The 57,671-nt window shown below is 49.3% G+C and carries 49 protein-coding genes (2 of these 49 running past the window's edge); 33 read left to right on the forward strand and 16 right to left on the reverse strand.

The genetic code is table 11. The features are described from left to right. The 4 genes from BRW83_RS04905 to BRW83_RS04920 form a co-directional block, all read left to right on the forward strand. Positions 1-1,972 carry the 3' portion of a bifunctional diguanylate cyclase/phosphodiesterase gene (locus BRW83_RS04905; protein ID WP_036603012.1) on the forward strand. Its footprint begins 347 nt before the window's first position, so only the last 1,972 of its 2,319 coding nucleotides appear in the window; its start codon lies off the left edge, out of view; its stop codon occupies positions 1,970-1,972. A 692-nt stretch (positions 1,973-2,664) separates the two neighbouring features. Then, positions 2,665-2,832, forward strand: coding sequence for a hypothetical protein (locus BRW83_RS11660; protein WP_005881068.1), 168 nt, complete (start codon positions 2,665-2,667; stop codon positions 2,830-2,832). Positions 2,833-3,320: 488 nt separating this feature from the next. Beyond that, complete coding sequence (locus tag BRW83_RS04915; protein WP_050757737.1) at positions 3,321-4,772, forward strand: tail fiber protein; 1,452 nt, start codon at positions 3,321-3,323, stop codon at positions 4,770-4,772. Then, a complete protein-coding gene (locus BRW83_RS04920) occupies positions 4,769-5,302 on the forward strand; it encodes a DUF4376 domain-containing protein (RefSeq protein WP_005881065.1) in 534 nt (177 codons plus the stop codon). Before BRW83_RS04915 ends, BRW83_RS04920 begins: the two co-directional genes overlap by 4 nt. Before the next feature lie 284 nt (positions 5,303-5,586). On the opposite strand, the gene BRW83_RS04930 is transcribed toward BRW83_RS04920, so the two are convergent. Together BRW83_RS04930 and BRW83_RS04935 are read right to left on the reverse strand one after the other, a co-directional pair. Further along, entirely contained in the window at positions 5,587-6,213 is a 627-nt protein-coding gene (locus tag BRW83_RS04930) for a methyltransferase domain-containing protein (RefSeq protein ID WP_145814989.1), read from the reverse strand. 22 nt (positions 6,214-6,235) lie between these two features. Then, entirely contained in the window at positions 6,236-7,684 is a 1,449-nt protein-coding gene (locus tag BRW83_RS04935) for an APC family permease (RefSeq protein WP_050757736.1), read from the reverse strand. Between the two features lie 310 nt (positions 7,685-7,994). On the opposite strand from BRW83_RS04935, the gene BRW83_RS04940 reads away from it, so the two are divergent. Beyond that, positions 7,995-8,423 carry a DsbC family protein gene (locus BRW83_RS04940; protein WP_050757735.1) on the forward strand — a complete coding sequence of 143 codons (429 nt, stop codon included), beginning with the start codon at positions 7,995-7,997 and terminating at the stop codon, positions 8,421-8,423. A gap of 436 nt (positions 8,424-8,859) precedes the next feature. Then, positions 8,860-13,092, forward strand: coding sequence for an autotransporter domain-containing protein (locus BRW83_RS04945; protein ID WP_005881052.1), 4,233 nt, complete (start codon positions 8,860-8,862; stop codon positions 13,090-13,092). 88 nt (positions 13,093-13,180) lie between these two features. Here the strand turns inward: BRW83_RS04945 and BRW83_RS04950 are convergent, their stop codons facing one another. The 3 genes from BRW83_RS04950 to BRW83_RS04960 form a co-directional block, all read right to left on the reverse strand. After that, the gene (locus tag BRW83_RS04950) at positions 13,181-14,227 is read right to left on the reverse strand and encodes a manganese-dependent inorganic pyrophosphatase (RefSeq protein ID WP_005881049.1); all 1,047 of its coding nucleotides are present in this window, start codon (positions 14,225-14,227) and stop codon (positions 13,181-13,183) included. A gap of 109 nt (positions 14,228-14,336) precedes the next feature. Further along, a complete protein-coding gene (locus BRW83_RS04955; RefSeq protein WP_005881047.1) occupies positions 14,337-14,645 on the reverse strand; it encodes a DUF1540 domain-containing protein in 309 nt (102 codons plus the stop codon). 37 nt (positions 14,646-14,682) lie between these two features. After that, on the reverse strand, positions 14,683-15,246 hold the full coding sequence (locus BRW83_RS04960; RefSeq protein WP_005881045.1) for an NADPH-dependent FMN reductase: 564 nt from the start codon (positions 15,244-15,246) through the stop codon (positions 14,683-14,685). Between the two features lie 168 nt (positions 15,247-15,414). On the opposite strand from BRW83_RS04960, the gene BRW83_RS04965 reads away from it, so the two are divergent. After that, positions 15,415-16,494: an MBL fold metallo-hydrolase gene (locus tag BRW83_RS04965; RefSeq protein WP_231284497.1), complete on the forward strand. Its 1,080-nt coding sequence runs from the start codon at positions 15,415-15,417 to the stop codon at positions 16,492-16,494. A gap of 56 nt (positions 16,495-16,550) precedes the next feature. On the opposite strand, the gene BRW83_RS04970 is transcribed toward BRW83_RS04965, so the two are convergent. From BRW83_RS04970 to BRW83_RS04980, 3 genes are read right to left on the reverse strand one after another with little or no spacing between them, the layout of a single operon-like run. Continuing rightward, positions 16,551-17,690: an ABC transporter permease gene (locus tag BRW83_RS04970; protein WP_005881041.1), complete on the reverse strand. Its 1,140-nt coding sequence runs from the start codon at positions 17,688-17,690 to the stop codon at positions 16,551-16,553. Next, positions 17,691-20,414: a ribosome-associated ATPase/putative transporter RbbA gene (rbbA, locus tag BRW83_RS04975; RefSeq protein ID WP_005881039.1), complete on the reverse strand. Its 2,724-nt coding sequence runs from the start codon at positions 20,412-20,414 to the stop codon at positions 17,691-17,693. A gap of 1 nt (position 20,415) precedes the next feature. Then, positions 20,416-21,351, reverse strand: coding sequence for an HlyD family secretion protein (locus BRW83_RS04980; protein ID WP_005881037.1), 936 nt, complete (start codon positions 21,349-21,351; stop codon positions 20,416-20,418). Between the two features lie 210 nt (positions 21,352-21,561). Here BRW83_RS04980 and ubiU point away from each other — a divergent pair, with 210 nt between their 5' ends. The 4 genes from ubiU to BRW83_RS05000 all read left to right on the forward strand — a co-directional run bounded on the left by ubiU (position 21,562) and on the right by BRW83_RS05000 (position 24,769). After that, positions 21,562-22,602 (forward strand): ubiquinone anaerobic biosynthesis protein UbiU, encoded by a 1,041-nt coding sequence (ubiU, locus tag BRW83_RS04985; protein ID WP_232455513.1) that lies wholly within the window; start codon positions 21,562-21,564, stop codon positions 22,600-22,602. 13 nt (positions 22,603-22,615) lie between these two features. Next, the gene (locus BRW83_RS04990; RefSeq protein ID WP_005881033.1) at positions 22,616-23,506 is read left to right on the forward strand and encodes a U32 family peptidase; all 891 of its coding nucleotides are present in this window, start codon (positions 22,616-22,618) and stop codon (positions 23,504-23,506) included. Between the two features lie 27 nt (positions 23,507-23,533). Next, positions 23,534-24,001 (forward strand): ubiquinone anaerobic biosynthesis accessory factor UbiT, encoded by a 468-nt coding sequence (gene ubiT, locus BRW83_RS04995; RefSeq protein WP_036603003.1) that lies wholly within the window; start codon positions 23,534-23,536, stop codon positions 23,999-24,001. 144 nt (positions 24,002-24,145) lie between these two features. Further along, positions 24,146-24,769: a MarC family protein gene (locus tag BRW83_RS05000; RefSeq protein ID WP_005881029.1), complete on the forward strand. Its 624-nt coding sequence runs from the start codon at positions 24,146-24,148 to the stop codon at positions 24,767-24,769. A gap of 89 nt (positions 24,770-24,858) precedes the next feature. On the opposite strand, the gene BRW83_RS05005 is transcribed toward BRW83_RS05000, so the two are convergent. Next, positions 24,859-25,404 (reverse strand): hypothetical protein, encoded by a 546-nt coding sequence (locus BRW83_RS05005; protein ID WP_005881027.1) that lies wholly within the window; start codon positions 25,402-25,404, stop codon positions 24,859-24,861. Positions 25,405-25,781: 377 nt separating this feature from the next. Here BRW83_RS05005 and BRW83_RS05010 point away from each other — a divergent pair, with 377 nt between their 5' ends. From BRW83_RS05010 to BRW83_RS05020, 3 genes are all read left to right on the forward strand, one after another. After that, positions 25,782-26,021 (forward strand): hypothetical protein, encoded by a 240-nt coding sequence (locus tag BRW83_RS05010; RefSeq protein ID WP_005881026.1) that lies wholly within the window; start codon positions 25,782-25,784, stop codon positions 26,019-26,021. Positions 26,022-26,642: 621 nt separating this feature from the next. Further along, complete coding sequence (locus tag BRW83_RS05015) at positions 26,643-27,851, forward strand: MBOAT family O-acyltransferase (protein WP_157658851.1); 1,209 nt, start codon at positions 26,643-26,645, stop codon at positions 27,849-27,851. 8 nt (positions 27,852-27,859) lie between these two features. Further along, complete coding sequence (locus tag BRW83_RS05020; RefSeq protein WP_157661010.1) at positions 27,860-29,020, forward strand: alginate O-acetyltransferase AlgX-related protein; 1,161 nt, start codon at positions 27,860-27,862, stop codon at positions 29,018-29,020. A 32-nt stretch (positions 29,021-29,052) separates the two neighbouring features. On the opposite strand, the gene mfd is transcribed toward BRW83_RS05020, so the two are convergent. Continuing rightward, positions 29,053-32,511, reverse strand: a complete 3,459-nt coding sequence (mfd, locus tag BRW83_RS05025; RefSeq protein WP_005881019.1) for a transcription-repair coupling factor — start codon at positions 32,509-32,511, stop codon at positions 29,053-29,055. A gap of 127 nt (positions 32,512-32,638) precedes the next feature. Here mfd and ispD point away from each other — a divergent pair, with 127 nt between their 5' ends. Together ispD and ispF are read left to right on the forward strand one after the other, a co-directional pair. Further along, positions 32,639-33,376 (forward strand): 2-C-methyl-D-erythritol 4-phosphate cytidylyltransferase, encoded by a 738-nt coding sequence (gene ispD, locus BRW83_RS05030; RefSeq protein WP_005881017.1) that lies wholly within the window; start codon positions 32,639-32,641, stop codon positions 33,374-33,376. Between the two features lie 29 nt (positions 33,377-33,405). Next, a complete protein-coding gene (ispF, locus tag BRW83_RS05035; RefSeq protein WP_036602997.1) occupies positions 33,406-33,897 on the forward strand; it encodes a 2-C-methyl-D-erythritol 2,4-cyclodiphosphate synthase in 492 nt (163 codons plus the stop codon). 62 nt (positions 33,898-33,959) lie between these two features. On the opposite strand, the gene lolA is transcribed toward ispF, so the two are convergent. Further along, positions 33,960-34,589 carry an outer membrane lipoprotein chaperone LolA gene (gene lolA / locus BRW83_RS05040; RefSeq protein WP_005881014.1) on the reverse strand — a complete coding sequence of 210 codons (630 nt, stop codon included), beginning with the start codon at positions 34,587-34,589 and terminating at the stop codon, positions 33,960-33,962. Positions 34,590-34,657: 68 nt separating this feature from the next. Beyond that, positions 34,658-36,988, reverse strand: coding sequence for a DNA translocase FtsK (locus BRW83_RS05045; RefSeq protein WP_005881012.1), 2,331 nt, complete (start codon positions 36,986-36,988; stop codon positions 34,658-34,660). Positions 36,989-37,257: 269 nt separating this feature from the next. Here BRW83_RS05045 and trxB point away from each other — a divergent pair, with 269 nt between their 5' ends. The 4 genes from trxB to BRW83_RS05065 all read left to right on the forward strand — a co-directional run bounded on the left by trxB (position 37,258) and on the right by BRW83_RS05065 (position 40,070). Beyond that, positions 37,258-38,217 (forward strand): thioredoxin-disulfide reductase, encoded by a 960-nt coding sequence (gene trxB / locus BRW83_RS05050; protein ID WP_005881010.1) that lies wholly within the window; start codon positions 37,258-37,260, stop codon positions 38,215-38,217. 12 nt (positions 38,218-38,229) lie between these two features. Beyond that, positions 38,230-38,868, forward strand: a complete 639-nt coding sequence (locus BRW83_RS05055) for a Smr/MutS family protein (protein WP_005881008.1) — start codon at positions 38,230-38,232, stop codon at positions 38,866-38,868. Positions 38,869-38,981: 113 nt separating this feature from the next. Beyond that, positions 38,982-39,434, forward strand: coding sequence for a tetratricopeptide repeat protein (locus BRW83_RS05060; RefSeq protein WP_005881006.1), 453 nt, complete (start codon positions 38,982-38,984; stop codon positions 39,432-39,434). 51 nt (positions 39,435-39,485) lie between these two features. Beyond that, positions 39,486-40,070: a GNAT family N-acetyltransferase gene (locus BRW83_RS05065; RefSeq protein ID WP_005881004.1), complete on the forward strand. Its 585-nt coding sequence runs from the start codon at positions 39,486-39,488 to the stop codon at positions 40,068-40,070. 74 nt (positions 40,071-40,144) lie between these two features. Here BRW83_RS05065 and BRW83_RS05070 read toward each other — a convergent pair whose 3' ends face one another. Beyond that, on the reverse strand, positions 40,145-40,483 hold the full coding sequence (locus tag BRW83_RS05070; RefSeq protein WP_005881002.1) for a P-II family nitrogen regulator: 339 nt from the start codon (positions 40,481-40,483) through the stop codon (positions 40,145-40,147). A 76-nt stretch (positions 40,484-40,559) separates the two neighbouring features. Next, positions 40,560-42,173 carry an NAD+ synthase gene (locus tag BRW83_RS05075; protein WP_005881000.1) on the reverse strand — a complete coding sequence of 538 codons (1,614 nt, stop codon included), beginning with the start codon at positions 42,171-42,173 and terminating at the stop codon, positions 40,560-40,562. A 244-nt stretch (positions 42,174-42,417) separates the two neighbouring features. Between BRW83_RS05075 and thrC the strand changes: the two genes are divergently transcribed. From thrC to BRW83_RS05095, 4 genes are all read left to right on the forward strand, one after another. Then, a complete protein-coding gene (gene thrC, locus BRW83_RS05080; RefSeq protein ID WP_036603870.1) occupies positions 42,418-43,887 on the forward strand; it encodes a threonine synthase in 1,470 nt (489 codons plus the stop codon). A gap of 63 nt (positions 43,888-43,950) precedes the next feature. Continuing rightward, positions 43,951-45,174, forward strand: coding sequence for a molybdopterin molybdotransferase MoeA (locus BRW83_RS05085; RefSeq protein ID WP_005880996.1), 1,224 nt, complete (start codon positions 43,951-43,953; stop codon positions 45,172-45,174). Continuing rightward, a complete protein-coding gene (gene moaD, locus BRW83_RS05090; RefSeq protein ID WP_005880994.1) occupies positions 45,174-45,428 on the forward strand; it encodes a molybdopterin converting factor subunit 1 in 255 nt (84 codons plus the stop codon). Before BRW83_RS05085 ends, moaD begins: the two co-directional genes overlap by 1 nt. A 103-nt stretch (positions 45,429-45,531) precedes the next feature. Next, positions 45,532-46,152, forward strand: coding sequence for a DUF2239 family protein (locus BRW83_RS05095; protein WP_005880992.1), 621 nt, complete (start codon positions 45,532-45,534; stop codon positions 46,150-46,152). Between the two features lie 78 nt (positions 46,153-46,230). Here BRW83_RS05095 and rpmG read toward each other — a convergent pair whose 3' ends face one another. After that, the gene (rpmG, locus tag BRW83_RS05100) at positions 46,231-46,398 is read right to left on the reverse strand and encodes a 50S ribosomal protein L33 (RefSeq protein WP_005882818.1); all 168 of its coding nucleotides are present in this window, start codon (positions 46,396-46,398) and stop codon (positions 46,231-46,233) included. A gap of 23 nt (positions 46,399-46,421) precedes the next feature. Next, positions 46,422-46,658 (reverse strand): 50S ribosomal protein L28, encoded by a 237-nt coding sequence (rpmB, locus tag BRW83_RS05105; protein WP_005882820.1) that lies wholly within the window; start codon positions 46,656-46,658, stop codon positions 46,422-46,424. Between rpmB and BRW83_RS05110 the strand changes: the two genes are divergently transcribed. The 9 genes from BRW83_RS05110 to ldcA form a co-directional block, all read left to right on the forward strand. Continuing rightward, positions 46,657-47,016: a hypothetical protein gene (locus BRW83_RS05110; RefSeq protein ID WP_086131745.1), complete on the forward strand. Its 360-nt coding sequence runs from the start codon at positions 46,657-46,659 to the stop codon at positions 47,014-47,016. The genes rpmB and BRW83_RS05110 overlap by 2 nt on opposite strands. Further along, positions 47,001-47,969: a C-terminal binding protein gene (locus BRW83_RS05115; RefSeq protein ID WP_005880990.1), complete on the forward strand. Its 969-nt coding sequence runs from the start codon at positions 47,001-47,003 to the stop codon at positions 47,967-47,969. The genes BRW83_RS05110 and BRW83_RS05115 overlap by 16 nt, the downstream gene beginning before the upstream one ends. Before the next feature lie 269 nt (positions 47,970-48,238). Further along, on the forward strand, positions 48,239-49,702 hold the full coding sequence (gene guaB / locus BRW83_RS05120; protein WP_005880988.1) for an IMP dehydrogenase: 1,464 nt from the start codon (positions 48,239-48,241) through the stop codon (positions 49,700-49,702). 70 nt (positions 49,703-49,772) lie between these two features. Then, entirely contained in the window at positions 49,773-51,380 is a 1,608-nt protein-coding gene (guaA, locus tag BRW83_RS05125; protein ID WP_005880983.1) for a glutamine-hydrolyzing GMP synthase, read from the forward strand. Positions 51,381-52,587: 1,207 nt separating this feature from the next. Beyond that, positions 52,588-55,227, forward strand: coding sequence for a bifunctional diguanylate cyclase/phosphodiesterase (locus BRW83_RS05135; protein ID WP_231284496.1), 2,640 nt, complete (start codon positions 52,588-52,590; stop codon positions 55,225-55,227). Between the two features lie 16 nt (positions 55,228-55,243). Further along, positions 55,244-55,879, forward strand: a complete 636-nt coding sequence (gene queE, locus BRW83_RS05140; protein WP_036603865.1) for a 7-carboxy-7-deazaguanine synthase — start codon at positions 55,244-55,246, stop codon at positions 55,877-55,879. 6 nt (positions 55,880-55,885) lie between these two features. Further along, complete coding sequence (queD, locus tag BRW83_RS05145; protein ID WP_005880974.1) at positions 55,886-56,347, forward strand: 6-carboxytetrahydropterin synthase QueD; 462 nt, start codon at positions 55,886-55,888, stop codon at positions 56,345-56,347. Further along, a complete protein-coding gene (gene tadA / locus BRW83_RS05150) occupies positions 56,337-56,852 on the forward strand; it encodes a tRNA adenosine(34) deaminase TadA (protein WP_005880972.1) in 516 nt (171 codons plus the stop codon). Before queD ends, tadA begins: the two co-directional genes overlap by 11 nt. A gap of 236 nt (positions 56,853-57,088) precedes the next feature. Further along, positions 57,089-57,671, forward strand: the 5' portion of a protein-coding gene (ldcA, locus tag BRW83_RS05155) for a muramoyltetrapeptide carboxypeptidase (RefSeq protein WP_036603863.1). It continues 323 nt past the right edge of the window; only the first 583 of its 906 coding nucleotides appear in the window; it begins with the start codon at positions 57,089-57,091; its stop codon lies off the right edge, out of view.

A 57,671-nucleotide genomic window follows, 5' to 3' on the forward strand; every position in this document is an offset into this window, starting at 1 on the left:
CTCTGATGGCAATGCCGTCACGACAGATGATGTATCTTTCAATGTGCTCGGGCGTAGCTATTACAAGAAAGCGCTGGCGGGTGAAAGCAATGTGTCGGACAGGCTCACAGACAAGATCGGCGGCAATTTTATCAATGTGTACGCAGTGCCGCTTTATCACAAAGGCCATATTTATGGCGTGATCATTGCGACAAAAGATACGAATGTGCTCTCCGAGCTGTTGAAACACAATTCTTTCGACGGTGAAGGGTTTTCCTACATCATCACAAAAGATGGTTCACCCGTCGTCAATACAGTACATAAAAACAGCCTGAGCAGTTTTGACAATCTCTTTGACTCGATGCGCAAAAATCATGTCGATGAAAACCTGATTGCGGAACTGAAAAGGAATATGGCCCTAAATAAGGGCGGCATCTTTGAAAACGACATGTCGGATGTTCCAAAGGTACTGGCCTACAGTAGCGTCGGTATCAATGACTGGTTCGTCATTTCTGTTGTTCCGAAGCAGGTGATTGCCCAAAATGCCGACCGGCTCATTAACCGTAACGTGACCAGTGCAGTCATCACGGTCATCGTAATGGGAGCGCTGATATTTTTCATCGTTGTCCAGAATTATAAAAACAGACGCAAGCTGGAACAGCTCGCTTATGTGGATTCGATTACCGGAGGAAACAATTTCAACAAGTTCAAACTGCTTGCTGCCGAAATGATCGCCCGCAATAAGGGCAAAAACCTTTATATGATCCGGATTGATATCGACAATTTCAAATTGTTGAACGATATGTATGGCTTCAGGGAGGGTGATGAAATTCTGGTTGGTATAAACCAGCTGTTGTCTCGAATGGATTCAGGCAGAGATCTCCATGCCAGATTGAGCGATGATAATTTCATCTGGCTCGTCAATTGCCTTACCGAAGAAGAAGCTGTCAGCAAGATACGCCAATTCAATGATGCGTTTCAGGGGACCATGAGTCAGGACCAGAAGGGATACAAGCTGGGCTTTACCTTTGGAGCGTACAAAATTCATCCGAAAAATATGGATGTGGACAAAATTATCGATCGGGCTGCAATGGCACATCAGAGTGCCAAGTTGTTACACGCTGATCCCAAAGTGGTTTTTTATGATGAAAAAATCCGTAATGACGCCATCAGAATCAAGACTATTGAAAATATGATGTATGACGCGCTGGCGAACAGGGAATTTGTCGTATATCTTCAGCCCAAATACAATGTCAGCACTTCAACCATTGAAGGAGCGGAAGCATTGGTCAGGTGGGTGCGTGATGGCAAAGTCATTCCCCCTTCTGAATTCATCTCCATATTCGAGCGTAATGGTTTTATCGTCAATATGGATATGTATGTGCTGGAGGAAGTGTGTCGCTTGCAGCGGAAATGGCTGGATATGGGCCTGAATCCTGTCCCCATTTCCATCAACCAGTCGAAGTCATTGGTGTACAGCAAGGATTATGTGGACAAATTATATGGCGTCATCACACGATACGATCTGCCGGCACGGTTAATCGAGGTGGAATTGCTTGAAACCATTATTCACGATAATGTAACTGAACTGATCAGCATTATCAGGCAGCTTCGCAGGATAGGTCTTCTGATCTGTATCGACGATTTCGGGAGCGGTTATTCTTCGCTGAACATGCTCAAGGATTTTGACGTGGATGTGCTCAAGATAGACCGGGAGTTCCTCAATAATGCCGAAATCAGTGAACGTGCCAAATATGTGTTGGCACAAATCATTACTTTGGCAAAAGGCCTCAAAATGATTGTCGTCACCGAAGGAGTCGAAACCGAAAAACAGGCCGGTTTGTTGAAAGAGCTGGAGTGCGATACAGCACAGGGTTTCTTTTATGCCAGACCGATGCCATGTGAGCAATTTGAAAAATTGTTATCAGTTCCAGGAGGGACACGAACGTTCGAATCATCTCGGGAAGATCAATTAAATCATGAGTTGACGTAGTTTCTGTTCCTGTTTTAGCTAGTGGTAAAAAAGTCCTTTTGTCATGGACAGATTTCAGTTGTCTTGTCTGGGATTATTTTTCCTGGTATTCCTGATACTAACCTGCATTAAATAATTTGATAATCTGAAAACGGGCCTCCTTCATTGAAGAGAGGTATTTTTTTAATAAGGAAAGATCAGGAACCGTTTTTTTTGTGGTGGATATCATTTGTCTGAATTTTTTTCGGAACTTCTGAGAGGGAAATTTTCGGTTTTGTTACTTTTTTTACTCATGGAATTCTCGATAAGTATCTTCATGTTTTTCTGATCTTCAGGAAACATTCTTTTTTGACCCTCGAATTTGCTCAATGGTTTAAAAATCATGTCTGTCAGTGATTCCCTGATTTTGGATGGCATATGTTATTGTTTTTCATATGGTTAGCGAAGCATAAGGCATATGTGGGGAACAGGTTTGAACTGCCTGAAAAACAGGCAATACCATAGCCTTCCCAGAGTGAAAATAAGAAAAATATGAACAATTATGTATAAAAAACGGTATTGTTGAAAATGAAGGATAAAGGTTTAATGAACTCGCTGCCTTTCGTGACGGTCTTCCCCATGAAAGGCAGTTTGAGTTCAACTTAACATTAATGGAGCGTTAGTATTAAAAATTTTATGGGAGATATCACACTTTAAAATTGAGGTACTAAACAATGTCAACTCAAACAACAACTCGTATAGTCGGTACGTTCATTCTGGCAATCGCTTTCTGTGTAACCGTCATGGGCGGCGCTGCTGATATGTCTTACGATATGGATTATTTCCATGGCGGCGATGTACAGGCAAGCACCGTACTGAACGTTAATGCCAATAATGCGTAAAGCTATGTGAAGTTACCCGCATCATTTATTGATGCGGGCCCCTGGGGGCAGATGTCTGTTATCCGGTTTCTGTCCCGCTTCAAAAATATTTTCCATTAACCTTCTGTTTCATTCTTTCCTTTCGCAGTTCACATCATCCGGATTTTTTGTCCGTTTTCCTTTTTGCTCTCTGCATTTTCTATTTCAAGACGTCTGTGAAGCAAACTTTTTTCCACATCAAAAACCGGTTTCTTTTCAGGATCAAGCATTATTAAATCCATTTCATGGTTGCAATTTAGTTGCAAAGAAGTTGTGACAGGGCTGACAGAAGAGTTTTTTTGCTTTAACTTCTCCTTCGTCGGGCAAGTTGCGCCCGTTTTTTGTGAATCAGACCTCCTTCATTCGAAGCGAGGTCTTTTTTTATGGAGAAAACGATGAGGTGAATGGAGTTGTCATTAAAAAGGTAAAAGGAACAGTCTGTTAAGTTGTCAAGTTAAGGAAATTAAAAAATGCCACAAAATGAATTCAAGCCTTTTGCGATTGCATCCAGTGCAGCCGTTCTTGAACAGTCAGAGTACGAAATGTCTCAAGTCTTGCGTGAAGGGTTTAAAAAGGGTCTGGCAAGGTCGGTCGAAGTGAACAAGGCGATCCGTCAGGCGTCCAGTATCGCGGCTGTTGTCGCGGAATTTGCTGCGGAAAAAAGCGGGAAGGACATGCTGGATAACGGGGATGTAGGTATCCTCAAGGAAAACTTTGAAACGGCCTTGAGCGCTGTTTCATCCCTGTTGATTGCCGAAGCACTGGGAACAGGTGATCTGTTGAGCGCTTCGTTTACACCGAAACTCAGGGAACTGAAAAACGGGACGCTGGTTCATGTTCGAGCCAAGGAAAAGAACCTGACTAAAATACCGGTATTCAAGGCGGATGAAACCGGGGAAAAAGTCATTGTCAAGGGAAACAACCTGAGTCTTGAGGAAGGGGATATCGCCGGAGCGGGGCATTGGCTGGAGTTGCAATACGATGAAGCCCTGGACAAATGGGTTTTGCAGAATCCGGCCAAAGGCATTACTCCGTCCAGTGGTGTACCGGTTGGCACCATTGAATATTTTGCGATGGTAACGTCTCCGGCAGGCTATCTGAAGGCCAACGGTGCGGCCGTAGGCAGGGAAACATATCCGGAACTTTATGCCACGATCGGTACAACGTTCGGGGAAGGAGATGGATCGAGTACGTTCAACCTGCCGGATCTGATCGACCGGTTTGCTCAGGGAAGCAATACACCGGGACAGAAGATTGAAGCGGGGTTGTCTGATCACAATCATACATTGCCACTTGCGCTTGAAGAAACAGGGACCGGATATGCCGCGCATGGTTCAAATATCTCATCAGGTACAACTGTTGGATATGCATCAGCATCCAATCCCATCTACGGCGCCTCCAATACCGTCCAGCCACCAGCCTTGACCTTGCTGCCCTGCATCAAAGCCTTTGATGCCGCCACCAATCCGGGACTGATCGATATTACCGGGCTGGCGCGGGAGATGGCGAATAAAACAGATGCTGCTGCCGCAGCCCATGCGGCCATGCCGTCAAATGTATATGAGGAACTGGGGGTGCCGGAGGGAACACTCTACGATGGCATCAACTATCAATCAGAACTCTTGACTATGCCGGCGGATGGTTATTTGTTTTGGTACCAGTTGTTCAAATCGAACGGCACCGACTACTTTACGTGCTGGATGGGTTTCTACAGATTTAAAGATGGTGTTATAACGCTTGGAAACAGCGATAGCATTGTTGGAGCCGGAAGCAACCAATGGATCGAGATGTATATGCCTGTTAGCAAAGGCGATCAGGTCAGACTACTGTGGGGGCCTTCCAGAAAAACAGAAGACGAGACTGGACTCACATCATTGAAGTTTATTTATGCAAATGGATCGGCACCGAAGGAGAGACAATGAAATACGGGATAGCGATAAACGGAAAATTCGCCCTCATCAATGAAGATGAAAACAGAATTCGGAAAACAATAACCCTGTGCATGCCACAGTATTCGGCAGCCCAGATCAAAACGTACGATGACAGCGAAGTCGAACAGGGTCATGACGGGAACTGGTACGAAAAAGGACATGCTCCGCAAAGACCGCTGGAAGAAATCAAGGTAGCAAAACTGATTGAACTGGGCACTGCATTTGAAAAAGCCTCCCAAACCGCTCATTGTCTCTCGTCAGCCGGTTTTGAAATCAACGCTGACGAGAAGGCGAACAGGAACATCGAAGGGTTGGTACTGGTTCTCAAACCGGAAGAAAGCACATTGTTTCGTTCATACGACAATAGTTTTCATAAAGTGACGAAAGAACAGTTGGAAATGATGAGGAAAGAAATCGCCGTCAATTCACAGCGGCTGTGTCAGATCAAGTGGCAGATTGAGGCCGCTATCGATGTTGCAGAAACTTTGGACGAACTGAATGCAATCAACGTCGCATTTTAGTTTGTCGTTGTTGAAGAGGGGAAGGCGATGGGAAGGTGGCTTGGCCAGATTCCGATAGCGATTGACCCGCTCGTCAACGTGTTTTTCTGCAGCTTGGCAAATGAAACGATTTCAAACATGGAATGGAGAAAACGAAACGGGGGCAACAGCGTACGGTTTTGTCTGTGTCTGACCGGACAAGAAGAAGGTATCAGTACGAACTGGTTACTGTTTCGACCTTCCTGTCACAAACTCCATGCAACAAAATAGTGTTTGTGACCGGAGCATAACAATGGTCAGGAATGTCAGGCATCAGTTCTGTCCGGTATCAGCGCGGCCTTTCGTTTCTGCTCTTCGGTAATCGTCCAGTAGTAGATCGTTTTGGTACCGACTTTTTCGATCTTCTCGGCTGGCCATTCGGGGCCCATGTCGGATTCGTTGGAGACGACGCGGGCACCGACTTTCAACTGTTTCCAGAGTATCGGACGCAGTTCGTAATTGATTGACTGGGGCAGGTAGAGCATGACGACGGTGGCGTCGGAAAAGTCGTCCTTGTAGAAATTACCCAGTTTGAATTCGGTCAGGTGTTCGACTCCGGCTGCCTTGGCGTTGGCTTTGGCTTCTTCAACCCGTTTGGGGTTGAGGTCAAGGCCGATGCCATGAGCACCGCGAAGTTTGGCTGCGGCAATGACGATGCGTCCGTCGCCGCATCCCAGATCGTAAACGAGATCGTCCTTATTGACATCAGCCAGTTTGACCATGCCGTCCGCCGTTTCAGGCCAGGTGGCGATGAATCCGGCATCGAGTTCAGGCCCCATCATTTCATCAAGTCCGAACTGGTTTTTGGCGGTGACGATGACAATGATCGGGATGAGTACGGCGACAAATACAAAGGCGGCGATTGTCAGACTGGTGCGTTTGGGCGAACTCATGAAATGCGATTCTCCTTGAAATTTAATCTGAAGTGACGGTGTCAGCCTGTTTTTGATCGGGGGCGATCCGATTGATCAGTAGCAGAAGCATGACTCCGATCAATAATACCGCAACACCGATCCAGGCGGCATTGATGCCACCGAGTGACTGATCGTATACGTATGAAAGGCTGGACCATAGCATATAGGTGCAGGTTGCGCAGAAAATCAGGGGGACGAGCGGATAGAGCGGTACCTTGAAGGGGCGTGGCGTTTGGGGTTCACGGATCCTGAGCACGAACAGGGAAATCCCCGCCAGCAGGAAAAATATCCAGAAGACCGGTGCAGTGAATTCGACCATGGATTTGAACCCGCTGCCTATCCATCCTCCCAATACGACGAGCAGTAATGACGCGATGCACTGTACCCACAAGGCATTCGCGGGTGTATCGCGTGCAGTATCCCATATGCCGAGTTTGTGCAGCAAGGGCCAGTCACGTCCCATGGCGTAACTGGTGCGGGCGCCGACAATGATGGTGGCGTTGATCGAGGTGAGGGCGGAAATGGCGATCATCAGGGAAATGATTTTTTGGGCGGCAGGGCCGAAAGCGATTTGCATCAGGTCGGCTGCGATGGCGTGGGAGCGCATCATGCCGTGAAAGCCCAGCCCCTGCCAGTAAGCCCATGTCATGAGAATGTAGAGCGTGGTGATGATCAGGATGGAAAAGGTCAGGGCTTTGACCATGTTGCGATGGCTGCCTTTCATTTCTGCGCTGATGTACGCTGCTTCGTTCCAGCCGCCGAAAGTCAGCAACACGAATACCATTGCCAGCCCGAAGCTGGAACTGAACGAAGACGGTTCAGGCAAAGCGTTGACGACAGGCGCAGTGGTGTCACCGGATGAGCCTGTCGCAAAGAGATAGATGGACGTTGCTACAATGGCCAGCAGGCAGATGACCTGGAGGGTCGTGAAAAAGGTCTGGGTCGCCATGCCGGAACGGACGTTTTTCAGGTTGACCCATGAAAGGATCAGGATGACGCCGATGGCGTATACAGTCGTGCCTGAACCGGAACCGGACCAGTCCAGAGAAACGACCTGGTTCATGTAATCGCCGAAAACGAAAGACAGGAGTGCGATCGAGCCGGTAGTGATGACGGAAAGCCGTGCCCAGCCGAACAGGAAAGAAACGGAACGTCCGTAAGCCCTGTGCAGGAAGTAATAATCGCCACCGGCATTCGGGTATGCCGTCGCCAGTTCGGCATAGCACAGGGCACCGATCAGGGAAACGACGCCTCCGGCGATCCATGCGAGAAACATGGAAGTCGTATCGCCTGTCATGCTGGCGACAACGGCCGGGGTCTTGAAGATACCGGCGCCGATAACGATGCCGACTATCAATGTGATGGCTTCGCGCAAACCGAAAGTACGACGCGGCAAACCGGATTCTGCCGTTGTGGCCGTATTGTTCTGGCTTGCTGTTGGTCGGGACATTGTCAGGCTGTTTTTATGGCTGGAAGGTGGATAAAAATACCGTGCAAAATGAAATCGCTCTATTGTGAGTGAAAGTCGCCGGTTTCTCAATATCCCTGTTCAATTTGATTATTCTCCCGTTGAAGAAAAATGCGCCTGTTGCTTTTATTTTCCGTCATATGCGACTAATCATCGAACGGACAGTTTTCCATTTTTTTGTGTGAGATCACGCGTTTCATTCCCGATTTCCCTAAGCTTTTCATTCTGCTGCCTTTGTATCCGGTACGACTTCGGGCACATTTTTATCAATGAAAGAGAAAGAAGGCCACACATGGAAAAAATCGGTTTGCCTAAAGAGCTGGCTATCAAAATCGTCAAGGGTGACGGCAAACGGGTGATTGCCGTTTTTGCCGATCCGAATTGTCATTATTGCCAGCAGTTCGAAGATGGATTACGTCAGGTCGATAACATTACGATTTACGTTTTTCCCTACAATATCCTGTCGGTCGATTCGATGTATCTGTCACACGCGATCTGGTGCTCTCCCGATCCTGCAAAAGCATGGGACGACTGGATGGTAGAAAGAAAGCGACCACCTGCAGCCAAGCCCGGTTGCGCTTTTCCCAACGATGACATTCTGAAACTGGGAGAAGAACTGCAGATACGGGCGACACCAACGATTTATTTTGCCGACGGTACCCGTGAAGAAGGGTCCATTCCACCAGAAGCGCTGGAAGAAAAGCTGGATTCGATCAAGTGATGAACAAAGCGTTCGATTGATCTGGCCTGATCGATTTCAGTAAAAATTCAAAACAGTTGTATTTAAAAGCCGGACAGTTTTCTGTCCGGCTTTTTTTGTTATTTGTCTTTCGGTGTTTAATTTTTTTAAGTTGGCTCTTCATTAATTAAACATTAAGTGGTTGCATTTTTCATTCTGCTTTTCCGGTTACGAAAATCGACGGGCAGAAATTTTATATTCTTTAAGGCTAAATTGTTGTATTTTGGAAATAAATATTTTTATATTGTTGATATATATAATAATTTTATTTTGCAATAAATGTTGCCTAAAAGCAATATTTTAAATAAGATTGCGTATATAAAGGGCGGATTGATTGTTTATAAATGTTTATTATTTTATTGATGAGATATGGGATTCTGGTAGTTGAACCGGAATATAAGTTCCATCGGGAGGCAATATGAATCGTTGTTATCAAATTATATGGAGTAAAACCCGTTTTGCCAGGGTAGTCGTTTCTGAACTTGCCCGTACCCGTGGAAAAAAAGGGGGCACGGCAAGAAAAGACCTTGTTAAATCAGGACAGGCGCTGTTGCTTTCCCTGTCTCTGGCAGGATTGGGGGCGAATGTGGCACTTGCCGAGCCAGCCAATATCGTCTTGATCAATGGCGGCGTTGTCGAAACCGGAGGCAATTATGTTCAGGTTTCAGAGGATCGCAAAATATTCAATGTCCAGAATTCTGCCGATTTCAGCAATAATCACTTTTCCAGTAATACCACCTGGAACAGTCCTTCTGCCGGAACGCTCACGGCAATTCTGAAATCGGATGAAACGCTAAATGTCAGTAATGCCGTCTTCGATAATAACAGGGTTACGGCTGGTCCCGGAGTAGTGGGTAACCCCAAGGCTGGCGGCATTAATGTCTCCGGTGGATCAGTGAATCTGAGCAATGTAAAGATTACGAGCAACTCGTCCTACAGTGAAGATCTGATGGGAAGTACCAATGGGACGTATGGAGGTGCATTGGGCGTTACCGGATCAAAAACAGTATTGAACAATGTCACGATTTCCAATACGACAGCGGGCAGTAACATGCAGGTACAGGGAGCCGGTTTTTATCAGTCTGGTGGCACTCTTTATGCCGATGGCTTGCATGTCAACAATAACACCGCGAGTCAGGACAGGAATGCGTCTGTTGCCGGGACAGGGGTTTCTCTTTGGGGAATAACGTCCGGTATGATTATCAACTCTTCGTTTGATAACAATACTGGAATACTGCTTGAAACGGACAAACCGGCCAAGGGGGAAGAGGACACTCATGATGTGCTTGGTGGCGGAATTCATATCCGAAACAGTCCCTGGAATACAAGTGAAAAAAATGTCATCACCATTACGAACTCCAGCATTTCCGGAAATTCCATCAACAGTGCCGCTGCCGCTGACGTTATCAAGGACTCGGAATGGGATACGGCAAGAGGAGGTGGTTTATATGTCAAATCCGATGACGCAAGTCATCCTCTGTCGGTGACATTGAACGACGTCAGTTTCAATAACAATACGGCGACGTCCAGTACAGGAAAGAATGTGAATGCCTATGCCTATGGCGGTGCAGTGATGAACCGTTATGCAGATCTGACATTCAACATCAGTCAGGACATGTCCTATACCGGAAACAGTGTTCACGGCGAAAACGCCAAAGGCGGTTTTCTTTATCTGGAATCCACCGGCAGCATGGCTGCCAAAGCCACTTTCAATGTTGCAACCGGAAAAACCCTGACTGTCGGGAATGACCCTTTATCGCTTGAAACCAAAAACGATTCAACCGATTCCATTGCGGGTACAGCAAACAGCTGGCTGGTCAAGACGGGTGGCGGCAATATGATCGTTAACGGCCAGCTTGACAAATATGAAGGCAATGTCCAGATCGATGGAGGTTTGCTGGCATTGAAGAACGTGAATTCGACCCTGACTATCGGCAGTGGCAGTTCACTTCTTGTCAACAATGGAAAACTGGACGTATCTGCGGGTCATCTTGCTGTTTCGACAGATGCCGCGAAATTTGAAGTCGGCAAACTGGGCGCTATCACAGCCAGATATGATGATTTTTCGGAAGTCACCAAAAAGGTCGATAAGACTCTGGACAATAATGGTGTGCTGTCGCTGTCTGGTGATTTTAGCGGTTCTCTAATGAGCCTGACGGATTATCAGAACAAGATCAGCGCACTGCAAAATGTGTCCGGACACGGTTCCGTCCAGTTGGCCGGTGTGACGATTCAGGTTCAGCAGGATACGCCAGTCAAACTGGATGATCTTTCCGGTATTCATGCGACGGAAGTACAGGCAACGGCAAGTGCGGGTTCTGACAACACTGTCGATCTGAATACAGGAAAAAATACCGGTGTAGCCGCGTTGCAGGTCGAAAACGCCGCTACAGACAGGGATCTCAAACTCAATACCAAAAACAGCGTGCTGACACTGGCCGGATCAAATAGTGGCGGCCAGCTGGTTACGGGAAAAGATGGTGCCGAGGTCAATACTGTCATTACCGGCAGTGTCGTGCTGGGCGATGTCACCGGCGATGCAGGCAAGAAAACAAACGGTACTTTAAACGGCAGCGTTTCAGGTTCCGTTGCCGTGGCAAATGGTGAATTCAATGTGACTCAGGGGATTGAGGCCGGTGCCGGTAATGAAGTCAATGTGGGAGGTAATGCCGCCTTGAATACGTCCACCGTCAAATTGAATGGAACGGCCCAAATGGGGGTGACAGGAACATTGACTACACAAAATCTGGTTGCTAGCGCCGATACAATGATCGCAGTCGGTTCCGGTGTGAGTGCAGGCAAACTGGTGGTCGATCAGGCTGACCTGAAAGGAGCCAGCATTGTTCTGGATCCTGTCTGGACAGGAACGGGTGCCGACACGATCATGAATGCGTCTCATCTGGCATTGAACAGTTTTGCCGGTAATGGCGATATTAACGGCCTCATCACGGTAGGCCAGAATTCCCTGGCCGTTCTGGGTGATACGACGGTCGATAATGCTATCGTTTCTTTCAACAAGTCCGTTTATCAATGGGGTGGAAATACAGGGCAGGTCAGTGCTGCGCTGGCTTTGTGGAAGCCGTTTACACTCGATAAAGACTTTGGAGGAATTACTGTTGACGGGGCTGCAGTCTCCAATCAGGCTGTGAAGGGCGAAGTAACGTTTGCCAATAATTCCCTGTTCATGGTAAACGGCAGCGAACTGAAGCAGAATTCGCCAATACTATCTGCGGGATCTGGCGGTGGAACATTCAATTTGGGTACGAATGCAGGTGACAAGGTTAATTTCCTTGTCTCGGGCGGCCAGAGCGGGACTTATCAGGTCATCGGTGATTTCACCCTTAATGAAAATGGGGAGTTGATCACCAAATCCGATACGGCTCTTTTGACGGCCAAAAGTGACATTGTCGGAAATGACTGGACGGTTACCCTGACCCAGAATAATGCCGAACTGGCGTTTCCTTTGCTGAAAAGCAGCACGGCAAACATGATCAACCGGATGGTTGCCGTCATGGGCGCGGATGTGGATTCAGCGAATGCCGGAGTGAAGTTCATCAGTCGTGCGACCAGTGACAGTTTCGTCGGATCGAACGATATCCGGCTTGCCGCCGCAACGATCGATGGAGCGGCGCGCCTGAATGCGACGGCAGCGATTGCCGATACGCTGTATTCCGTTTCAACGGCAAATACGAATGCCATTTATGACCGCTTCAGTGGTGCGAACGATCAGGTCAGGGCATCTTACAAGGATGCCAATGGCCAGTGGCGTCAGGAAAAAACCGGTATGCTGGCCGATGGTGCTAGCGTCTGGTTCACGCCGCTTTATCTGTATAACGACGTGTCAGGCATGAAGGCAGGTAATTTCAGCAACAGTTACCAGAGCAGTCTGGGTGGCATGACTCTCGGTGGCGACTATACTGTAACCGGCAAGGATAACGCGAAGTGGCGCTCAGGCGCTGCGGTTTCGGTCGGTACGGGGGACGTCAAGAGCAGGGGCGATTTCAACAAGACGAAAAACGATGTCGATTTCTGGGGAATCAGGCTGTATTCGGGCTGGACGAAAGACAATCTGTCCGTGATCGGTTCATTGGGATACAGTCGCAGCAAGAACGATATCACTCAGGAGTTGCCGTCTTCCATGCAAATGGGCAGTCTTTCCGCTGATACACATGCGAGCGCATGGGATGTGGGCGTGAAAGGGGAATATCGCTTCGAAACGCCAAATGTCGATGTGATCCCTTATGCAGGGGTTCATTACACGCATCTCAAGACCAACGGTTTCGACGTGACGAATGCAGGCCAGACGGTTTTCAACATGGAAAGCGATACCCAGAATATATGGAGCTTCCCGCTGGGCGTGGCGTTTGAGAAAAATCTCAAATCACAAAATGGCTGGATGGTGAAACCGAAAGCATCCGTCGGTATTATTGCCGCAGCAGGTGATCTGAAAGCCCGATCAGTTGCGAGAATACCGGGGCTGGATGCAGCTTCAAGTCTCTCAACTGAAGTGGTTGATTCCATTACGTTTGCCGGTGGTCTGGGAATTTCGGCGTCGAAAGGCAATGCGACTTTCGGTTTGACTTACGGCATTCAGGCTTCAGAAAACCGGACGGGGCAGGCGGCAGCCGTCTCTTTCCGGTACAAGTTCTGATAGTCTGTTGCCTCTGTGTCCGGTCGGACACTGGAATCAAAAAAACCGGGGATTGCCCGGTTTTTTTGATCTCAAATGCTGGATCAGCTTATTTCCTGAATGCTTTTTCCAGATCGGGAATGAGCTGTTTTTTCCGGCTCATGACACCCGGAAGCTTCATTTCGTCATTGACGATTTTTTTCGAAAAGGCATTCTCGATCAGTTGGGGATTGTCGGAGACAACCAGCAGGGTGGTATTGCCCTGCATGATGTCTGTCAGCATGAACAGGACAGACTGGCTATGCGTTTTTTCCTTCATATCTTTCATGGCAGAAAGAAAACCGGCTTTGCGTTTCAGGGCAGGCGTAGAATCGGTCATTTCAAGCTGGGCGATCCCGATTTTCTGGCCGTTCATATTGAATTCCTTGTAATCTCTCTGAAGCAGTTCCATGCTGCCCTTCTGGCTAATGTCGGATTTGATGGCAAAGAGTTTCATGCCAAGCGCCGCTATGTCGTCAACTCCTGCAATTTTTGCCAGTGCATTTGCCGATTCAAGGTCTTTGTCAGTGGCTGTCGCCGATCTGAATATGACGGTATCCGAGAGAATGGCGCCCAGCATGATGCCGGCAATGTCTTTTGGAACCGGGATGCCGTAGTAGGTGTACACCTGATACAGAACGGTGGCTGTGCTTCCGTAGGGCAGTATCCATGCTTCCAGCGGGGAACTGGACGTAACGTTACCGAGTTTGTGGTGGTCTGCAATGAATACCAGATTGGCCTTGTCGAAACCGGCAGGGGCTTGTGGGGTATCGGTAAAGTCGACGATGGCGATATTTCTGTTGGCAACATTGCCGACGAGTTCGGGTGCCGGAACCGAAAACCGTTCAAGGACGTATTTTGTTTCGGGATTCAACGGCCCTTGTGTCATGGGAACGGCGGACTTGCCCAGTTGATTCAACAGGTGCGACAGGGCGATGGCGGAAGCGGTCGAATCGGTATCCGGGTTGCTGTGTCCGGTGACGAGAATGGGTTCTCTGGCAACGGTGTTTTCGGCATAAGCCGCCGGATTTGAAAAGAGAAGGCCTGTAGCCAGAATGAATGTACTGAACAGGCAGATGAAAAGGCGCGCCTTTGTGAGAGTGGAAGTGTTGTGCATGATGCCCTTTAAACGGGTTCAATAATAATGGGGAGATTATAGGGGCAACACATGACGTTTATATGAAAAAAGCCGTGCATTGCACGGCTTTTTTGACATTCAGGCAGGATTACTGGTGAACGTATGTCTGGCAGCTGGCCTTGGTATTGTTGAACCCGACGATGATTTCATCGGCCATGCATTCGTAGTCGTCATTGAATTTGCAGTCCGCTACCTTGCAGGCACCGACGCCGGAAACCCGTCCCACTGATTTGGCGTGGGCAGAGATGTCAGGGACGGCGAAGAAGGTATCGCAACCCGGATTGTTTTCATCGCCGACGGTGATGGCGCGCGCATGGCAGCCCATGTCTTTATTGAAGCCACAGGCCTGCGCGGTACAGGCCTTGACCTGCGGCATGATGATTTCGATATGTTTCATAATCTTTCTCCTGACTCAGTTTGAATGTGTGAATGGATTATTCGTCCTCGCGAAGGGGCTTTAATGCATTTCCCCATGAAATGACCTGTGCAAGCATGTTGTTGACGGTTTTTTCATGTCGTGGATTAGGCTTGAATACGGTCAGTTTTTCGAAGTCTTCAAAGAGAGACAACATGACTTCCGCCCTGACGTCGGCGATCATCAGCGCTCCCATCAGGATGCGGAGCTGTTCGATGGCACGGATAGCGCCCATCGAACCATAGCCGACAAATCCTGCCGATTTGTTGTTCCATTCGAAAAACAGGTAGTCGATCGCGTTTTTCAGTGAGGCAGGCGGGGAGTGATTGTATTCGGGGGTGACGAATACAAAACCGTCGAACGAGTCGATTTTCTCGGCCCATTTTTTTGTATGGTCCTGCGTATATTGCCCGGATGACGCGGGTTGGGGCTCGTCCAGAAGAGGCAGGTTGTAGTCCTTGATATCGACCAGTTCCACTTCAATATCCGTGCGTTGCCGGGCGATTTCATAGATCCATTTTGCGACCGCTTCCCCGTTGCGGCCCGGGCGGGTACTTCCGATAATGATGGCAAGCCTGAACATGTTGCACCTTTCTTTCCGTTACAAGAAACGGTTTTTCAACCATACTGTCATCAGCTTATTTCTTTTTTTTGAACGACTGTTTCAGTTTTCGCAAATAATGGTCAAAATTATCCGATAATAAGACCCTTTGGCGAGTCGATCATTTCCAGTTTATAGACAGGAGGAAACATGCAGGACAAGAAGATGCCGTTCAGACAGAAACTGGGCGCTGTGTTGTTGTTGGCGGCTTTCGGGTTTTGTGCCAATGTCATGGCACAAGGGATGGCCGTTGCACCGTCAACACCGGCTACGGCTGATCAGAATGCGACGGGGCAGCAGACGGCTGCAGCTCCTGAACAACCCGCGAAACCCCAGCCACCGGCAATGGTCAAAACGCAGGTTCCAGGATATTACCGGACGATGGTTGGCCAGTTCGAAGTGACGGCTCTTTTTGACGGTGTTTTTGAATTCCATCCGGAATTGTTGAAAAATGCGGACAAGCAGGAAATCGACAAGGCCCTGACGCACCATTATGGAAAATTGACCGGTATCCAGTCGGCAGTGAATGCTTATCTCATCAATACAGGCGACCACCTTGTATTGGTCGATGCGGGAGCGGGCCAGCTTTTCAGCGAAGACAAGCAGGGACACATGATGGAAAACCTGAAGGCCTCCGGATATCAGCCTGAACAGGTGGATACGATTGTGATGACCCATCTGCATGGCGACCACACCGGCGGTCTCTCCAACAAGGAAGGCAGCCTCTTGTTCCCGAATGCGATGGTGTACGCCAACAAGCTTGAAAACGAATACTGGCTTTCCGAACAGGTGGCTGCCGCTGCGCCACCGGAAAAGCAGATGTTTTTCAAACTGGCTCGTGAATCGGCTGTCCCCTATCTGTCTGCTGAAAAATGGAAACCCATTGAACCGGGCGCGGAAATCGTACCGGGAATCAAGGCCGTTGCAGCCTACGGCCATACACCGGGCCATACGGCTTTTCAGGTATCGTCCGATGGGCAGCAATTGCTGATCTGGGGCGATATCATTCATAGCCATGCCATCCAGTTCAATCGTCCGGACGTTGCCATTGAATACGATTCCGATTCCACGAAGGCTGTCATGACCAGAAAGAATCTGTTGAAAGAAGTTTCAGACAAAGGTGAACTGGTTGCCGGTATGCATTTGCCTTTCCCGGGGTTGGGATACGTCAGAAGCGAAGGTAACGGCAAGTACAGCTGGGTGCCAGTTGAATATACACCGATTAAATAAATCGGCGAAATGGATAAATCCTGCCAGTCGAAAGATGGCAGGATTTTTTTTGAGTCTTAACCGCCCTGAACGACGGACTTTCTGAAACGTGCCAGTGCGGCGAAGAAGAATACGATCCCGATCAGCGCCATTGCGAGGAATTCAGGCCAGACGATGGAGAATCCGGCTCCCCGGTACAGGATGGATTGGGCCAGCCGGACAAAGTAGGTGGTCGGTGCGAATTGCATAACGTTCTGGACCCATACCGGCATACTTTCCTGCGGTGTCGTTCCGCCTGAAAGCATTTGCAGCGGGATGATGGTCAAAAAGATCAACAGGCCAAGCTGGGGCATCGACCGGGCAAGTGTCCCAAGGAAAATACCAATGGAAGCCGCAGAGAACAAATAAACGGCTGCCGCCCCGATAAACAGGGCGATCGATCCGGCAATCGGGACGCCAAGGGCGATCTTGATCACAAAAATGAGGGCGAACGAGGCCCCTATCAGCACGGCCAGACCGTTTGCCCAGATTTTGGAAATCATGATTTCAGTCGCTCCCAGCGGCATCGCCAGAAGATGCTCCAGTGTCCCGTGCTCCCGCTCCCGGATATAGGCGGCGCCGACAAGAATGATGGTCAGCATGTTGACGTTGTTGATGACTTCCATCACGCCACCGAACCAGAAACCGGTCAGGTTCGGGTTGAAGCGGACATGCGTGACCAGATCGATAGGCGGCGCTGACGAGGTATCCGTCGTCCTGTTCAGGTATTCGGCAATCTCCCGCTCGAAAATGCTTTGTATGTAACCGGAACCGATAAAGGCCTGACTCATCACGGTTGCGTCGATATTCAGCTGGATCTTCGGGCTGCGTCCGGCTTGCATGTCTTTCTGGAAACTGGGCGGTATGATGACGGCAAAAGAATAGTAGCCGCGGTCAAGCGCTTCATCCATGTCTTTCAACGAAATGACATCCGGTTTTTTGAAGAAAGGCTGGGTCAGCGAGCCGATCAGGCGTTGCGACAGCTGGGAATGGTCTTCATCGACAATGGCGACCGGTGCGTTATGCAGTTCCTGCGATACGCCTTTGGCAGCGCTGTAAATGCCTCCCGTGAATGCCCAGATGATCAGAAACAGCAATACCTTGTCTGCCCAGAGACTGTTGAGTTCCTTGACGCCCAGACGGTAGATGTTGCTGAGATGTATTCTGAATTTCGACATTTATTTCTCCTGTTTGGGCAAGAACAGCCAGGCAAGGAATGTCAGGGCCGGTATGAAAAGAGCCAGCGAGATGAGCGGCCCCATCAGGTCGGAAAAGCCCAGTGCCTTGGTGAATACGCCACGGGAGAGGATAAGGAAATAGGTGGCAGGGAAAAATTGCCCGATCCAGTAGGCACCGCCTTCAAGTGAACCGACGGGTGTGGTCAGCCCTGAAAACTGGGCGGTTGGAAGCATGGTCAGGATGGCCGTGCCGAACAGGGCGGAAATCTGGGTATTGGTGAACGTCGAAATGACGAGTCCGAGTCCTGTCGTTGCCGTGACGTAAAGAAGGGCACCGACTGTCAGGGCAAGAAAACTGCCTTTTAACGGCACATGGAAGAAAAATACGGCACACCCAACCATCAGGAAATAACTGATCATGGAGAGAACAATATAGGGAAGCTGTTTTCCGACCAGAAATTCGAATTTGGTGACAGGGGTGACGTACAGGTTGGTAATCGAGCCCAGTTCCTTTTCACGCACGATACCCAGCGCCATCAGGATGGCGGGAATCAGCATCAGCAACAGGGGGATAATGGCCGGAACCATGGCGTAAAGGCTCTTGAAATCCTGATTGTACCGGTATCGGAGTTCCAGACTGGACGAGGCTGTCTTGCCGGAACCGCTTGTCTCGCTTGCCAGTTGTTGCAGGTATTTCGAGTGAAGACCCTGAACATATCCCTTGATGGTTTCGCCACGGTAAGGCATCGCGCCATCCACCCAGGCTCCAATTTGCGGATTTTTCCCCTGCGTCAGGTCACGGCCGAAGCCCGACGGGATTTCAATGGCAACGCTGATTTTGCCGCTTTCCATCCGTTTTTCAAGATCCTTGCTGTCTTTCAGGGCAGGTTGTTCGATAAAGTATCGTGAGCCGGCAATATTGTGTATGTAATCACGCGATTGCGGCGTCTGGTCATAGTCCAGTACGGCGAATTTCAGGTTTTCCACGTCCATCGAAATACCGCCGCCGAGAACGAAGAAGAGCAGGATGCTGCCCAGTATGGCGAAACCGAGCCGGATAGGGTCGCGCCGCAGTTCCAGCATTTCACGCGATGCGTAAGCCAGAAGACGCCTCAAACTGAAGTAAGGCGATTCTTCTTCGTGTTTTTCAGGCTCGAGTTCAACCTCTTCACTGAACGTTGATTTTTCTGATCCGGAAGCTTCTTCGAGGTATTCGATGAAGGCCTGTTCCAGCGTTTCGGCGTGTTTGCTTTCCTGCAGTTCTTTCGGTTTGCCGCTGGCAAGCACCTTCCCGGCGTGCATCAGGGAAATGCGGTCGCAACGTTCCGCTTCATTCATGAAGTGGGTCGAGATGAAAATGGTCACATTCTGTTCGCGAGACATCTCGATCAAAAGCTGCCAGAAATCGTCCCGTGCAACCGGATCGACACCGGAAGTCGGTTCATCCAGAATCAGCAGTTTCGGATTGTGCACCACGGCGACGGCCAGTGACAGGCGTTGGCGGATACCAAGAGGCAGCTCGGCAGCTGCAGAATGCAGATAGGCTTCCAGACCGAAACGGTCGACCAGACTTTTGACGCGTCCGGGGATTTCCTGTTTCGGAAGATGGAAAAGATGGGCATGCAGTTCCAGATTCTGCAATACGGTCAATTCACCATAGAGCGAGAATGCCTGCGACATGTAGCCGACGTCTTTGCGGCTCTCGATATTTTTGGCGTCGACCGGTTTGCCGAAGGTCATGGCCGATCCCGACGTCGGAGGCAAGAGCCCGGTCAGCATCTTCATGGTCGTGGTCTTGCCGCAGCCGTTCGAACCGAGGAAGCCGAAAATTTCGCCCTGTGGAATCTTGAAGCTGACGTGATCGACAGCGACGAAATCGCCGAATTGCTGGGTCAGGCCGTCCGCTTCGATGGCATATACCTGATTTTCTTCTTCCTTTAGTGGCGGAATGACCAGTTCATGATAATTTTCGCGGCGTTCTTCAGGCAGCAGCTGGATGAAGGCACGTTCGAGCGTGTCCTTGCCGGTTTTCTGCATCATTTCTTCGGCTGTGCCGGTCGCCAGTATCTTGCCGCCATACATGGCAGCGAGCCAGTCGAACTGTGCCGCTTCTTCCATATAGGCGGTCGCCACAATCACGCTCATTTGCGGGCGGCGTTTGCGGATGGAATCGATCAGTTCCCAGAATTGTCGGCGCGACAACGGGTCGACGCCGGTGGTCGGTTCGTCAAGGATCAGCAAATCAGGGTCATGAACCAGCGAACAGCACAGGCCCAGTTTCTGTTTCATGCCGCCGGAGAGTTTCCCCGCAGGCCGATCCAGAAAAGGATGAAGGCCAGTCGCTTCCGTCAGTTCATTGATGCGCCGGTCGCGTTCCTCGAAATCCTGACCGAACAGCCGGGCGAAAAAGTCGATGTTTTCCCGTACGGAAAGGGTTGGATACAGGTTCTTGCCCAAACCCTGCGGCATGTAGGCGACACGAGGGAGAAGGGCATTGCGGATTTTGGTATCGGAAATATCCTCGTCAAGGACTTCGATATGGCCTTTCTGGATCTTCTTGGCACAGGAAACGAGCGACAGCAGGGATGATTTGCCCACGCCGTCAGGACCGATCAGGCCCACCATGCAGCCCCCTGGAATGTCCAGGGTAACGTCATCAAGCGCCAGAACATCTCCATACTGGAGAGTGACGCCTTCGAGTTTCGCTGCAATGAGCCCGTTCATATCACTTTACCTGAAGGTTGGCGGGCCAGACAGCATCCGGGTTGGTCTTGACCCAGCCGATACCCGGCATGCCCGGTTTGGCGATCGTCGCATTTTGTGCCAGCCAGTCCGGATCGACTTTCAGCTTGACGCGGAACATGAATTTTTCGCGTTCGTCTTTGGTTTCGACTTCTTTCGGGGTGAACTGGTTTTTCGGGGAAACGTAGGTGACCTTGCAGGGAATAGGCATATCCGGCAACGCGTCCAGCAGAATCCTGGCATCGCTTCCCAGCTGGACATTTCCGGAATCGGCAGCGGAAAGGTAGATGTACATATAGACGTCATTCAGGTCAAGCATCGAAAAGACACGACCACCGGCAGGCAGGACTTCACCCGGTTCGGCGAGACGGTAGAGAATACGGCCGTTGACAGGGGATTTCAGCGTCAGATCGTTCAGGTTGGCTTGGAGGGACGCCACTTTGGCATCCGCTTCGGCAACACGACTCTTTGCGGCAGCAAGACTGGCATTGGCCGTTCTCATGGCGCTGACATCCTTGTCGAGCTGGGCTGCTGAAATGAAACCTTTCTTGATCAGTTCCTGGGTACGTCTTAAGGTGACACCGGCCAGTTCCTGCTGGCTCATCGCACTTTTTACGTCTTCACGTGCCTGTTCGGCGACAGCCTGTGCCGCCTTGATATCGGCTTTCAGGGGAATATCGTCGAGCTGTGCGGCGACTTCATCGACTTTGAGATCGGCCCCTTCACGGAAAAAGACTTCGGTCAGTTTGCCCTGGACTTTGGTTGAGACGGCTGTTTCCGTCGCTTCGAGGCGGCCATTGCCGGAAGCAAGGCCTTCAGGGCCGGCAGACGGTTTCAGAAAGTACCATGCAACAGCTGCGACGATCGCAGCGAGCACAATGATGATGATCAGTTTCTTGTTGCGTAAAAGGGCTGACATTGTTTAGCTCCCGGGGATGGCTAAAATATGAGACGGTTAAATAAACGAACACGACGTACAATTAGGGAGATTATATCCAGTTATTCTCCATGAGCGTTTATTTTCACCAGACTTTTTGGATGACGAAACGTTTCTTTGGGGCAATGTGACGACAGTTTTCGTCATAATGAGTAAAATTACGTTCTTCTAGAAAAACTTTCTTGATAATTTTTGAAAACTCTACCGATTTCCAGCGATTTGACACAAAACACACAAATTGAACTGGTCTGCCCTGCAGGCAGCCTGCCAGCCTTGAAGCTGGCAGTCGATCATGGAGCCGATTGTGTTTATCTCGGTTTCAAGGACGCGACCAATGCCCGCAATTTTGCCGGCCTGAATTTCGATGAAAAGGCCATCCTCGAAGGTATTGCATATGCTCATGCGAAACAGTGCAAGGTTTTGCTGGCCCTGAATACCTATCCCGTTCCGTCCTCATGGGATGTCTGGAAGAAAGCGGTCGACCGGGCTGCACGTTATGGTGTGGATGCACTTATCGTTGCCGATCCCGGCCTTATGCAATATGCGAGGGAAAAACATCCTGATTTGCGTTTGCACCTGTCGGTTCAGGGTTCCGCGACCAATTACGAGGCGATCAATTTTTATGCGCGGCATTTCGGTATTTCAAGAGTGGTTTTGCCGCGTGTCCTGTCCATCGAGCAGGTGGAACTGGTTGCCGGTAATACTGACGTGGAAATCGAGGTATTCGGTTTCGGCAGCCTGTGCGTGATGGTGGAAGGCCGGTGCGCCTTGTCATCTTACGTGACGGGTGAAGCGCCGAACAATAACGGTGTTTGCTCTCCGGCCAAAGCGGTGCGTTGGCAGCCGACGCCGAAAGGACTCGAATCCCGGTTGAACGGTGTCCTGATCGACCTGTACGCAGATGATGAAAACGCCAGTTATCCGACACTATGCAAAGGTCGTTTCATGGTCAACGGGGACAGTTATTACGCCATTGAGGAACCGGCAAGCTTGAATACGCTTGAACTCCTGCCGAGACTGAAAAAGCTGGGTGTGTCCGCCATCAAGATCGAAGGCCGACAGCGCAGTCCGGCTTATACGGCACAGGCGACGAAAGTATGGCGTGAGGCACTGGATCTTTGCCTGAAGGACGATGCCGCTTACTCTGTCAAACCGGAGTGGATGAATGCGCTTGCCAAACTCTCCGAGGGGCAGCAACAGACGCTGGGTGCCTATCACCGTTCGTGGAAATGAAGGAAGAATACAGATGAAACTTTCCCTCGGACCTTTGCTCTATTACTGGCCAAAAGAGCGTGTCATTCAGTTTTATCGTGAAATGGCCACCTCTCCTGTCGATATCGTCTATCTGGGAGAAACGGTTTGCGCGCGACGGCATGAATTGCGGGTCGAAGACTGGCTGGAGCTGGGTCACATGCTGGCGGAATCGGGCAAGGAAGTCGTGATGTCGACTCAGGTTTTGCTGGAGTCCGGCGCGCATCTTCAGGCAATGCACGAGGTTGTCGAAAACGGACATTTCACTGTCGAGGCGAACGATATGGGCGCAGCCGGTTCTCTGGCAGGAAAAAAACCGTTTGTCGCCGGGCCTCATTTGAATCTCTACAATCCGGCAGCCCTGCAATTTATGGCCGGGTTGGGCGCGAAACGCTGGGTTATGCCCCTTGAAATGACGTGTGATGCCCTGAAAGGAATGATTGGAACACTTGCCGACAATATGGAAACGGAAGTGTTCGCATATGGGAGAATGCCGCTGGCTTTTTCTGCACGCTGTTTTACGGCGCGGCATCATAATTTGCCTAAAGACCAGTGTGCTTTCAAATGTATGGATTACCCGGACGGCTTGCCGGTACAGACACGTGAAGAACAATCTTTCCTTGTTTTCAACGGCATCCAGACCCAGTCGGCAAAAGTTTATAATCTGATATCGGAAGTGCCGGTTCTTGCCGGTTTGAATGTCAATGTGTTGAGAATCAGCCCGCAATCCGGAAATACGCCTGAGATATGCAGCGTTTTTGCCGATACAATGGCAGGGAAATGTTCCGGAAAAGAAGCGCTTGAAAAAATGAAAGACTTCATGCCTGCCGCTTCATGTAACGGTTACTGGCATGGCAGGCCCGGAATGGAATGGCATGAACAGTGATTTGCGATTTATTCATTGGAGAGGGGTATGAACCGGTTTAGCGTCCCGAAAGTGCTTGGCGACATGATTTCCCTGTTGCCTGCTTATCCCGGTTCCGTACTCTTCGTATCGGCCCTGAACGTGATTCTGACACCACGGCTACCAGAAGACGTGCGTGAAATGATTCTGGGCAAGCAATTGCGGCTGACCATCATGGACGCCCGGCTAGATTTCAATTTCGTCTGGACGAAGGGCGGTTTCGTTGCCGGATGGGGAAATGTCGAACCGGACATGATCATTTCGGCAAGCGCTTATGATTTTTACCAGTTGTCCAGACGGGAAGAAGATCCCGATACCCTTTTTTTCAGCCGTCGTCTTGTCATGGCAGGCGATACGGAACTGGGGCTTGTACTGAAGAACACGATCGATGCAATGGATCTGAACGTGTTCGAACTGGTGAAATCGGTTCCTGTCCGTAAATTTCTTGAATTGATCCCCGGCTATAAAAAGCCTTGACGCTGCCAATCTTTTCCCGGCTTTGCGAAAAGCAGAATCTTCCTGATTTTTATCAAACCGGCATTCCTTCCTGCAGGGGAATAAACAAACCTTGCTCAGCTGTTTGCCCTAATGTATCGGTATATCCGATCGAGAGGCAAAAAGATGAATATCGCTTTTGTCATCAAAAAAACGCTGATTCTGCTGGCTCTGGTGGACCCGTTCATGGCGATTCCACTTTTCATATGCGCAACGGCAGACCTTTCCCTGCCATTCAAGGAACGGTATAGCCGTCATCTGGGCATTACAGTGGCCTTGTCGCTTTTGTTCGGCGGCCTGTTCGGGCTGCATCTTCTGAATTTCATGGGAGTGACACTGGCGGCCATTCAGGTGGCTGGCGGCATCATTATGTTCATTGTTTCGCTGGCCATGGTGATCGCCAAGGAAGAAACGATCAAATACACGCCCGGCGAGTCGCAGGAAGCGGCTTCAGGGCCGTCCATCGTGCCGCTCGGCATCCCTTTGCTGGCGGGGCCTGCCGCGCTTTCCTACGTGATGGCAACTTCCCAGATAACGGAGATCTGTGACTGGCTGGGAGTGCTGTTTCCTCCGTTTGTGGTAGGCGTTGCCACCTGGCTGTGTTTCCGGTTTGTTTCCAAAGGCGGAAAGATCCTGACTCCGGGAGCCCTTAAGATTATCGGCCGTCTGGCCGGCTTTTTGCTGACGGCCATTTCTGTCGAAATGATGGCGACGGGTTTCAGGCATATGTTCCCGATCCTGACCAGCTAAACAAGGTTTTTAAATAACAGACACCGCGTCCGGAAACAAAAAAAGCATGTTTTCCAACATGCTTTTTAACTTGCGAAAACAACCGCTTTTTAGTGTTTCGCTCTCTGCATAATGGTGTCCCAGCCAAATTTGATGGCATCCTTGTTTCTGTCCCAGGACATTTCGGAATCACGGTTATACAGTTCCCATGCAGCATGAGCCGAAGGTTCGACTTCTTCCCAGGTACGGTTCAGGTGTTTCAGTTCGTTCTCTGCCAGCTGGGCACCGTACTGGAAGGCAGGCTGATAGTCTTCATATTTGCCGCCCGATGTCCAGTAACTGGTTTTCCATTCTTTAATGAAAGCTTCTTCATTGTATTTGCTGTCCGTTCCGGAATCAGCGTAAGTGTTTTTCTTGTCGTCCATATCGTGATCATCCTTGTTGAACATGTCCTTGATTTTGTCGCCGGCCTTTTTCATGGCGTCAGATGTTTTGTCGACTGCCTTGCCCATGGCATCGGAAGTGGCATCCGCTGCATTTTGTACAGCGTCTTTTGTCTTGTCGCTGGCATTTTTCAGGGAGTCCTTGGCGTTGTCGGCTGCCTGATTCATTTTTTTATTGAAATCGGAGCCGGTTTCCGGCGTATTCATATCCATGATATTCCCTCTCTATCAGTATCGGTTTTTTTAACAGGCACTTCGGTATCTGGCTGAAAACCGGGTGCCGCGCATGTCGTTTCAATGTTGGAATCGGGTCGGCCATATCTGAAAATCGGGTGACCGCTGTCGTGATGATTCCTGCCTTTTTAAAACTTTTGTGTTTTCAATGACTACAATCAGATTGGCAGGATGCTTTCAAGTTCCGGATTTTTGACTGAAGAGCCGATTTTTCAAAGGAGGCTTGATATTTGTGCGGATGTTCGCCAGAAATTTTGTTTGAATAAAAGATAATGGAAGATAATTTTTAAATGGATGAATTCAAGCAAAGTTAACAACAGAAATTGTTGTGGCAAACCAGTTCGGGGGAGACGGAAATGATCAGCGAAATGGAATACAGGAAAGGTAATTACATTGCACGGATGGCCGTTCTGGATACGGATAACCGGCGCTTTCGCGGAATGGTTTTGATCCGCAAACATGGTGAGGAAGAGATCGAGAAGTTCTGTGCCGCTGTTGAAAGCGATAATGTAGACGATGCGATGGACGAAGCACGTGCGCTGGCGCACAAGATTCTGAACGAACGGGTTGTTTACGGACAGCCGGATGAAGATTGATTGGTTTTCTTTTTGCTCATAAATCTTGGTCATGTGTTCGTGGCGTGATTTTTTGCGGTTTCATTCTATTTACAAGCCAGTTTCAAAGCTGGCTTTGTTGTTTATTCAATTTCCTGTAAATTTTCAGAATGCAGGGTTATTCCAGTGTGCATACCGTTTTTTATACCTGTGATTGCCATCGGAAAAATAAAGGAAACACTTTGAAAAGTTGATATTGATTCTGCATTATATCTACGTTATGCTTGGTGTCTCGCAAGTCTCTCTTGATGACGTTCCTGCATAAGGTGACTTTTCGCCAGAGCCTGTTTTTCGTTTTCGGCTTGAAAAGAATTTTCTGTATATAGTCTTGATTTCCAGATTCACGCTCAATAATAACAGTGAACAGGCACTGAAGGTTTCCGAAGCAATAAAATGGTATTTTCGTCAATCTCTTTCATATTTTTCCTCTTTCCCATATTTCTTCTGATTGATTTTTCATTCAGGAAAACAACCAAGGCCCGGAATATTGCCATCATTATATTCAGCCTGTTTTTTTATACATGGGGAGAAGGTGTCAATGTTGTCATTCTTGTCATTCTCGGTTTTTTTACATTTCTCGCCGGTCTTGTGCTTTTCCGAAGTATGGAACAGAGAAAGAAAAAGTATCTTTTCCTGTTTATCGGATTTTCACTTTTAACACTGATCGGTTACAAATATCTCTATTGGCTTCTTTATAACCTCACCAGTTTCGTTCCCTATTTGCAAAAAGTGGCGTTTTTCAGCCGGTACGCTTCTCCTGTTCCCCAAATCCCGCCACTTGGGATCAGTTTCTTCACTTTTCACAGTATCAGTTATCTGATCGATATATACAGAAAGAAAATTACTGAAAAACCCCGTCTTTCGGATTTTTTGTGCTACTTCTTCATGTTTCCCCACCTTGTCGCGGGGCCTATCGTCCGATATGTTCATATCCAGAATGATCTGGGTTCGCGGCAATTCAGCAAACAGCTTTTTGAATACGGCATAGCAAGATTTCTCATTGGACTGAACAAGAAGATTTTGATTGCCAATTCTGTGGCACCTCTGGCTGATGTCGCTTTTTTTCATAATTCATCACTTGGCCTTTTTGACGCATGGCTTGGAATTATTGCCTACGCCGTTCAGATTTATTTTGATTTTTCAGGATATTCCGATATGGCTATCGGGTTGGCGGCCATGATGGGGTTCCACTTTCATGAAAACTTCAATTCGCCTTATCGGAGCAAAAGCATCAGGGAATTCTGGCAAAGGTGGCATATTTCGCTGTCAACATGGTTACGGGATTATTTGTATATTCCACTGGGCGGCAGTCATGGTTCATCCATCAGGACATATATTAACCTGTTTATTGTTTTCGTCTTATGCGGTTTGTGGCACGGTGCGCAATATACTTTCCTGTTATGGGGAATCTTTCACGGTTTCCTCCTCTTTGTCGAAAGGCTCGGGATCGGAAGCTGGCTGGAAAGACAAACGGCTTTCGTCTCACGAACTTATTGTCTGTTGATGGTGACGATGAGCTGGGTTTTTTTCAGGGCCGGTTCACTCGATCAGGCCAGTCATTATTTCGCGTCACTGTTTTTCGGAAATACCGATCCCGGCATGATGGTCATCCTGCTGGAACCACTGAATCTTGTGGCTTTAGGGATTGGCATCTGGATAGCGTTGTTCCCATTGAAACGCTTCTCTGCGGGATCGGCTCAAACGCCTGTTTATGCCTTGTTTCCTTATATCGTCAACGTTTTGCTGGCATTCCTTTCTCTGACAGTTTTATTCATGGGGGCGAGAAATCCATTCATTTATTTTAATTTCTGATGGCACAAATGAATAAAGTAAAAACGATTTTTACCATTTTGATCCTGGTCGTTTTTTGCGGATTTTTCTTTATCGGTTCCCTGTTCGTCAATTCTGAAACGGTACTGGATAGCGAGAGGAGAAAAGTTACCGGGTTTCATATGTTAACCTCCCTGAAAAAACAGGAAATAAAGGACTTTTTCTCCAGACTGGATTTGTTTATTGCCGACAGGTTGCTATTCAAGGATCGGATATTCAAAACGGTTTCGACATTGCATGCGGATTATTTCTTTGACTTTGACATCAACAAAGCGGTTAAAGGAAAAGACAATTGGTATTTTCTTGGAAATTCATTCGGTAGAGTCATTGATAAACATACTGCAGATATTCCTTCTCTGAACAGGGAAACACTGGCTCATATTCAGGAAATGGCAGAATTGAAAGAATTTGCCGAATCGATGGATTCCTCTTTTTTCTATGTAATATGTCCTGACAAACATGGTATTTATCATGAGTATCTCCCGGATTATCTGGCAGGAAAAAATCATGAAGAACATCGATATGTGAATAAAGTCATTCCGCTTTTGCGTGCGGATAAAATAAATGTCATGGACCTGTACAGTATCCTCAAATCAAACAAGCAAGCCGGAAATTTGTATTACAGAACAGATACGCATTGGAACATGCACGGTGCCAGTATCGGTTTTGAGAGTATTTATGGGGGAATGAAAGCGATGTTGCCCGATAAAAAAATAAAAGATATTGCTTTTCTTTCAAAGTACAGTCTCAAGATAATACCATCGTCAAATGGTGATCTGATCTCTATTGGAGGATTTTATAACGCTCTCTTGAAGAACGATGATAATTATGCAATGACATACGAACCGGATTCCACTATTGTCTGGACAATTGATGGAAAAGAAGAGGTTGCCCCTGTTTCAAGAGGTAAATTGATCAATAATGCCAAAGCTGAGAACCCGATCAAGATGCATAATCAAAATGCAGCAAATAAAATGAAACTGGTAGTGATCGGTGACTCCTTTTTTCAAGCATTGTCTCCGTTTTTCAATGCTTCATTTTCAGATATTGTCTATATAGCCCATACGATTCCAATTCATGATCAAGAACAGGTTATCCAGAAGTTTAAACCGGATATCGTTGTTTATGAAACAGTTGAACGACATATCTGAAAATTGCCTATAAGGCTTGCCTGAAAACTTCCTTATTTTTTGGAAGAGGCTGTCAGTGAACGGATGGTTGATTTGATTTGGGCGACCCGTGCATCCAGATTCGGCATTTTTGCCGTGACTTTCAGCTTTTCAGGGCCATTCAGACGGATATGTTTGTTTTTCTGGATTATCTCGATAATCCGGATGGCATCGATTGGCGGATTCGGGACAAATTGCATGACAGCCGCTTCCGTATGGGCGTCGATCTTGATGATACCCACTGTTTTGGCCTGAATGCGCAGACGATGGGTTTCGACCAGTGCCTGAGCCGCTTCAGGCAGTTTTCCGAAGCGGTCAATGAGTTCTTCCTGCAAATCGTTAACCTGTTCCTGTGTTTCACAGTTGGCGAATCGTTTGTACAGGGAAAGCCGTTCATTGACACCGGGGCAATAGTCTCCCGGCAACAGGGCCGGTGTATGCAGATTGATTTCCGTCGTCGTGGTGAAAGGCGCGTCGTAATCCGGTTCTTCGCCTTTTTTCATGGCACGAACCGCTTCTTTCAGCATATCGGAGTACATCTGGAATCCGATTTCGACCATTTCACCGGATTGTTCTTCTCCCAGCACTTCGCCAGCACCACGGATTTCGAGATCGTGCATGGCGAGGAAGAACCCGCTGCCCAACTCTTCCATCTGGCGGATGGCTTCCAGACGCCTCTGCGCCTGCTTGGACAGGGTCTGCGTATCGTTGACGAGCAGGTAGGCATAAGCCTGATGGTGCGAACGGCCGATACGGCCACGCAACTGGTGCAATTGGGCGAGCCCGAACTTGTCGGCGCGATGCATGACCATTGTATTGGCGTTCGGGACGTCGATGCCGGTTTCGATAATCGTCGTGCACAGCAGGATGTTATAGCGGTGCGAAACGAAGTCACGCATGACTTTTTCAAGTTCGCGTTCATGCATCTGGCCGTGAGCGACGCCGATACGCGCTTCCGGCAAGAGGTTTTCCAGCATGATGCGCCGGTTTTCGATCGTTTCGACTTCGTTGTGCAGAAAGTAAACCTGACCGCCACGCTTGAGTTCGCGCATACAGGCTTCCCGGATGACGGAGTCGTTTTCGGAACGCACGAAAGTTTTAATTGCCAGCCGTTTTTGCGGGGCGGTCGCAATGATCGAAAAGCTGCGCAGGCCATCCAGCGCCATGCCGAGCGTTCGCGGGATCGGGGTTGCCGTCAGGGTCAGGACATCCACTTCGGCGCGAATGGCTTTTAAGGCTTCCTTCTGGCGGACGCCGAAACGGTGTTCCTCATCGATGATGATCAGGCCAAGTCGGTTGAATGAAACGTCTTTGGACAAAAGCTTGTGGGTACCGATAACGATATCGACGGTGCCGTCTTCCATGCCCTTGATGGTCTGGTTGACCTGTTTCTGGGTACGGAAGCGGGACAGTTCCGAAATGCGGACAGGCCAGTCGGCAAACCGGTCGCGGAAGGTCTGGGCATGCTGCTCGGCCAGCAGGGTGGTCGGTGCCAGCAGGGCTACCTGTTTGCCGCCCATGACGGCGATAAAAGCCGCACGCAAGGCCACTTCGGTCTTGCCGAAACCGACATCGCCGCAAATCAGCCGGTCCATCGGTTTGTCGGAGGTCATGTCTTCCATGACGGAAGCGATGGCAGCGGCCTGATCCGGTGTTTCCTCGAAACCAAAACTGTCGGCAAAGGCCTCGTAATCGTTTTTCGTCAATGGGAAAGGGAAACCCTTGCGCATGGAGCGGCGGGCATACAGATCAAGCAGCTCGGCGGCGGTATCGTGAATCTGTTGTGCGGCTTTCTGTTTGGCTTTTTCCCACTGGCCCGATCCAAGAGTATGGAGAGGAGCGTCATCCGCCGATGTCCCGGCATAGCGGGAAATGACGTGAAGCTGCGAAACGGGAACGTAAAGCTTGGTGTCTTTCGCGTATTGCAGATGCAGAAACTCGGTTTCGCCTTCGCCCAGATCGACGGTGACCAGCCCGCGATAGCGACCGATGCCGTGATTGGCGTGCACGACCGGATCGCCGATTTTCAGTTCAGACAGGTCGCGGACGATCGATTCGATATGGGCGACGGCTTCAGTACGCTTGCGTCCTGCGCGACGTCCTGAATTGGCGTAAAGCTCGGTTTCGGTAATGAAAGCCAGATCACCGAAAACATAACCCAGCGCAAAACCTTTCTGAACCGGCGAAATGCCGAACATCACCTGTTCCTTGCTTGTGGCAAAGTCGGCAAAACCGGTGCAGGGTGTGACCTTGAAATCGTATTCGTTGAAGAACTGCTGCATCGTTTCGCGCCGTCCGGGCGATTCTGCGCAGATCATCACGCGTTTGTCGGCACGTTTGATATAAGCTCGCAGGTTCGCAAGCGGATCGTCTGCACGCCGGTTGACGGATACGTCGGGAATCGGGGCGGACAATTCGGATGGCGCGTCGTCTGTCTGGATGACCCAGCGGGCGAACGGCTGTGCCAGAACAAAAAAATCCTCGCTGGTCAAAAACAGTTTTTCAGGCGCCAGAAGTGGCCGTTCACGGTCGGATTTCAGGAAATTGTAACGCGACTGCGTATCGGCCCAGAAACGCTGGAACGCTTCGTTGACATTGCCGATCATCGCGAAAACGGCGTTTTCCGGCAGGTAACGGAACAGGGTCGTCGTTTCCTCGAAGAAAAGCGGCAAATAGTATTCGATACCGGCCGAGGCAATGCCACTGGCGATATCGCGGTAAATGACGGAAAGGGTCGGATCGCCCTCGAAGACTTCGCGCCAGCGGCTTCTGAAAAAGGCGCGGGAATTCTCGTCCATCGGGAATTCATGGCCGGGCAGCATCCGGATTTCCCTGACCGGATAAAGCGAGCGCTGATTGTCCGGATCGAAAGTACGGATAGTTTCGATGGTGTCGCCGAACAGGTCGAGCCGGTAAGGCAGTTTCGATCCCATCGGGAACAGGTCGATCAGGCCGCCACGGACGGAATATTCACCCGGCGACATGACTTGCGATACGTGGTTGTATCCGGCAATCGTCAGTTGCGACTTGAGTTTTTCTTCGTCGAGCGTTTCACCCTGTTTGAAATAAAAGGTGTGTGCCGCGAGAAAAGCGGGCGGCGCGATGCGCAAGAGGGCGGTCGAGGCAGGAACGAGCAGAACGTCACAACGTCCGTTTGACACTTCGTAGAGCGTCGCCAGACGCTGCGATACCAGATCCTGATGCGGGGAAAACGAGTCGTATGGCAGCGTTTCCCAGTCGGGCAGCAAGTGGCAGCGCAAGGGTTCTTCCGTTTCATCTGAAAACCAGGGGATTTCTTCCAGAAGGCGTCGTGCGTCCGATGCGTTGGCAACGATGGCGACCAGCATTTGCTGACGCGATTTCAGATCCTGTGCGGCTTTGGCGAGCACGAGGGCATCTGCCGAGCCGTGAAGGGCTGGCATCGCGTAGCGTTGTCCGGGACGGGGAAGAAATTTCTTGAGATCGAAAGGCATTGACGCAAAAAGACGACTTCCGGGGAAAGCCAATTGTCCTGTTTCAGATTACAATCAAGTCTGTCATTATAAACGATAGCGGTTCTTTGCGCCGCTTCATTTTTGCTTCACAAGATGGATGAATCTTATGGCTTTGACGAATGCCAATGAAATTGTCGCGCGTTATTTCGCGCTGATACCCGCAGCCGGGGTCGGGAGCCGCATGGGTGCGGATTGTCCGAAACAGTATCTCTTTTTGCAGGGAAAACCAGTCTTGCAGCACACGATTGAAGCGTTTCTGGCCTGCGACGGGATTGAAAGTGTGTTTGTTGTCGTCAGTCCTGAAGATGAATGGCTGGACGATTTTGTCGCTTCGTCTCCGAAATGGGATGCCAGTCGTGTCCGTTTTTTGCGTTGCGGAGGAAACACACGCCGTGACTCCGTTCTGAACGGCCTTCATGCCCTTTTTCTGGAGTGCGCACCGAAGGACTGGATTCTGGTTCACGATGCCGCCCGTCCGGGGCTGACGCCCGAGCTGGTACGCAAGCTGATCGAGACGATCGGGCCGGAGGATATCGGTGGCTTGCTGGCCTTGCCGGTGGTGGATACGGTCAAAAAGCAGAGCGAAGAAGGTGTCCAGACGGTTTCACGGGAAGGTTTGTGGCTGGCGCAGACCCCACAGATGTTTCCCTATGCCTATTTGATGGATGCACTTGAACAACAGTCGGACGTGACCGATGAGGCGAGTGCCATCGAAGCGATGGGACAGGTTCCGAAACTGGTCGAGGGGCATCTGTGCAATTCCAAGATTACAAAGCCGGATGATTTGCCTCTGGTCGAACTGTTCATGTCGATTGATACCGGCATTCAGAAAAAGCTTTTTTAATACGGAAACACAAGATAAAAGAAGAAAAAATGAGCCATTTAGCTTTCAGGATCGGACAGGGTTACGACTGTCACGCATTGGTGGAAAATCGCAGACTGATTATCGGTGGGATAGACATCCCGCATGCCAAAGGATTGAAAGGGCATTCCGATGCGGATGTCCTGCTTCATGCGATTACCGATGCCTTGCTGGGCGCGCTGGCGTTAGGCGATATCGGCAAGCATTTTCCGGATACGGACGAGCGCTACAGGGGAGCGGATTCCCGCGTGCTGCTTAAGGAAGCGATGAAACTGGTCAAAACGCACGGTTATATTGTCGGGAACGTCGATTCCACGATCATTGCGCAGGCACCGAAAATGGCGCCGCATATCGCATCCATGACGGCCAATATCGCCAGCGATCTGGACGTTTCCGTTTCGCAGGTGAGCGTCAAGGCCAAGACGAATGAAAGGCTCGGTTATCTGGGGCGTGAAGAAGGGATAGCCGCCGAGGCGGTGGTGTTGCTTGTCAGGCAGGAATAAGCGGTATTTCTGTAAAAAAGCCAACTTTAAAGTTGGCTTTTTTGTTATCCCTGCGTAAGAAGTCAGTTCCTGAAAACATCCGCCCCTTTCGGCGTCACGAATTTGAAGGTGCTGGCCGAAACAGGCGGGTTTTTCGTGAATTTCGTGAATTTGATGAGCGAAAGCTGGCCGAGCGAATCGTACAGCTCCATGGCTTCAGGCATGCCGTTTTTCATGCCGATGTTGATTTTTTCAAATGGCGTGTCTTTTGTTTTCGGGATGGCTTCGACCCATTCATAACCTCCATGTGCCCCGGCGTTTCTGAGTTTGAAGCTTTTTTCCAGATCGTTACTGCCGAAAAGGATGGCAGCAGGGCTGGAACCCAGTGCATTGCCGAGTTTTTTGACGGTGACCTGATTTAAGTCCTTGTCGTAAATGTACAGGTTGACACCATCGGCCTGAAGCACCTGTTCATACGGTTTTTTGTATGTCCAGATGAATTTGCCTGGTCGGGAAAAAATGAAAGTGCCCGAGGCCAGGTTGGTGATCCGGGCCTTGTCGCCTCCCTTGACTTGTCCCTGGCTGAATTCGCCTTTGGCGGAACGGGCGTTGGTTGAAAAGCTTTTCAGCTGGTCAAGCGCTGTCGCGCTGGCAAATGCAGGGATGAGAACGAATAAAGCCATTGCTATGGCTTTTGAGAAAAATGGTCGCATGATGTTTTGTCTGTTCGAAAAATGAATGTGTTTTTGACTGAAAAAATCCGTTTTCGTTTCTTTTACACTTATTCGTTACTGGATGTTGGCACCAGTATTTCACGGTTGCCGTTGCTTTGCATCGGTGAAACGAGTCCGCTTCTTTCCATTTGTTCCAGAAGGCGTGCGGCACGGTTGTATCCGATGCGCAAATGGCGCTGGACAAGCGAAATGGAAGCCCGGCGGTTTTTGAGGACGATGGCGACGGCCTGATCGTACAGGACGTCCGATTCATCGTCTCCGCCTCCGTTTTCGCCGAAAGCGGCATTCGGATCGTCTTCCAGTGTACCCCCTTCAAGAATACCCTCGATATAATCGGCTTCGCCATGTTCTTTCAGGAAGGTGACGACGCGATGAACTTCGTCATCAGAGACGAAAGCGCCATGCACGCGGTTCGGCAGGCCTGATCCCGGTGGCAGGTAAAGCATGTCGCCCAGACCCAGCAGGGTTTCCGCACCCATCTGGTCGAGGATGGTACGGGAGTCGATTTTGCTGCTGACCTGAAATGCCATACGCGTCGGGATATTGGCCTTGATCAGGCCGGTAATGACATCGACGGATGGGCGCTGGGTCGCGAGGATCAGGTGAATGCCTGCCGCACGCGCTTTCTGGGCAATACGGGCAATCAGTTCTTCCACTTTCTTGCCCACGACCATCATCAGGTCGGCGAATTCATCGACGATGATGACGATCTGGGGCATTTTTTCCAGCGGTTCCGGTGAATCCGGTGTGATGGAGAAAGGATTAGGGATTTTTTCCTCTTTCTTTTCCGCCTCGATGATGCGGGCGTTGTATCCGGCCAGATTCCGGACGCCGAGATGCGACATCAGCCGGTAGCGTTTCTCCATTTCCGCTACGGCCCAGTTCAGGGCGTGGCCTGCCTGCCGCATGTCGGTGACGACCGGGGCGAGCAGGTGGGGAATACCCTCGTAGATCGACAGTTCGAGCATTTTCGGGTCAATCAGGATCAGCCGGACCTGACTCGGATCGGCCTTGTAGAGCAGGGACAGAATGGTGGCATTGATACCGACGGATTTGCCGGAACCGGTCGTGCCTGCAATCAACAGATGAGGCATTCTGGCAAGATCGGCGACAACCGGATTGCCTGCAATATCTTTACCCAGCGCGATGGTCAGTCTGGAAGAGGCGTCACTATAGACTTTGGAACTCAGGATTTCCGTAAGGCGGACGATCTGGCGTTTGGAGTTCGGCAATTCGAGTGCCATGTAATTCTTGCCGGGAATCGTTTCGATGACCCGGATGGAAACCAGCGAGAGCGATCGGGCGAGATCGCGTGCCAGATTGACGATGGTGCTACCCTTGACGCCGGTGTCCGGTTCGATTTCGTAACGGGTGACGACTGGCCCTGGATAGGCGGCGACGACACGGACGGTCACACCGAAGTCGGACAGTTTCTTTTCGATCAGCCGGCTGGTGAATTCTAGGGTTTCGACGCTGACGGTTTCCTGCTGGGCGCCCACAGGGTCAAGCAGGGAAAGCGGTGGCAGTTCGCCATCGTGCATGTCGGAAAAGAGAACGACCTGTTTTTCTTTCTCGACACGTTCGGATTTCGGCACGTCGACAACTTGCGGTTCGATGTGCATCGGTGGTGCTTCGGTTACTCTGGCTTTTTCCTGACTGACGGTTTCCTCGCGTTTGACGGAAGCGACCTGTCCGATTTTCCGGTCTTCCCGCGCCGCTTTGGCTTTCATGAAAAAACCGAATACGGTTTCAAGTCCCGCTCCGATATTTTCCACGAGTTGCAGCCAGGACATTTGCAGGAAAAGGGAAAAACCCACAGCGCATAAAAGCAACAGCAGCAGGGTTCCGGACATGAATCCCAGATAATGCTGCGCCGTATTGCCGACGATTTCACCGACGACTCCGCCGGGAATACGAGGTAACTGGATGCGCATGTTATACATGCGCAGATATTCGACGCCGCTGCTGGAAAACAGCAGGATCAGAAAGCCGATGTTTTTGAGAATCCGGTCCCTGAACCATGACGGTTCGGGTTCTTCCTGCAAGAGGAGCAAACGGGAGATGCGTTTGTATCCTGTCCAGGACGCTTTCAGAAACCAGAGGACGACCCACCATGCAGACAGGCCGAATGTGAAAAACAGGATATCGGCGATGAAAGCGCCGATGCGTCCGCCCAGATTGGAAATGTGGGTGATCTGGCTGGCGTGCGACCAGCCGGGATCAGTCTTGTCGTAACTCAGAAAAATGAGCAGGAAGTAAAGGGTAATGGCGATCAGGACAAACCATCCCGCTTCCTTGATCAGTCGGGAAGAACGGCTGGGCGTATCCGGTTTGATTTCCGGTTTTTTTCGGTCGTAGCTGGATATGTTTTTGCTCATGAATCCGGTTATTTTGAAATGCAAAATCACTGCAATACGGAGTATTGTATTCGTATTTCTTCAAGAGCCAAAATACAGGGATAAAAATCAAGGAATGGACAGTTAAAGTGAAACTGTTGTGACCGCATTCGTATCCTGTATTTCCGTTTCGTCTATAATCTTAGCAATAATTGGCAGGACTGATTGAAAATTGCTGAACGTTTTATGATATTTTCGATCCATTCACTGCGTTTTTTACCGAACATTCAATCATTTTCGACGGTTTTATTATGACGACTTCTCCAATGCATGCCGATGTTTTGATTCTGGGTTCCGGCCCTGCCGGTTACACCGCTGCCGTTTATACGGCGCGGGCCAACCTGAAACCGCTTCTTGTGACCGGACTTGCACAGGGCGGTCAGCTGATGACGGCTTCCGACGTGGAAAACTGGCCGGGAGACCCGACGGGCGTTGCCGGTCCCGAATTGATGCAGCGTATGCTGGAACACGCTGAACGTTTCGATACCCGCATTGTGTTCGACCATATCCATACAGCCGAACTGACGAAAAAACCGATCCGGCTGATCGGCGATATGGGCGAGTACACTTGTAACGCGCTGATTATCGCGACTGGCGCTTCCGCCCAGTATCTGGGGCTGGAATCCGAACAGGCTTTCATCGGACGAGGGGTTTCCGGATGTGCTACCTGTGACGGTTTTTTCTATCGCAATCAGGAAGTGGCCGTCGTCGGCGGTGGCAATACTGCAGTAGATGAAGCAATTTATCTTTCCAACATCGCGTCCAAAGTGACCCTGATCCATCGTCGCGATTCGTTCAAGGCAGAACCGATTCTGGTGACGCGCCTGCTGGAAAGGGTTAAAGAAGGCAAGATCGAGATCATGTACGATACGACGATTGACGAAGTCTTGGGTGATGATTCCGGAGTGACCGGGATTCGGGTCAAATCGGTTAAGGATGGTTCGCTGAAAGTAGTGACCGTCAACGGTGTTTTCATCGCGATCGGGCATAAGCCCAATACGTCCATTTTCGAAGGCCAGCTTGAACTGGTGAATGGTTACATCAAAACCCGCATGGGACAGGATGGCATGGCGACGGCAACGAATATCCCGGGCGTTTTCGCCGCAGGTGACGTTCAGGATTACATGTATCGTCAGGCTGTGACGAGTGCCGGTTCAGGCTGTATGGCCGCACTGGATGCACAGCGTTATCTGGAAGAAGAATTGTCCTGACGGTGAAGGGAAATGGCTTCATCGAAAAAGATTACGGATCTCAAGGCACTGAAAAAAGTCGTCAAAAAGGCCAATGAGGATCGAAAGAAAGAGGAAGAGGAACGGAAAAGGGCTGAAAGGCAGTCCGTTTCCGACCGTGACCTTTTCCTGAAAAGTATCGGCGATGTGACGCCTATCGATAACAGGGATCGCGTCGCTCCTGTGTTTTCGTCGCCCAAACCGATTCCGGTACAAAGGATGGAGGATGAAAAACGGGCTCTCATGGAATCGCTTTCCGATGAGTTCAGTGTGGAAAGCCTGCTTGAAACGGATGATGCCTTAAGCTATGCGCGCAACGGTATCGGACCGGATGTCGTCCGGAAATTGCGGCGCGGTCACTGGGTGATCGGTGACCAGCTTGATCTGCACGGTTTCCGTCGCGACGAGGCACGGGAAATGCTGGTGGAGTTTTTGCGTCGCGCTTCCATAAGGGGTATCCGTTGCGTTCGCATCATTCACGGAAAGGGGCTCGGGTCGGTCAATCAGGAACCGGTTTTGAAAAAACTCGTTCACAAATGGCTGGTTCAGCGTGCGGATGTTGTCGCGTTCTGTCAGGCCAAACCGGCCGATGGCGGTTCCGGTGCGGTTGTCGTGCTGTTAAAAGGGAGTTAATCGGCTCAGGGACGCTGGTGTGAAAAGCATTGACCCGATATACTTGTCTTTTATGCCGGTTTGCCGGTTTATTCAAAATTCATGGTTGTTCAGGTTTATAAAGAGGGTTTTTCATGTTTTCTTTTCTGAAAAAAGCGGTTCCGGTCAGTCTCGTTCTGGTTTCTGTCGGGGTTTTGTCTGCCTGTACTACAGGACAGGAAATGACGGCCAAGTTGACGGCACAGGCGGAAAAGGGGGATGTGGAAGCGATGGTCGAGCTGGCGGAGGTTTATTGCGGTGGCAAAAACATCGAACAGGACGACCAGATTTGCGGCATGTGGATGAAACGGGCAGCTGAAAAAGGCCATGTCCGTGCCCAGTATATGCTCGGCAGAATGTATGAACTGGGTCTGGGTATGAGAGCCGATCCGGTACAGGCATACAAGTGGTATAGCTTGTCTGCCCCCCATTATCATATGTCCCAGACTGGTGCAGAGACTGTATATGCCGTCATGACACCTGTCCAGCAGTCAGAAGCCAGAAAAGTGGCTGATGAGGCGAAGAAAACCATTCCTTCAAAACAATAATTTTTTCAATGATGTTGCCTGCATGTTTGCCATGCAGGCGATGCTGTTTTTATGCTTATCAGAAAGTTTCAGGAAGCCGATGTCCATGCCGCTGGCCAGATGGCTTACGATACATGGTCGTATGAACTGAATGGTGTCGGGCACGATTTGAACCGGTTTATCCATGAATACATGGTCCGTTATTACGATACGAACCGCCAGTATTCTTTCAGTCTGGTCGACCAGTCATTGAATGCCTTTTTACTGGCCGGTTTCAAAACGGATCAGGCCGGCTGCAATAAGTGGTTTGAAAACACGCTTTCCCGGTTTTTGCCTGAGGAAAAGGAAGTCGCCCTGGAATATCGGGACTATCTTTCCAGAAACGGTTCCGCCGTCAAAAAATATATGAAGGACGGGGATATCATGATGAACCTGTTCATGAGCAAGGGCGGTGGAACAGGACGGAGACTCTTGACCAGCTTCGAGGCGCTTTGCAGGAAAAATGCCGTTGAAAATATTTTCCTGTGGGCGGACGTAACCTGCAATTATTCTTATTACGAAAAGAACGGGTTTGAGATTCTGGAACGGTTCGCGAACAGGACACCGGTCGATATCGGATGTCTCGATACGTATATTTTCAAAAAGAGACTGAATTGATCGCTGATCTCTGAAATATGAAAAAGGGGAGCCATCGGCTCCCCTTTTTCATCCTGTTCATTTGCAGGCGGAATTCAAATCGCTTCCATTCCGGTTTCACCAGTACGGATACGGATGACCTGTTCGATGTCCTGCACGAAAATTTTTCCGTCGCCGATTTTTCCGGTACGTGCCGATTTCAGGATGGCTTCGATAGCCAGATCAAGCATGCTGTCGTCGACGACGACCTCGATTTTCACTTTTGGCAGGAAATCGACCACGTATTCGGCACCCCGATAGAGTTCGGTATGGCCTTTCTGGCGGCCGAATCCCTTCACTTCCGTTACGGTCAGGCCGTTGATGTTGGCATCCGACAGAGCTTCGCGTACTTCGTCCAGTTTGAAAGGTTTGATGATGGCTGTAATTTTTTTCATGCGAACTCCGTTGGCAGTAAAAAAGAAACCGCTTGTGAAAAATGCACAAGCGATTTTATTTTAAAACATTTTGTTTTCAATCGCGATATTTCGATGTGATCGGGCATCTCCAGTCGCGTCCGAAACCGCGTGGCGTAATCCGGATACCGATCGGTGCCTGACGCCGTTTGTATTCGTTGATACGCATCAGACGAACAATTCGTTCCACGACGGTGGTGTTGTAACCGTTTTTGACGATTTCGCCCACGCTCCGGTTTTCTTCCATGAACATTCTGACGATGGTGTCCAGCACTTCGTATGGTGGCAGCGTGTCCTGATCGAACTGGTTCGGTTTCAGTTCGGCCGTCGGCGCACGGGTCAACATGCGTTCGGGGATGACGTCCGAGATCGAATTGCGGTAGTGGCAGAGTCGATAGACCAGCGTTTTGTAGATGTCCTTGATAACGGCGAATCCACCGGCCATATCGCCGTAAAGAGTACAGTAACCGACGGCCATTTCACTCTTGTTGCCGGTTGTCAGGACGATGGAACCGAATTTGTTCGACAGGGCCATCAGAAGGGTTCCGCGAATGCGAGCCTGAAGGTTTTCTTCCGTCGAATCTTCGGGAAGCTTGTTGAACTGTGGCGCCAGTGTACTTAAAAATGAGGAGAAACAGTCGGAAATCGGAATTTCGTCGTAGGCGACTTTCAGGCGTCCAGCCATATCGCTGGCATCAATTTGTGAGATGTCGCTGGTATACGGGGAAGGCATCATGACAGCCCGGACTTTTTCAGGCCCGAGTGCATCGACGGCGATCGCCAGAACCAGTGCGGAATCGACACCGCCGGACAAGCCGATGATGACACCGGGAAAGCCGTTTTTGGTGACGTAGTCGCGCACGCCCAGAACCAGTGCACGATAAACCTCGCTTTCGACAGTCGGATGCTCCTCCATCCTGCCGTTGACGGGCTGTTTGTTATCGAACGAAACGATTTCAAGGTCTTCTTCGCATTGTTTCAGCTGGACACAAACTTTGCCATCGGTATTCATCGCGAATGAGCAACCGTCAAAGACCAGTTCGTCCTGACCGCCGACCAGATTGGCGTAAATGGCAGACATGCCTTGTCCGATGACGTTCTGGCGGACGATAACGGGACGCTGGTGCATTTTGCCCATGTGGTATGGTGAGCTGTTCATGACCAGCATGACATCGGCACCGGCAGCCCGTGCTTTTTGTGGGGGCAATGGAAACCACACGTCTTCGCAAATGCCGATTCCGAAACAGACACCTTTGACCTTGAACACGAGCGGTTCATTGCCCGGGGCAAAGTATCTCTTTTCGTCGAAAACGGTGTAGTTCGGCAATTCCTGTTTGAAATAGGTACCGATGATGGTGCCGTTTACCAGAATGGAACAGGCGTTGTAACACAGTCCACCCTTGATCAGATGATGGCCCACCAGTACAAATACATTGTCAAGATCGGCCAGTTCGTTTTTAAGCCTGTCCAGTTCCAGTTGTGTGGAAGAATGAAAACTGTGTTGCAAAAGCAGGTCTTCAGGAGGATAGCCGGTCAGGGACAGTTCAGGTGTCAGGACGATATCGGCTCCGAGCGCAGCCGCTTTCCGGACGAATTCTGCAATGCGTTCGCGATTGCCGGACAGATCTCCGACGGTACTGTTGATTTGGGCGATGGCGACTTTGGGAGACATAATATTCGTTCAAATAAATGAGTGACATCCGGTGAAGCTGGAAAGAATAGCATATAACTTTTTCCATTTTCATGTTTGGACCTTTTCCAAAATGATAGACGAAATGGCGATGTCAATGTCTAAGGCCGCGGAATTTGGTTACAATGTCAAATCTCGTTGGGCCGATTGTTGCCGGTTTGTTGTTTGTAAACCGTTTTTTGTATTGTCGGCCTTGTTCAACTGCTGGATTTTGTAAATGGTTCGTATGCAATACGTTTCGACTCGCGCACAAGACAAAAATGGAGCAAAACGCTCTTTTTCCCAAATCCTGCTCGAAGGACTGGCTCCCGACGGCGGTCTGTACATGCCGGATGCCTATCCATCTGTCACGAAGGCAGAGCTGGATTCATGGCGTTCCCTGTCTTATGCCGGTCTCGCCTTTGAGATTCTCAAGAAATTTGCCGATGATATTCCAGAGGCCGACCTGAAAGCGCTGGTCGAAAAGACCTATACGTCCGAAGTCTATAAAAATGTCCGTTCCGGCGATTCGAAGGATGCGATCACGCCTTTGCGTCTTCTGGAAGAAAAGGACGGCAAGACGCTCATGCTGCTTGGACTCTCGAATGGCCCGACTCTGGCATTCAAGGATATGGCGATGCAGATGCTCGGCAATCTTTTCGAATACGAATTGACCCGCAAAAATGCCGAACTGAATATTCTGGGTGCGACTTCAGGCGATACCGGCAGTGCTGCCGAATATGCCATGAGAGGCAAGAAGGGCATCCGGGTGTTCATGCTGTCGCCGCACCGGAAAATGAGCGCTTTCCAGACGGCACAGATGTTCAGCCTGCAAGACCCGAACATTTTCAACATCGCTATCGAAGGGGTATTCGACGATTGTCAGGATATCGTGAAAGCCGTTTCCAACGATCTGGAATACAAGACGCGCCAAAAGATCGGGACAGTCAATTCGATCAACTGGGCGCGTGTCGTCGCTCAGGTGGTTTATTACTTCCGTGCGTATCTGCTGGCGACGCAAAACAGTGAACAGAAAGTGTCGTTTACTGTTCCGTCCGGCAATTTCGGAAATGTGTGTGCAGGGCATATCGCGCGCATGATGGGCCTGCCGATCGACAGGCTGGTCGTGGCCACGAATGAGAACGACGTTCTGGACGAATTTTTCCGTACGGGCATTTATCGCGTCCGCAAATCTGCGGAAACCTGGCATACCAGCAGTCCGTCGATGGATATTTCCAAGGCGTCCAATTTCGAACGCTTTATTTACGATTTGCTCGGCAAAGACAGTGTTCGCGTCAACAAACTGTTCAAACAGATCGAATCCAAAGGCTTTTTCGACCTGTCGGGCAAGCCGGGCAGCGATGGCGACGAGTTCGCGCTAGTCGGCGGTTTCGGTTTCGAATCCGGAAAATCCACCCACGCAGACCGTCTGGAAACGATCCGTTTCGTACAGAAAGAGTATGGCATCATGATCGATACGCATACGGCAGACGGCCTGAAAGTGGCGCGCGAACATCAGCAAAAAGGGATTCCGATGATCGTGCTGGAAACGGCTCAGGCAGCGAAATTCAATGAGACGATTTTCGAGGCGCTGGGCAAAAATGCCGATCGTCCGGCCGGTTTCGGGAAGATCGAAGACTTGCCGCAGCGTTTTACTGTCATGTCGGCTGATGCTGGCGAAGTCAAGGATTTCATTGCGGCACGAACGGGACTTTGATTTTTTTGTCAAAGTTCAGAATCGTTTTTCCGACTTGAACGAAATTTGAGAGGCAGGCCTGATATGCTGACAGTCAACGAAGCTCTGAAGTGTTTGCTTGAAATGGCTGCACAGGTTCCGGAATCGGAAATGCTTGCCATTTCAAAGGCTAATGGACGTGTGCTGGCAGAGTCGCAGTATTCCGGAATCGATGTACCGAATGCCGATAACGCCGCCATGGACGGCTACGCCATTCGTTTTTCCGATCTCAATGGAACCGGGACGGTTTTGACCGTCAGGCAAAGAGTTCCGGCCGGACACATTGGCGGCAAACTGCAAAACGGTGAAGCGGCCCGTATTTTTACCGGTGCTCCCATACCGGAAGGCGCCGATACGGTTGTCAGGCAGGAATGGTGTGAAGTCGATGGAGACCGGTTGATATTCACGCGTTTGCCTGAGAAAAAAGGCGAATCGGTCCGATATCGCGGAGAAGATCTTGAAGAGGGCGATCTTGTTCTGAAAAAAGGAACCCGGTTGCAGGCGCAACATCTTGGCGTTGCCGCTTCTGTGGGTCTGGTGGATCTTCCTGTTACCCGTCGTCTGAAAGTGGCACTGATGTCGACAGGCGACGAGCTGGTCATGCAGGGTGAATCGTTGACCCCGGGGAAAATTTACAATTCCAATCGTTACACTTTGCGGGCTTTGCTGGAAAACCTCGGCTGTACCGTAACGGATTTCGGCATCATTGCCGACAACCTCAAGGCAACACAGGCCGCGCTTGCCGAAGCGGCAAGGACAGGACACGACCTGATCCTCACATCCGGGGGCGTTTCTGTCGGCGAAGAAGATCATATCAAACCGGCTATCGAATCACTGGGACGTTTGCATTTCTGGCGTGTGGCGGTCAAACCGGGAAAACCGCTTGTATTCGGTGAAATCGATGAACGCTCAGGGCTGTCCTCCGCGTCGGCTGCCATCATCGGCTTGCCCGGCAATCCGGTTTCCAGTTTCGTCACTTTCCTGCTTTTCGTACGGCCATTCCTCTTGCGGATGCAGGGAGTGGAAAATGTGTTTCCAAAATCATTTTCGCTTCGTGCGGATTTCACACTGGACAATCCCGATGAACGGAACGAATTTTTAAGAGTCAAATTGAATGAAGCCGGGGGGCTCGAACCTTTCGGCAATCAGGGATCAGGTGTGATGTCTTCAACAGTCTGGGGAGATGGCCTGATCGATAATCCACCCGGACAGCTCATCAAAAAGGGCGACTTTGTCCGTTTCATTCCTTTCAGTGAATTGTTGAACTAATGAAAATCAGATTGCGATATTTTGCCCGCGTCAGGGAAAAACTCGGTGTCGCAGAAGAATGGGTGACGCTACCTGATGATATCAGGACGGTTGACGATGTCCGGCTTTTCCTGATGAAAAGAGGCGGGGTATGGTCAGAGGTATTGTCGGCAGGGCAGTTGAAAATGGCTTGTCAATTGCAAATGGCACAGCCTGATACAAAAGTGACTGAAGGGTGTGAAATCGCCTTTTTCCCGCCCGTCACAGGGGGTTGAACCCTTCATTTTCTGACATTTTTGATTTTTACCCGGATAATATTGCATTGGTAATATTATCCGGGTAAAATGCGATTTTCATTTTATATGCACTGGATCGCAAATGAATCATTCTCCTCTTGCGCAATGGATCGCTTTTTCCGGAAACGACTGCATCGCTTCCGGTGTTCCGGAAAATGTTGCGACAGATGTCAAACGTTTTGTCGACTCACATCCGGTCGAGCCTGTTCTGGTTTTCGATGCAAAAACGAGCGCCATTATCGAAGTGGATTTTCGGGGGCCTTTAGCGGATGTCCTTGTTCGTTTGCCTGTCGGAAAAGAGCCGCCAACGGAAACGGGTTCAATAATGAAAGCGCCTGCCAGACAGGGTGCAGGACGTCCGAAACTGGGTGTTGTTCCGCGGGAAGTGACCTTGTTGCCGAGACATTGGGAATGGCTTGCGACGCAAGCTGGAGGAGCATCGGTGACGCTTCGAAAGCTGGTCGAGCATGCCATGCGTGCGGCAAGGGAATCAGACAGAATGCGTCAGGCGCAGGAAGCGGCTTATAATTTCATGGTGGCAATGGCCGGGAACAATCAGGGTTTTGAAGAAGCGTCCCGAGCCTTGTTTGCCGGGAACATCGATCACTTCAGACAGTGTATTGGTAATTGGCCCGCTGATATCAGGGATCACCTCTTTTCTTTGGCAAGCGCTATTGATACTGTGTCAGGAGGCGCAAGTTGAAGCTCTTATTTAAGGCAAGTCCAGACAAAAAAGCCGACAAATACATGTCGGCTTTTTGCATAAGAAAGCGATGAAGACCTACTTGATCTTCGTTTCCTTGTAAGGAACATGCTTTCTTGCCTTGGGATCGAACTTGACGATTTCAATCTTGTCAGGCGTCGTACGCTTGTTTTTGGTCGTCGTATAAAAATGACCCGTACCTGCCGTCGATTCCAGCTTGATCTTCTCTCTACCAGCCTTAGCCATAACAAAAACCCTCTAAAAAAACTTTAAACCTTCTCACCACGAGCGCGCAAATCAGCCAGGACCGCATCGATCCCCAGCTTGTCAATCACGCGCAAACCGGCATTCGACACCCGCAGGGAAACCCAGCGATTCTCCGATTCCACAAAAAAACGACGGTAATGCAAATTCGGCATAAAACGGCGTCTCGTCTTATTATTGGCATGAGAAACCTTGTTACCCGACATCGGCTTCTTACCTGTAATCTGGCAAACACGAGCCATGAAAAAACCTCCAGACAAAAACAGAAAAAAACAAAACAAAAAACGGAAGTCCGGATTCTACCCCGAAACGATTGAAAAACACAATAAAAAACAGGCACTTGTTAATATTTATTGTGTCGCGATATTTATAATAAAGTCACAATCGGGATGCAATTCTGTTCAAGATCATGTTTTTGAAGGGGTTTTCGAGATGATATCTCCTGTCCGGAATTTCTTTGCGCATTGTGCAGTTTCAGGGAATTTTTCATCTTTACTGACTATAATGTCCAAAAAACAGGTTGACTGGCATGCAATCACCAGAACCGGAATTCATCACCCATTTGCAGAAAGGCAGGTTTTTCTATGGCAGATGCCCTGATTGTCATTACTGATTGTAATCATATCAATATCGATGCCGAAAAGGCTGTATTTGAAGCGGCTGGCATTCCCTGGAAATTATTTCAATGCAGGACCGAGGATGACCTGATTGCCAATTGTCAGGGAGCGGTTGCCGCATGCAACCAGCGCGCCCCTTTTACGGAAAAGGTGTTTGCAGCGCTCCCGGAACTGAAGATGGTGGTCCGATATGGTGACGGGGTCGACAATGTCGATCTTGAAGCGGCTACACGGCATGGTGTGCAGGTTTGCAATGTGCCCGATTACGGCACTTCCGAAGTGGCCAACCATGCGCTGGCCATGATGCTTGCCATTACCCGCAAGATTTGCCAGGCCAACGAGCAGGTCAGGGAAGGACGATGGACGTACCGGGAAATGGTGCCGATCCAGCATTTGTCCAATATGACGATTGGCGTCATCGGGCTCGGGCGTATCGGGCTTGCTTTTGCCAAACGTGTGCATGCACTGGGTTGCAAGGTGATCGGTTTCGATATTTTTACCGAGCATCTCAAAGGCGATCCCGAGAGTTCTTTCATTGAACTGACGTCTGAAGACGATGTCATTGAAAGGGCTGACCTTTTATCCTTGCATTGCAGCCTGAATTCACAGGATGCAGGCCTGATGAATGCAAAGACCTTTGCCAAAATGAAACCGGGAGCCATGTTCATCAACGTTACCCGTGGCGGGCTTGTCGATGAGAAAGCTCTGGCTGACGCCCTGAATTCAGGGCATCTGTCCGCGGCCGCTCTGGACGTGACTGCCAAAGAACCGTTGCCAATGGACAGTCCCCTGCGATCCGCTCCGAACATTCTCATTACACCTCATATGGCATGGTATTCGGTTCAGGCGGAATCCAATCTCAAAACGCGATGTGCTGAAGAGGCAGTGCGCGGGTTTCGGGGTGAAAAGCCTCGCAATCCGGTAAACAAACTCTAGGAGTTTATTTCCGTTGGGGCTTCTTTCGTCAATAACGAAAAATTCAAATGGATGCGGTATTTTTGCATCCATTTGAAGCTGAACCTTTCCGGATTTGGAGTAAACTACTCCGATTAAGCCTGTTTTGTGAAAAAACAGGCGGAAATGGCGTTAGTTTTGCGTTTTTCGGAAGCAACAGCCGGTGAAATATTTTGCCAGATGCAAAAATTATGGTAGGCAATTTTTGAAAAAAATCTGTATAATCCTGTTTTGGACACATAGGAAATACCATGAGACTACTCAAAAAGGCACTCACGTTCGATGACGTGCTTCTCGTTCCGGCATATTCTGCCGTTCTTCCTAAAGATACCGTTTTGAAAACCCGTTTGACGAGAAATATCTCGTTGAATATTCCTTTGCTTTCCGCAGCAATGGATACCGTCACCGAAGCGTCTCTGGCGATCGCGATGGCAAGACAGGGCGGGATCGGTATTATCCACAAGAATATGACTGCTGCCGAACAGGCCCGGGAAGTTGCCAAGGTCAAACGTTTCGAAGCAGGTATGGTGACCGATCCGATCACTATTCCACCGACCATGAAAGTACGCGATGTCATCGCGCTGACCAGACAGCATGGCTTTTCCGGTTTCCCCGTTGTGGATGGCAAAAAGATTGTCGGCATCATTACCAATCGCGATTTGCGCTTTGAAGAAGAACTGGACGCTCCCGTCAGCAAAATAATGACGCCTCGCGAAAAGCTGGTATACGTGAAAGAAGGCACGACGCTTGAGGAAGCCAAACGGGTGATGAACCGTAACCGTCTGGAACGGGTTCTGGTCGTCAACGACGCTTTCGAGCTGCGTGGTTTGATGACGGTAAAAGATATCCTGAAAAAGAACGATTATCCTCTGGCATCCAAGGACAGCTATGGCAAGTTGCTGGCCGGTGCCGCTGTCGGTGTCGGTCCTGACAATGACGAACGTATCGATTTGCTGGCCAAAGCCGGTGTGGACGTTCTGGTCGTCGATACGGCTCACGGACATTCACAGGGTGTTCTGGACCGTGTCAAGTGGGTCAAGCAACATTATCCGAATATCGAAGTCATCGGCGGCAACATCGCCACAGCTGACGCTGCAAGGGCCTTGCTCGATCATGGCGCTGATGCCGTCAAGGTCGGTATCGGCCCCGGTTCGATCTGTACTACCCGTATCGTTGCCGGTGTCGGTGTTCCGCAGATTACCGCGATTTCCGACGTGGCTGATGCCTTGAAAGGAACCGGTGTTCCCTGTATCGCTGACGGCGGTATCCGTTTCTCCGGTGATATTTCGAAAGCGATTGCAGCCGGTGCCTCTACCGTCATGATGGGCAGCATGTTTGCCGGTACCGATGAAGCTCCGGGCGAAATCATCCTGTATCAGGGCCGCAGCTATAAAGCCTATCGTGGCATGGGCAGTGTCGGTGCAATGCAGCAGGGTTCTGCCGACCGTTACTTCCAGGACGAAGCCGAACACCAGCCGGACAAGCTGGTTCCGGAAGGCATCGAAGCCCGTGTCCCGTACAAGGGCAGCGTCAATGCCATCATTTTCCAGTTGATCGGCGGCGTTCGTTCCTCGATGGGTTATTGCGGTTGTGAATCAATCGACCAGATGCACGAAAAAGCGGCATTTGTCGAGATCAGTTCCGCCGGGATGCGTGAATCGCACGTTCACGATGTCCAGATAACCAAAGAGGCGCCGAACTATCGTCTTGAATAAAGCCAGATAGACAGGGGCCGGTTTTTCCGGCCCTTCACGTTTTCAGAATCCGTTTTTACAGATATTTCCCATGCATTCCAGAATACTCATTATCGATTTCGGTTCTCAGGTTACTCAATTGATTGCCCGTCGTGTACGGGAAGCCGGTGTTTTTTCAGAAGTCGTTCCTTACGATGTCGGATCTGACTTCATTCGTGATTATGCGAAGGATGGTTCCTTAAAAGGCGTTATTTTATCCGGCGGCCAGAATAGCGTGACGGATGACGATACGCCACGTGTTCCGCAAATCGTGTTTGAACTGGGCGTTCCTGTATTGGGTATTTGTTATGGCATGCAGGCGATGGCGGACCAGCTTGGCGGCAAAGTCGAAAACGGCAAAGTCCGCGAGTTCGGATATGCCGAGGTTCGTGCCCGCAATCACACCAGATTGCTGGAAGGCATTGCGGATTTCGTCACGGCTGACGGCGCCAATATGCTAAAAGTCTGGATGAGCCATGGCGACAAGGTCACTGAAATTCCACCGGGCTTTACGGTCATGCTGTCGAACGATTCATGCCCGATTGCCGGTATGGCGGACGAATCCAGAAAATTCTATGCCTTGCAGTTCCATCCTGAAGTCACCCATACCGTACAGGGCAAGGCGATCATCAACCGTTTCGTGCACGACATTTGTGGTGCAAAAGCGGACTGGAACATGCCGGATTACGTTTCGGAAGCGATTGAAGCGATCCGCAAGAAAGTCGGCAAGGACGACGTCATTCTCGGTTTGTCCGGTGGTGTCGATTCCAGTGTTGCCGCTGCACTGATCCATCGAGCCATCGGCGACCAGCTGACCTGCGTTTTCGTCGATCATGGCCTTCTGCGCCTGAATGAAGGCAAGATGGTCATGGACATGTTCGCCAAAAATCTGGGCGTCAAGGTCATTCACGTCGATGCATCGGAACAGTTCATGGGCCAGTTGGCCGGTGTGACCGATCCGGAAGAAAAAAGAAAGATTATTGGCCGCGAATTTGTCGAAGTCTTCCAGACAGAAGCGGGCAAGATCAAAAATGCCAAATGGCTGGCGCAGGGAACGATTTATCCGGACGTGATCGAAAGTGCAGGCAAGGGCAAGAAGGGCCAGACGATCAAGAGCCATCACAACGTCGGTGGCTTGCCTGATACCCTGAATCTGCAATTGCTGGAGCCGCTACGGGAATTGTTCAAGGATGAAGTCCGTGAATTGGGGCTGGCTTTGGGGTTGCCTCGTGAAATGGTTTATCGCCATCCTTTCCCCGGACCGGGGCTGGGCGTTCGTATCCTCGGCGAAGTCAAAAAACAGTATGCCGACCTCCTGCGTGAAGCGGATGCGATCTTTATCGAGGAATTGTGGAATACGCCTTCCGATACTGTAAATGACAGGGGAGAAGCTATCAGCTGGTACGATGCGACCAGTCAGGCGTTTGCCGTTTTTCTGCCGGTCAAGTCAGTTGGTGTAATGGGTGATGGCCGTACCTATGAATACGTCGTTGCCTTGCGCGCGGTCCAGACGCAGGATTTCATGACGGCTCATTGGGCACATCTTCCGCATGAACTGCTTGGAAGGGTATCTAACAGGATTATCAACGAGGTAAGAGGCATCAACCGCGTCGTTTACGACATTTCCGGCAAACCGCCTGCCACGATTGAGTGGGAATAAAGATAAATCCCATGTAAACAGGTTCAGGGATGTTTGCAAGTGCACTCACTGAAAACTGCTATTTCCAGTCTGGAAATAGCAGTTTTTTACTTTGTCATGACTCTTGTTCATATCATAAATGTTCCGCAAGTACATTAAAAATGTGTGAAATCCGGTTTATCCAGCAAATCGGATAAAAGATATTTTCCGAATGTATTGAACAGTTTTCTTCATGTCTTTTTTCAAAAAAAGGATTCAGCCGGTTTGAAGATATAAAAAAGCCTCCTTTATGGGGGTTTTTTATATCCGGCATCAGCCTGATTTCATTATTAATCAATTGAAAAAAGAATTTTTATAAATCGCTGAACTTGATTCTTATAAAAAATATTGTTTATTTTATAATGAATTAATTATTAAAAAGTTAATAATTTAAATAATAAAAATTTTCTATCCATTTTAATATTTGAATATAAAAAAACGACAAGTTCTAAATAAAGATATCTTTTTATTAATAAAAGTTATGAAATTAGAAGAGTGAAAAATTTTTTATTCTCATATGGGATTAATAATATAATGAATTAAAACAATTTTAAACATAATTAATCAAAAATGAGATACTGTTGCAAATAAAAAAGTTGTAAATTCAATGTTCAGGGGTTGTGTTTTCAGGCTAAACCGTTTTTATATGATCTTTATCAATATTGGATGTTTGACGAAAATTATTATTTTTGAATTGTGATCATTCAATTGGTTCCAGTTATTGACTTTCGCGAAATTTTCGGTTTACGAATGATTCTGTGCAGCTTGAAGACACAACGTTTTTCAATCAAGAGAAATCTGTTTCTTTCTTACAGAAAACAAGAAAAATATGCTGAACACTATTTCTGATTTGATGGCAAGGGTGAAAGGTAGGGAAATACTGGATTCTTCGGTTTATTTCATGATCAGCTGCTTTGGAATGCTGACCTCTGTCTTTATCATTTCGCTGATATTTGATTCGATAGACAGAATAGACCGACTCAAGATTTATTATAAATTTATCTTTGTTGTCACTTCTCTTATGCTTGTATTCTTTGCGGGCATAAGCTTGCTGAAATTCCTGTCAAAATGCAAATCAAAAATAGCACTTAATATTCGGCTATCTCTTTATCTGATCAAAAAACATAAAGTTCCCCTTTTTGTTGTTTCTCTTTTAATAACAGCCATCGCTTACATGATTTTCCTGAACATGGCGAAAACAGAGGCCATGATGGTGGAAAGAAATATTTCTGAAATAGCAAAATTCAAAGTCAAACATGTCAATGCATGGAGAAATCAGCAGATCAATCTGGCAAATAACGGAAATCTGACCATCAACAAAAAACTGAATACGGTTTCCATTCAGAAACTTAACATTGAAAACAAAGATGCCGGTTTCAATGAATCGGTCAAGGGAAATTCAGATGCCGGAAAACACAATGCATATGAATTTCCCTTTTCTTATTCAAACAATCGTGAATTTTTGCAAGCGATCAGGAACAATCATATATGGATGGGGCCTGTCCGGTTTATTGAAAATGAAGATGGAAGCCGTAACCGCGTATTGAATATGGTTGCGCCGGTAATGAAAAACGGTCCGAGAGGCCGGGTCGCTGAAATCCGTTCTTACTATATCGATCCCGATATTGCTCTGGGGCCAATTGTGACGGCATGGCCAAAAACTGACAAAACAGCTAAAGCTTTTTTGTTTAGCCGCAATGGTGAGGAAATCACAATATTGAATAATTCAGGTGATCACGATGTGATCTATCCAATGGATTTGAGCAAAACCAGCCGGGTCCAGTGGCTGAAGAAAATGAGTGAGTCCCCGTCAGGTATTTTCCATGAGGCTGATGACAGAGGCAAATTGGTCATCGGGTATGTGGAGAAGATTCCCGATTCAGACTGGTCTTTGATGATCAAGATCGATGAAAGGGAAGCTTACGGACATATCCAGAAAACTGCCTGGTACATTTTGTTGCTTGCGTTTCTGGTGATTGTCATGACAGGACTGGGCATGGTGTTTTACATGCGTCACAGGCATATGCAGCACAAAACGGAGCGTTTGAGAATGGAACTGAAACAAAAAGCCTTGCGTCAGCATTACGATTATTTGAGCAAATATGCCAATGACGTGATTATTCTGATGGATGGCAACGGAACGATGATCGAAGCGAATGATCGTTCGGAAAAAATGTTCGGCAAGTCGAGAGCGGAAATGATCGGACAGAATATCCGCTGTGTTTTCGACTTGAAAGACACGTCTGTTTTTGAAGAAAAATGGATGGAGCTGAAACTTGAAAAAGGGCTGATTTTCGAGGCGTATGGCAAGCATACCAATGGCAGTATTTTTCCTGTTGAAATCAGTTCGAGAGTGATCGAAACGGATGGACGCCTCTTCGTTCAATTTATCATTCGGGATATTTCGGAAAAGAAAAAGGCAGAGGAAATGGTCTGGCGTCATGCCAATTATGACCAGATTTCCGGATTGCCTAACAGGAGAATGTTTACTGAAAAGCTGTTTTTCGAAACCAGAAAGGCACAGAGAAGCGATGCATCCGTCGCCTTGATGTTCCTCGATCTGGATCATTTCAAGGATGTCAACGATACGATGGGTCATGGTGTAGGCGATTGTCTGTTGAAAGAAGCCAGTGACAGACTCCGGGTTTGCGTTCGTGAAACCGATACGGTTGCCAGACTCGGTGGCGATGAATTTACGGTGATTGTTTCCGATATCGATGATTTCAAGGATGTGGAACGCGTCGCACAATGCATTCTGGATGAATTGTCCGAACCGTTTACCCTCGAAGGGCAGTCCGTTCATATTTCAGCCAGTATCGGCATTACGTTTTTTCCACAGGATGCCAAAGACACGCACGATTTGATGAAAAACGCCGATCAGGCCATGTATGCAGCAAAAAGTCTGGGCGGAAACCAGTATCACTACTTTACGCCTTCGATGCAGGAAGCCGTTCAGAAAAGAATGCACATGATCAACGATCTGCACGTTGCTCTTGAAAACAACCAGTTCGAAACGGTCTTTCAACCGATCATCGATTTGAAAACCGGGGATATCTGCCGTGCCGAGGCCCTGATCCGATGGCATCATCCGGTTCACGGCCTTATCAATCCGGCATCGTTTGTTCCACTGGCAGAGGATACCGGCCTGATTCAGGCTTTCGGTGACTGGGTATTTCTTGAAGCGGCCAAGGCGGCGTCGAGGTGGAGAAAATATGTCCCGGATTTTCAGGTCAGCGTGAATATTTCTCCGGTTCAGTTCAAGAATGAAGGGATCGATACGAATGTCTGGTTTGCCCATTTGAAGAGTCTGAATCTTCCACCGGAAGCGATTGTCATCGAGATAACGGAAGGCCTTTTGCTGGATATCGACGAACATACCAGCAATCAGCTTCTTGCCTTGAGCGATGCCGGTATCGAAGTGGCACTGGACGATTTCGGAACAGGCTATTCTTCTCTGGCCTACCTGAAGAAACTTGATATCGATTATGTCAAAATCGATCAGATGTTCGTCAAGAATCTGACGACAAGTGAAGAGGATCGCGTCTTGTGCGAAGCGATGACCGTGATGGCCCATAAACTGGATATCGCTGTCATTGCCGAAGGTGTCGAAACGCTTGCACAGTTGCGCATGCTCGCTTCGTTCAATTGCGATTATGGTCAGGGTTATTACATTTCAGGTCCGGTAAATGATGAAGAATTCGAGGAACTTCTGGCTGCGTCAAGAAATCCTGATGGAAATGCACCGGGAACGATGATGGGCCATGTTGCCAAAACGATGACTAAAAATCCAATAGGTGAGAGAATACCGGATTATCCTTTGAATGGATGATTGCCAGGATATTGTTTTGACCTATAGCGTTAAGGAAATTTTTTACACTTTACAGGGGGAGGGTGCTCGCAGCGGGCGCCCTGCCGTTTTCTGCCGTTTTTCCGGTTGCAATCTATGGTCAGGTCGCGAGGCCGACCGTTCCCGTTCTGTCTGCCGTTTCTGCGATACGGACTTTGTCGGCACTGACGGGGTGAATGGCGGGAAGTTTGCGCAGGCAGAAGATCTGTCTTCTTTCATTGAATCGCTCTGGCCAGCCGGTTTTATGGAAAACCGTTATGTCGTGTTTACAGGTGGTGAGCCTTTATTGCAACTGGATGCGGCATTGATCGATGCCATGCATGGCAAAGGGTTTGAAATTGCCATCGAAACGAACGGGACGCTTGCCGTTCCGGATGGAATCGACTGGGTCTGTGTCAGCCCTAAAGCGGGGGCGGATCTGGCCGTTGCAGGTGGGGATGAACTGAAAGTCGTCGTTCCCCAGCCCGGCCAGATTCTGGCCGATTACGAAAGTCTGGCTTTCACCCATTTTTACGTTCAGCCAATGGATGGAGAAAATCGGCTACAAAACGTTAAAATAGCGATTGATACCTGTTTGCAAAATCCGAAATGGAAATTGAGTTTGCAAACGCATAAATATTTACAGATACCCTGATTTTTCATGTTGACCATTACCAGAAAACTCGAGTTCGATGCCGGACACCGGATTCCCGATCATCACAGCCAGTGCCGTAATCTGCACGGGCACCGTTACGTATTGCATATAACGCTCGAGGGCGATCCGCATAAAAAGGATGGCGATTCCAGCAACGGCATGATTCTCGATTTCTCGGAAGTGAAAAGACTGGCCGAAACCCATCTGGTTTCGCATTGGGACCATGCTTTTCTCGTTTACGAAAACGATATGCCTGTTCGCCAGTTTCTGGATAGCCTTCCGAACCACAAAACCGTTGTTCTCGATCGGGTTCCGACAGCTGAAAATCTGGCACAGATCGCTTTCGATACCTTAAAAGATGTCTATGAAGGGTTTTACGGCAACAAACTCGTTTTGAAAAGCATCCGGATTTATGAAACCCCGAATTGCTGGGCCGAAGTGACGGCCGATTCAGTCGATGTCAGATGAAATTTTCATGAGGGAAGCGCTCGCGCAGGCTGCACTGGCGGAGGAGGCTGGTGAAGTCCCTGTCGGGGCCGTTGTTGTGCTGGACGGACAGATTATTGCACGTGGTTTCAACCAGCCTATCACGGCTCACGATCCTACTGCCCATGCGGAAATCGTGGCTTTGAGAAATGCTGCCAGATTTTGCGGGAATTACCGCTTGCCCGATTGTGAGTTGTATGTCACGCTGGAACCCTGTTCGATGTGTGTCGGAGCCATGATCCATGCGCGGTTAAAGAGAGTAATTTTCGGTGCAAAAGAACCCAGAACAGGTGCATGCGGAAGCATTATCGATCTTTTCGCCCAAAATGAACTCAATCACCATACCACTGTCACAGGTGGTGTTTTGGAAAATGAATCTTCCGTGCTGTTGAAAACATTTTTTGCCGGACGACGAAAACAAGCGAAAGAAGATCGGAAGAATGCTGAATCGACAGGGTGCATAGAGGAAAAGCGCAAACATGACTGAACACTCTGGCCGATTTATTCTGGAGCCGGACGATAAAGATGAAAAAGTTTATTGTTTCAGTGTTTTTATTGGGATGGCTTCCGTTATATGCTGCCGGTTCTTCTTTGCAGGAAACAGAAGAAGTCGCTGTGGCAAATGAAATGAGTGAAGCCGGTTCGGTCGATACAGATCGTTTCAATGTTCCATTGCAAAAAGAAAAGAAGCGCCAGTCACCTCGTGAAAAACAAAAAAGAGTGATGAATACAGAGAAAACAGGTATTGCGATCATCGCACCCGGCGGTTATGTTCCGGATTCGGACCTTCAGCGGGCAATCGGTGTGCTGAAGTCCAGGGGATATGAGGTTTTCAATTATGTTGATCCCCAAAAACGTCATGAACGTTTTGCGGCAAATGATGAAGAGCGAAGCCGTCAGATTATGGAAGCGGCAACGAATCCGGATGTGAAGATTGTGATTGCATTGCGGGGTGGCTACGGGACGACGCGGCTTTTGCACGATCTTGATTTTGCCAAACTGGCCAAAAGCGGAAAACTCTTTGTCGGTCACAGCGATTTCACGGTTTTCGAAATGGCATTGTTAAAGCATGGAGCCGTCAGTTTTTCCGGCCCGATGATTCAAAGCGATTTTACGCGAGGTGATCTGAGCGCTTTTACCTTGAATCATTTCGATGAAACCATGACATCGCCGGAAACATCGGTCAAGTGGGTTTCCAAAGACAATCCCGATGTCGATGTCGAGGGAACGCTGTGGGGCGGCAACCTGACAATGCTGGCTCATATGGCCGGGACTCCCTGGATGCCGGACATTTCCGGTGGCATTC

The sequence above is a fragment of the Oxalobacter formigenes genome, from assembly GCF_002127965.1.
GTDB lineage: Bacteria > Pseudomonadota > Gammaproteobacteria > Burkholderiales > Burkholderiaceae_D > Oxalobacter > Oxalobacter formigenes.

Bases quoted from the DNA above. Each gene is read 5' to 3' on its own strand.
- BRW83_RS11660 (WP_005881068.1), top strand. From the start codon at position 2,665: ATGTCAACTCAAACAACAACTCGTATAGTCGGTACGTTCATTCTGGCA.
- BRW83_RS04915 (WP_050757737.1), top strand. From the start codon at position 3,321: ATGCCACAAAATGAATTCAAGCCTTTTGCGATTGCATCCAGTGCAGCC.
- BRW83_RS04920 (WP_005881065.1), top strand. From the start codon at position 4,769: ATGAAATACGGGATAGCGATAAACGGAAAATTCGCCCTCATCAATGAA.
- BRW83_RS04930 (WP_145814989.1), bottom strand. From the start codon at position 6,213: ATGAGTTCGCCCAAACGCACCAGTCTGACAATCGCCGCCTTTGTATTT.
- BRW83_RS04935 (WP_050757736.1), bottom strand. From the start codon at position 7,684: ATGTCCCGACCAACAGCAAGCCAGAACAATACGGCCACAACGGCAGAA.
- BRW83_RS04940 (WP_050757735.1), top strand. From the start codon at position 7,995: ATGGAAAAAATCGGTTTGCCTAAAGAGCTGGCTATCAAAATCGTCAAG.
- BRW83_RS04945 (WP_005881052.1), top strand. From the start codon at position 8,860: ATGAATCGTTGTTATCAAATTATATGGAGTAAAACCCGTTTTGCCAGG.
- BRW83_RS04950 (WP_005881049.1), bottom strand. From the start codon at position 14,227: ATGCACAACACTTCCACTCTCACAAAGGCGCGCCTTTTCATCTGCCTG.
- BRW83_RS04955 (WP_005881047.1), bottom strand. From the start codon at position 14,645: ATGAAACATATCGAAATCATCATGCCGCAGGTCAAGGCCTGTACCGCG.
- BRW83_RS04960 (WP_005881045.1), bottom strand. From the start codon at position 15,246: ATGTTCAGGCTTGCCATCATTATCGGAAGTACCCGCCCGGGCCGCAAC.
- BRW83_RS04965 (WP_231284497.1), top strand. From the start codon at position 15,415: ATGCAGGACAAGAAGATGCCGTTCAGACAGAAACTGGGCGCTGTGTTG.
- BRW83_RS04970 (WP_005881041.1), bottom strand. From the start codon at position 17,690: ATGTCGAAATTCAGAATACATCTCAGCAACATCTACCGTCTGGGCGTC.
- rbbA (WP_005881039.1), bottom strand. From the start codon at position 20,414: ATGAACGGGCTCATTGCAGCGAAACTCGAAGGCGTCACTCTCCAGTAT.
- BRW83_RS04980 (WP_005881037.1), bottom strand. From the start codon at position 21,351: ATGTCAGCCCTTTTACGCAACAAGAAACTGATCATCATCATTGTGCTC.
- BRW83_RS04990 (WP_005881033.1), top strand. From the start codon at position 22,616: ATGAAACTTTCCCTCGGACCTTTGCTCTATTACTGGCCAAAAGAGCGT.
- ubiT (WP_036603003.1), top strand. From the start codon at position 23,534: ATGAACCGGTTTAGCGTCCCGAAAGTGCTTGGCGACATGATTTCCCTG.
- BRW83_RS05000 (WP_005881029.1), top strand. From the start codon at position 24,146: ATGAATATCGCTTTTGTCATCAAAAAAACGCTGATTCTGCTGGCTCTG.
- BRW83_RS05005 (WP_005881027.1), bottom strand. From the start codon at position 25,404: ATGGATATGAATACGCCGGAAACCGGCTCCGATTTCAATAAAAAAATG.
- BRW83_RS05010 (WP_005881026.1), top strand. From the start codon at position 25,782: ATGATCAGCGAAATGGAATACAGGAAAGGTAATTACATTGCACGGATG.
- BRW83_RS05015 (WP_157658851.1), top strand. From the start codon at position 26,643: ATGGAACAGAGAAAGAAAAAGTATCTTTTCCTGTTTATCGGATTTTCA.
- BRW83_RS05020 (WP_157661010.1), top strand. From the start codon at position 27,860: ATGAATAAAGTAAAAACGATTTTTACCATTTTGATCCTGGTCGTTTTT.
- mfd (WP_005881019.1), bottom strand. From the start codon at position 32,511: ATGCCTTTCGATCTCAAGAAATTTCTTCCCCGTCCCGGACAACGCTAC.
- ispD (WP_005881017.1), top strand. From the start codon at position 32,639: ATGGCTTTGACGAATGCCAATGAAATTGTCGCGCGTTATTTCGCGCTG.
- ispF (WP_036602997.1), top strand. From the start codon at position 33,406: ATGAGCCATTTAGCTTTCAGGATCGGACAGGGTTACGACTGTCACGCA.
- lolA (WP_005881014.1), bottom strand. From the start codon at position 34,589: ATGCGACCATTTTTCTCAAAAGCCATAGCAATGGCTTTATTCGTTCTC.
- BRW83_RS05045 (WP_005881012.1), bottom strand. From the start codon at position 36,988: ATGAGCAAAAACATATCCAGCTACGACCGAAAAAAACCGGAAATCAAA.
- trxB (WP_005881010.1), top strand. From the start codon at position 37,258: ATGACGACTTCTCCAATGCATGCCGATGTTTTGATTCTGGGTTCCGGC.
- BRW83_RS05055 (WP_005881008.1), top strand. From the start codon at position 38,230: ATGGCTTCATCGAAAAAGATTACGGATCTCAAGGCACTGAAAAAAGTC.
- BRW83_RS05060 (WP_005881006.1), top strand. From the start codon at position 38,982: ATGTTTTCTTTTCTGAAAAAAGCGGTTCCGGTCAGTCTCGTTCTGGTT.
- BRW83_RS05065 (WP_005881004.1), top strand. From the start codon at position 39,486: ATGCTTATCAGAAAGTTTCAGGAAGCCGATGTCCATGCCGCTGGCCAG.
- BRW83_RS05070 (WP_005881002.1), bottom strand. From the start codon at position 40,483: ATGAAAAAAATTACAGCCATCATCAAACCTTTCAAACTGGACGAAGTA.
- BRW83_RS05075 (WP_005881000.1), bottom strand. From the start codon at position 42,173: ATGTCTCCCAAAGTCGCCATCGCCCAAATCAACAGTACCGTCGGAGAT.
- thrC (WP_036603870.1), top strand. From the start codon at position 42,418: ATGCAATACGTTTCGACTCGCGCACAAGACAAAAATGGAGCAAAACGC.
- BRW83_RS05085 (WP_005880996.1), top strand. From the start codon at position 43,951: ATGCTGACAGTCAACGAAGCTCTGAAGTGTTTGCTTGAAATGGCTGCA.
- moaD (WP_005880994.1), top strand. From the start codon at position 45,174: ATGAAAATCAGATTGCGATATTTTGCCCGCGTCAGGGAAAAACTCGGT.
- BRW83_RS05095 (WP_005880992.1), top strand. From the start codon at position 45,532: ATGAATCATTCTCCTCTTGCGCAATGGATCGCTTTTTCCGGAAACGAC.
- rpmG (WP_005882818.1), bottom strand. From the start codon at position 46,398: ATGGCTAAGGCTGGTAGAGAGAAGATCAAGCTGGAATCGACGGCAGGT.
- BRW83_RS05110 (WP_086131745.1), top strand. From the start codon at position 46,657: ATGAAAAAACCTCCAGACAAAAACAGAAAAAAACAAAACAAAAAACGG.
- rpmB (WP_005882820.1), bottom strand. From the start codon at position 46,658: ATGGCTCGTGTTTGCCAGATTACAGGTAAGAAGCCGATGTCGGGTAAC.
- BRW83_RS05115 (WP_005880990.1), top strand. From the start codon at position 47,001: ATGGCAGATGCCCTGATTGTCATTACTGATTGTAATCATATCAATATC.
- guaB (WP_005880988.1), top strand. From the start codon at position 48,239: ATGAGACTACTCAAAAAGGCACTCACGTTCGATGACGTGCTTCTCGTT.
- guaA (WP_005880983.1), top strand. From the start codon at position 49,773: ATGCATTCCAGAATACTCATTATCGATTTCGGTTCTCAGGTTACTCAA.
- BRW83_RS05135 (WP_231284496.1), top strand. From the start codon at position 52,588: ATGGCGAAAACAGAGGCCATGATGGTGGAAAGAAATATTTCTGAAATA.
- queD (WP_005880974.1), top strand. From the start codon at position 55,886: ATGTTGACCATTACCAGAAAACTCGAGTTCGATGCCGGACACCGGATT.
- tadA (WP_005880972.1), top strand. From the start codon at position 56,337: ATGTCAGATGAAATTTTCATGAGGGAAGCGCTCGCGCAGGCTGCACTG.